The sequence below is a fragment of the Bacillus solitudinis genome, assembly GCF_002797395.1.
Classification (GTDB): domain Bacteria; phylum Bacillota; class Bacilli; order Bacillales; family Bacillaceae_D; genus Halalkalibacter_A; species Halalkalibacter_A solitudinis.
In genome coordinates this window covers 1,223,768-1,281,438 of record NZ_KZ454943.1, presented here as the reverse complement: position 1 = coordinate 1,281,438, position 57,671 = coordinate 1,223,768, and the positions used below count along the sequence as shown (strand labels likewise).

Here is a 57,671-nt window from a genome sequence, read left to right as displayed (position 1 = left end):
CAATCCAGTAAACTAGTGTTAAAATAAGTGTCATAAGTCCGATACCAACAATCCACCTTAATTTATGAAAGAGTTCGATGGTTTCAGAAGGGATGAAAAACAAGCGCTCAATCCCATGAATAATTAAATCTCCAAAGACAGGTAATAGAAGTGTCACTACAATGACAATTATCATCAGAAATGTCATCAGAATCGAAATGAGTCGCAGTTTCAAGAAATTTCTTGTTTCTTCAAAACCATAGGACCTGTTCACGGCGCGAATTAATGCATTTAACCCGTTAGACGCTGACCAGATGGTGGCTATGATACCAATTGATAAGAGACCACCTTGGGGTTCGCTTACAACATCAATAATTGTGGATGTAAATAAATCGGCTAGTTCTTCTGGTACATAATCTACGATAAAGGCATTCACTTGCTCAACGTCAAGTTGTAAATATGGTATTAATGCAACGATGAAAATCATCAGTGGAAAAATTGAAAGCATAAAGAAGTAAGCAAGAGTCGCAGCCCAGTCTGGAATAGGGTCAGTTTTTAGTTGATGTATGAATTGTGTCATAAATGGTTTCATCCAATCATCCTTTTCGAAAATGTATGTATAGTTTCATCTTTCCCCTTCTTTAATCATAATCAAACTCGTGTATAATATTTATGTGAAGAAGAAAGGAGTGATGTCAGTTGAGTTACAGAGCACAAGAACCAAAGTTTCTTTGGTTGATGATGGCAATTGTTGCACTAACATACGGTAACATCCTAGAATCAATTTATATGGTGGCATCTTACGTACTTGTTTTTATATGTGTTATTGCGATGATGGTTGTTTACCAATTGCATCTAGAAGAAGATACACTAACTTTTAAGATCTTGATTTTCGGGAAATGTTTACATAAGCGAATGGTAAAAGCGAGGGATATTGAGAAAATACATATTATTTCAATTGGCAAAAAAACAATGGCTCTAGTCCAAATGAAGCAAGGATTTCGCTTAAAACTCCATCGTTTCAAACCAGCTACATATTTGGAAGAAGTTCGACGGTTTGCTAATCGCTATTCTATCCACACTCAAATAACGGAAAGAGGAAAGAAAGAGTGAGAGGAACGATTATTCTTAGACATAACGACTCATTTTCGTTATACTTGAGGTTGATTAATTGCTAATGAAGGAGTGAATATGTATGCCAACAGTTGAAAGCTTTGAATTAGATCACACCATTGTCAAAGCCCCTTATGTTCGTCATTGTGGGAAGCATGTTGTCGGAACAGATGGAGAAGTAAATAAATTTGATATTCGTTTTTCGCAACCAAATAAACAAGCGATGAAGCCTGATGTGATTCATACAATGGAGCACTTATTAGCTCTAAATCTTCGTCGATTTGCGGAAAACTATGACCATTTTGACGTTATTGATTTATCACCAATGGGCTGTCAAACGGGATTTTACTTAATTATGAGTGGAAATCCTTCCGTTGATGAAATTATCGATGTGTTAGAAAAGACGATGAACTATTCAATCGAATTGACAGAAGTTCCTGCTGCGACTGAAAAACAATGTGGTCAGGCAAAGCTTCATGATTTAGATGGAACGAAACGTTTAATGAAATATTGGTTAGAACAGGATAAAGAGTTTTTAAAGCAAGTGTTTGCTTAATTTAAGATAATGAGAGGGGTGTCGCATAGGGTAAATCCTTGAGACACCCCTCTCTTTTATAAAAAGAAAAAACGTCATCACTATTTATATGAAAAAGACATTTCCGTCGAACGTGTAATATCGGCCTTTAAGACATCCCTCATTAAATGCAGGGCCTCTGCGTTTGTCTCAGGTGTATTCGATGCTATACAATCTTCAGGAACAAAAAGACTGTAATCACGCATATACGCATCATTCGCTGTAAACTGAACACACATATTACCTGCAACCCCAGTTAGAATTAGGTTAGAAACTTGGAGATGTTGCAGAAGTAAATCAAGAGGTGTGGCAAAGAAACCAGAGAATTTAGGTTTCAAAACAAAATAGTCATCGTCTGCGGGTTCAAGTAATTTTGCCAACGGCTTTCCACGGACGTCATTCTCTAAACAATAATCAACAATATGCCGGAAATTTGATTGCCACTTTCCGTAGTTGTCATTTACATAAATAATGGGAAGTCCTTTTTGTTTCGCGTGTTTTTTTAAGTTAGCAATCGCTTTTGCAGCAAGGTACGCATCATTGAATAAGAGAGTTCCATCTTCAAACTCTAAATCATTAATCATATCAATAATGAGTAACGCTGTTTTATGTCCTTTGCTTGGAATTTCCATCGTAATCCTCCTCTCTCCCTAGAGAAATTATTTCATAAAGGAGATTCGTTCACAAGTATGGATATGTTATGATAGACGAAATGAACTGAATACGTATTTTGCACAGGACAGGGAGGCACTAGGATGGAGAATAAAGCTGTAGAAATCTTACAAATTATTGAGGGAAATGGACGAACGAGTATCCAGACATTGGCCAAAATGGTTAACACTACAGAGGCGGAAGTAAAAGCAACTCTAACCAAGCTAGAGAAAGATAAAGTTATTTTGAGCTACTCAGCTGTCATTGACTGGAGCAAAATAAGCGAAGGGGAAAATGTAACAGCGGTCATTGATGTAAAAGTAACGCCGCAGCGTGGTGTTGGATTTGATGAAGTAGCAAAGAGAATTTATCGTTTTCCTGAGGTGAAGGCCCTCTACTTAATGTCAGGAGCTTATGATTTATCGGTTGTAATTGAAGGAAAGACGATGTCGGAAACCTCCCGATTTGTTTCTGAAAAACTTTCAACGATTGATTCAGTGATTTCAACGACGACTCATTTTCAATTGAAAAAGTATAAGCATGATGGCGTTGTGTTTGGAGAAGAAGGAGAAGAAGATAGAAGGATTGTGGTGACACCATGACGATACCATCAACGAAAAAAAGCTCAAGATTATCTTCGCGTGTTCAGGCGATTCAACCGTCGGGCATTCGTCGTTTTTTTGATTTAGCTTCCAAAATGGAAAATATTATCTCTCTAGGCGTAGGGGAGCCTGATTTCGTTACCCCATGGAATGTTCGAGAAGCGAGCATTTCATCAATGGAACGTGGATTTACCTCATATACCGCAAACGCAGGTTTACTGGAATTACGTGAAGCAATTGCAGGCTATATGGTCGACCGATTTTCTGTCACCTACGATCCTGAAACTGAAATTTTAGTGACGGTCGGTGCGAGTGAGGCTATTGATATTGGGATGCGAGCTATTTTGGATCCTGGGGACGAGGTCATTATCGTCGAACCGAGTTTTGTTTCGTATGCCCCTCTTGTCGAGTTAGCTGGCGGAGTTGCTGTTCCAGTGGGGACAGAAATAAGCGATAATTTTCAAGTCTCAGCAGCACAAATTGAAAAGGCGGTTACTTCTCGAACGAAAGCGATTATGCTATGTTTTCCTAATAATCCAACAGGTGCTACGATGGGGGAGAAGGAACTGAAAGAGATTGCTCTATTAGCTGAACGTCATGATTTGATTGTTTTCTCCGATGAGATTTATGCAGAGTTAACATATGATGAAGAGCATTTTTGCTTCAGTCGAATCGAGGGGATGAAGGAACGGACGGTTCTAATTTCCGGTTTCTCCAAATCGTTTGCAATGACTGGGTGGAGACTTGGTTTTGTAATGGCTCCTCCAGACTTATTAGCAGCTATGCTAAAAATCCATCAATATTCTCTTATGTGTGCGCCAACTATGGCTCAATTTGGAGCGCTTGAAGCATTAAGAAGTGGAATGGACGACCTTGAACGAATGAAGCAATCGTATAAGCAACGACGAAATTTCTTTGTGAAGTCGTTTGCGGAGATTGGCTTAACGTGTCACACGCCAGGAGGAGCTTTTTATGCCTTTCCTTCGATAAGAAGCACGGGATTATCCTCTGAGCAATTTGCGGAAAAGCTACTTATGGAAGAACGTGTAGCTGTCGTACCTGGTCATGTATTTGGTGAGGGCGGTGAAGGTCACATTCGCTGTTCGTATGCCACATCAATGGAGAACTTAGAGGAATCTGTTAAACGGATGAATCGGTTTTTAAAGAAATATAAGTGATAAGGGGGGGTGTGCTATAAGGTCGGTTTTGACCTTGTGGCACACCCCTTAAGCAATCAGTGGAGGCGTTGCTTTGAGCGAAGCGTAAGACGCTAGAGGGGGAAGAAATTTAGCGAGGTTATCTGGCCGATTCCAGTCGAGTGGCGAAAGAGGAAAAGAGGTTAGCCCCCCTATTAAAAGCAAGCTTTTCTTGGAATGACCATTTAATACGGGTGAGAGAGCAGGGAATTTGGGGATTAAGAAAAACTAAGGAATCGGCCGGAGCGCTTTTTTCATACACGGTAAGACGCTGGAGGGGGAAGAAATTTAGTGAGGTTATCTGGCCGATTCCAGTTTTTCTAAAAAAAATAGCAAGAGCTTAGCTCTTGCTGGATTAGGGGGGAATACGATTGTATCAACCATTATCCCCGGAATATTGTTGTTTATACACTCTTTTAAAAATAGATGATATTTGTTTTCTACCTCAAAAAAAGGTAAGATTTTCATACGAGTATAAATAAGAGGCTAGAATGAAAGAGTGAAGAAGGGTTGGTTATATATGGGGCTGTCTCAAATCAAACGTGAAAATCCACTTATTCATTGCATGACAAATGTTGTTGTAACTAATTTTACAGCGAACGGGTTGTTGGCGGTTGGTGCATCACCTGTGATGGCTTATGCGAAAGAAGAGGTCGTTGAAATGGTAAGTATGGCAGGTGCATTACTATTAAATATTGGCACTTTGTCTACCGAGCAAATTGACGCCATGATTCTTGCAGGACAAGCCGCAAACAAAGCGGGAGTACCTGTTGTACTAGACCCTGTAGGATCCGGTGCAACAACATTTCGAACGGAAATGAGCAAACGAATATTAAATGAGGTAGACGTGGCTGTTCTAAGAGGGAACGCTGGAGAAATCGCTTCTCTCGTTGGTCAGACGGTTCGAGTAAAAGGCGTAGATGGTGCGCTTGAAGGTGACATGGTTGCACTAGCGAGGCAGGCGTCCAATCAATTCCATTGCATTGCTGTTGTTACAGGAAAAGTCGATGTCATAACTGATGGCGAGCGTGCCCACACTATTTTCAATGGTCATCCTTGGCTAACGAAAATCGTTGGTACAGGATGCCTGTTAGGTGCTGTGGTGGCCACGTTCGTAGCAGTTCGTAGGAACGATATGCTAAATGCGGCTACAGATGCGGTTGCATTTTTTGGGATTGCTGGGGAACAAGCTTTTACTGAAACAAATGAACAGGGTCTAGGTTCATTTCAGCACTCCTTTTTAGATTATTTAGGAAGATTAACGGATGAAAACGTGAGAGAATTACGGAGAGACCAACGATAGAAAGAGGAATGACATGAGCACATTATTTAGTACTGAAAATTTACCTAGTTATTTAGTTGAAGCGTTACAAAAACAGCAGATTACCGATCCAACTGACATTCAAACAAAAATGATTCCAGAGGCACTGACGGGACAAGATATTATTGCTCGTTCGCAAACGGGTACAGGAAAGACACTTGCATTTTTGCTCCCTGCCTTAGCAAAAGTTGATGCGACAAATAAAGGCTTGCAAGCGATGATTCTTGCACCGACCCAGGAGCTTGCCATGCAAATTGTTGAAGTGGCCAAGAGATTAACGGAAGGTCAACCGATTGAAATTGGGTCGTTTATTGGTGGAGCTAATGTGAAAAGACAGTTAGAAAAGTTAAAGAAACAAAAGCCTCAAGTTGCAATTGGGACACCTGGAAGATTATTAGAGCTTATTGAATTGAAAAAGTTAAAAATTCATGAGGTTAGTGTAGTTGCCGTTGATGAAGCAGACCGAATGATGGGAGAGAGGCCATCATGGGAAGCCTTACAACAAATTGCGAAACGGATTGGAAGAAATAAGCAGTATTTATTTGTTTCCGCAACAATTCCGAAAAACTTCACTGAACAAGTGGCTGATTTCGCACCATTTGTTGTCCAATTGGAGGCGGAGGGCGGTCTTCTGCAAACAGAGCAGGTCGAACATCTTTATATCCGAGTTAGTGGAAGAGAGAGAATTGACACGGCAAGAAAATTAATTCATGCTGAACAAATTGAAAAAGGCATTTTATTTGTTAATCAACTCGAAAAACTTGCAGAAACCACAGAAAAGTTACAATATCGGGCGATTAAAGCGTTGTCGTTGTCATCTGATAGTTCAAAACATGAACGAGAGCATGCGCTACAACAGTTCCGAAAAGGAGATATTCATATTTTAGTGGCTACCGACGTAGCTGCAAGGGGTCTAGATATTGAGGATGTTACTCATATTATCCAACTAGATCCACCAGCAAGTCCTGATAGTTATTTACATCGCGCAGGTAGAACGGGGCGTATGGGCAAGCCAGGAACGATTGTAACGTTTATTGAGCCGAAAGATGAGTACAAACTGATTAAATATAAGCGAGATCTTGGAGTAAAGCTAGAGGAACGAATATTAACACATGGTCAACTTACAAAAAAAGAAGCTAGACAGTAAACATACCATCTTAACAGGAGAGCGATGACAACCTAGTCATCGTTTTTTTTTTATAAATATTAAATATTTTTGGGTCCTCCGAAAAAGTAATAGATACGCTTTTGGTTATCTGTGAGTGGATAGGATGAAGACTTAGAATAAAGAAGTTTTGAACCGCCAGTTTAAGGGGAATATTTTTTTATAAACTGTTTTTTGCGTATTGGCAAAACCTATGTTAATATTAAAAGGTTAAAAAAATGTTAGGAGATGTATGTAGAATGGCAAATTACGAAGTAGGAAGCATAGTAGAAGGAAAAGTAACAGGAATCAAGCCTTTTGGTGCATTTGTGGCGATTGACGACCAAAAACAAGGCTTAGTACACATTTCGGAGGTAGCTCACGGTTTCGTTAAGGACATTAATGATGTCCTTAAAGTAGGGGATGAAGTAAAAGTTAAAATTCAGTCTGTTGAAGAGGGATCTGGAAAAATCTCACTTTCAATCCGTGCGACTCAAGAAGCTCCAGAGCGTCCTGCACGTCCTAGCAAACCACGTAGCACAGGCGGTTACGGTGGCGGTGGCGGTGGAAACCGTAAGCCACAACAACAACAACAGCCACAACAAGGCTTTAACACGTTAGAAGATAAGCTTAAAGAATGGTTAAAGCAATCAAATGAAATTCAAGCTGATTTAAACAAACGTGCAAAGAAATAAAGAAGCGAAAGAGCACCCAACTGGGTGCTCTTTCCGTTTGAAACAAGAGATGTCTCTTGATAAATAATTATCGTTGTGTTTCTGGGACACGCTCTAGCTCTTCATCAGGTTTGAATAGAATTGAGATGCAGTATAAGCCTGCTAGACCAACAATGGCATAGATAAAACGAGAAAAGCCAGCTGCCTGACCACCAAAAATGGCTGCTACAAGATCAAAACGGAAAAAACCGATTAGACCCCAATTAATTGCACCGATAATGGCTAGAACAAGTGCCGTACGTTGAATACCACTCACACCTTTCACCTCCGTTATAAGGGATTTGCACAACCATCGATGTGAGGGTGTGCTTCTCTTATAGAATGAGACGGATACCCTTGAAATATACATGAATTACTATTTGGGCAATTTATACTATGCGAGGAATAGATTGGAAGGATTTTTACGATGCGATAGAGAATCAATATATTGTGGTTAAAATTCAATATTAGAGGAAGAGACTTTCTTTTTTTTTTTTTGAATTTGATCACGAAGTACGTCTCACATTATCTTCATTAATTTATAGGAAGAGGATTTTTAAGCTGTAAACATATGACACGTTATGAAGATTTTAAGGGAGAGCGTGGAAGATTTGTTTATTTTCTAAGTTTGTAAGCTTGATTCTTTTTCTTTCATACATTAATGTAAGTAAGTGAGAAAATATTTAAGGAGGATTAAGCATGACTAAACTACATTTTGATTACTCGAAAGCGTTATCCTTTTTCGGACAACATGAAATTGATTATTTACAAGGTGCAGTAACAGCGGCTCATGATGCTCTACATAATGGAACTGGGGCTGGAAGTGACTACTTAGGTTGGATTGATTTACCGAAAGCTTACGATAAGGAAGAATTTATTCGTATACAAGCTTCTGCAGAAAAAATTAAAAGTGATACTGATGTATTACTCGTTATTGGTATCGGTGGTTCTTATTTAGGAGCGCGTGCTGCTATTGAAGCGTTAAACCACTCTTTTTATAATGTTCTCACAAAGGAAGAAAGAAAAACCCCCCAAGTGTTTTTTGTCGGGAACAATATTAGCTCTACATATGTAAAAGATTTATTTACTATCCTTGAAGGAAAAGATGTATCAGTCAATGTTATTTCTAAATCTGGTACAACGACAGAGCCTGCGATTGCTTTCCGTATTTTCCGGGATTTCCTTGAAAAGAAATATGGAAAAGATGAAGCACGAAAGCGTATTTACGCTACAACTGACCGTGAAAAAGGTGCGTTGAAAACGGTTGCGGATGAAGAAGGGTATGAATCCTTTATTATCCCAGATGATGTTGGTGGACGTTTTTCTATATTAACAGCAGTAGGTCTTCTTCCGATTGCTGTAAGCGGTCTTGATATTGAAGCAATGATGAAGGGTGCAGCTGACGCAAGTGAAGCATTTAGCAATCCAAACCTTGCAGAGAATGAAGCGTATCAATATGCAGCTGTTCGCAATGCTCTTTATAAAAAAGGGAAAACGATTGAATTAATGGTTAATTATGAGCCTTCTCTACATTTCGTTTCGGAGTGGTGGAAGCAATTATTTGGAGAGAGTGAAGGAAAGGACCTAAAGGGACTTTTCCCGGCATCGGTTGATTTCTCAACAGACCTTCATTCTATGGGACAATATGTTCAAGAAGGACGTCGTGATTTGTTTGAAACAATTATTAATGTTGAGAACGTTCGTGAAGAAGTGATTATTGAAAAGGCAGAAAATGATTTGGACGGTCTTAATTATATAGCTGGTGAAACGATGGATTTCGTTAATAAAAAGGCGTTCCAAGGTACGATGCTTGCTCATACAGACGGGGATGTCCCAAATTTAATTGTGAATGTGCCTGAATTAAATGAGTACCACTTCGGTTATCTTGTTTATTTCTTTGAAAAAGCATGCGGTATCAGCGGTTATCTCCTTGGTGTTAATCCGTTTGACCAACCTGGTGTGGAAGCATATAAGAAGAATATGTTTGCTTTACTTGGTAAGCCTGGGTTTGAAGCTGAAAAAGCTGAACTTGAAAAACGATTATAGAAATTAATATAAGGCTTATTGATTAATTTTAGAAAACTCCCGTTCACTTTTAGAATGGGAGTTTTCTTTTCTACATAAAGAAACTTTGACTAGGCCACACTAAACCCAAGTACTTTAGAAAGGTGGATAAAGAATGCTTCCTTTAGATTCACAGGTGGTTGGTCAACAATTTAAATTACAAGCCGTAGAAGAAAAACTTAAGCCACTTGGCTATGCAATCGGTGGAAATTGGGATTATGACCATGGATACTTTGATTATAAAATTGATGAAAAAGATGGATATACATTTTTGCGCCTTCCCTTTCAAGCGGTAGATGGCGAACTCGATAAACGAGGGGTTATGGTTAAACTAGGTAAGCCGTTTTTACTTAATCACAAGTATCAAGATGATCTCGATGATAATCCTGATGTATTAAATGGATTAGTGAGTATGAGGTACAATAGCACCTTTAATCAATTTCAAGAGCCAATTGACAAAGATGCTAAAATCAATCCTAAATTTATGACAATCGCTAACAGTTTGGTTCAAGAGCTAGAATTAACCTTGCTTTATTGAGTTAGAAAAACAATGAGACGTTAACAAGAAAAAGGGGTTTTTATCAACATAAAAGATTAGGCTATTGAAGGAATTGCATTAGTAAGATAAGATAATATAGCGCTTACTTTGTTTGATAAATTAACTAAGTTTATAAAGGGGTCTCCTTATGTTTCGTTTATCATTGTTTTTCTTTCTTCTCTTTTCCTCCTTTGCTGTCATGGGCGTAATTATGCCCTTATATTTAAAAGGGAAAGGTCTCTCTACTGAGCAAATTGGATTGGTTATCGCGATGGGTTCTGTCATTGCTGTTATTGGCCAGCCATTATTCGGGTATGTTAGTGATAAAATTAAATCGACAAAAAAAGTCCTAATTGGTTTGTTAGCGATTTCTCTAGTAATAAGTGTTATTTATTATTCAGTGAATTCATTTTATATGTTGTTGACCTTTTTTATCATTCTCAACTTTTTTAAAAGCTCAACGGGGCCCCTTACTGAAAACATAACCATTGCCTATTCAAAAAAACATAATAAAAACTATGGCTTAATTCGGTTATGGGGCGATGTCGGTGTGGGGACCGCGTCAGTAATTATAGGTACGCTTATTGGCATTTTGGGAATTGAGAAACTCGGATTTATGTACGGGACGATTATTATTTGTGCATTGATCGTAGCGTTTTTCTTGAAGGATGACCGAACAAAAGGTACTGTACCTATTTCTCTTAAATCTATTAAACAACTTTTCTCAAATAAGGGTTATGTTTGGTTTTTATTTCTAGGGCTAATTGTTTTTATGGCACATCGCTTAAATGATAGTTTGTTTTCGATTTATTTATCAGATTTAGGAGCGACTGAATCACAAATTGGATTTTCGTGGATGATAGCGGCATTTGCCTCTTCTCCTGTATTTATTATTGTTGCATGGCTATTGAAAAAATATCGCGAGCTTACTCTAGTATGTATAGGTGCAGTATTATTTTCATTAAGATGGCTATTGTATGGTCTATTCCCAGATCCTTCGACACTCATTTACCTCCAAGCTTTAAATGGTGTTTTTCCTGTCTTTATTGTTCCTGCTTTATTTCTTGTGACGAAAATCGTCCCACCGGAGATTACAGCAACAGGTCAAACTTTCTTTATTGCAGTCATTGTTGGGTTAGGCGGAATGATTGGTAGTGCTGGTGGAGGCTGGTTTATGGGGAACTTTGGTGCACCCACGACCTATATCCTCTGTAGCATCATTACGTTTGTCGGTGCCATACTTTGCTTTTTAACTCTACTTAAACAAAGACATAGCATTAAATAGCTGCAATGAAGATACTTTATGCAAGAAAGTATGCTTGCCCGCAAGTATCTTACGAGGTATCTTAATGATAACGTTAACATTAAGGGGGAACCAATATGATAAATGAACAAAAAATCACCATTTTTCTTGCAGGTGATTCTACAGTTGCCAATTATGTTAAAGAGGCAGCGCCAATGGCCGGCTGGGGACAGTTTCTTGGAACCTATTTTTCTGAACAAGTTATCATCCGAAATAAGGCGATTAATGGCAGGAGCTCAAAAAGCTTTATTAAGGAAGGTGTACTTAATGAGATTGCTTCGGATATTAAGCAAGGAGATTATCTATTTATTCAATTTGGGCATAACGATGAGAAAACAGATGAAAGAGGAACCGAACCTTTCACAACCTATCAAGAATATTTAAAGATGTATATCGAAGTTGCACGAAATGCTGGAGCGACGCCTATCTTGTTTAGCTCGGTTGAACGTCGCAAGTTTCAAGAGGATGGCACGTTAGATGAAACACATGGTGATTATCCAAAGGCGATGCAAAAGCTCGCAGAAGAGCTTGAGGTGCCGTTTGTAGACTTGCGTATGAAGACTAGAAGGTTACTAGAATCGCTCGGTGCAGATCAGACGAAACCCCTATTTGTTTGGTTTCAACCAAATGAACACCCAAATTACCCTGATGGAATAGAGGATGATACACATTTTCATGAACGAGGTGCAAGAAAGGTAACTGAATTGGTCATTGAAGGACTAAAGGAAGTTGATTTACCGTTAACAACATACATTATAGGTAAGTGAAGGAAGGTATAGGATTAAGTTTATTTCTATTAGAGTTAAAGCTAGGCCACTGAAAAAGGTTGGTTTTCCCCTTTTGTCAGTGGCCTTTAGTTAAGGCGTCTAGCCATTAGTTGTTTATTTTTTTAATGACGATAAGCTCATCTTCTGTCTTAACGATTAAGGATCCTTCTGGATGAAGGAGAATATTTTCATCCCGCTTTAGTCCGATAAGTAGAAGTTGTTCATGATAAAGGTGAGACATGACGTCTGAGAAGGCCAAACCTACAAGTTCCGTCCTCACAGGGTAAAAAATTAGCTGATTAATTTTGTCGAATTTTAATAAATCATCTAAAACATCACTCAAATGATGGTATAACAAGCTATTGATTAAAACTGCCCCCGTTAAAGTTGTTGATGCAATGATTTCATCAGCACCAGCTCGTCGTGCATTTTCCATTTGTTCTTTTGTAAGAATTTCAACAATGATATAAGTATTAGGACTATGACTTCTCACAGCTAATGTTGTTAGAATCGAACGGGCATCGGTTGAAAATTCACTACCCTCGTGTCTAGCAGTAATTAACACACTAGAAGCAAAACCGATATTCGCTTGTTTTAGAACAGTATCTTCAGAACTATTGCCTTTGATAAAGTGAAGGTGCCTGTGAAAAATGCTTGTGGGAAGTTGCTCCAACGTTTCATCAATTAGAACGATAGACTGCATCGGTTTCTCTTTCTGTAAGTTTTGAATAGCATGATTGCTTCTTTCGTTCCAACCAATAATAATCACATGCTCTTTCCCCATGAAAGATAAGCCCCCTTCTCGAAGTAATTGCTGAGCAGATACTGCAGATGTAGCGAAAGAAGTGACAAGTAGTGTCATAAACCCAATTCCGATAAAAATTAATGCAATTGCAATCAAACGTGTAAATGTAGAAACAGGGACGAAATCTCCATAGCCTACCGTAGAGACCGTTACAATCGCCCACCAAATGCCATCAAATAAAGATGGAAATTGCTTCGGCTCAAGCAAATGAATGATTGATCCAATAACAGAAGCAATTCCGATAACAATGAGCAAAAGCCTGAGAATAAATGGAATCCGTTGGATGAGTGCTCTTATCACAAAAAAGTGTATCATCGTTTTCTCCCTTAGCTTTTTTATCAGTATGGACATTGTGTGGAAGTGTCAACCGTCCTTATGAGGGTCAAGGATAATGAGCAACCTCAAAAACAGTTGAGGAAATATTCTTCGGTTTCTATATAATTAAAAAAGGGAGCTATCCTCGATTGTTAGCAAGGTATTTCAGGATTTCTGGTAAGGAGAGCTCAAGAGATGAAAACAATGCGTGAGTCTTTCATGAAGTATTTTCTACTTCGGGATCAGTTTTTAATGACCAAGATGCTTGTTTTTTTCAGTGTCTTAGTTGTTATGCCAATTTTGCTCGTTAGTTATTTTTCCTATCACTATTCATCAAAGATGTTAGAAGAAGAAGCTAGACAGTATAGCTTTCAAATCATTGGGCAAGTACAAATCTATATTGAGGACTATTTAAGAGATTTAGAGGTTGATACATTAAAAATGATTAACCATCCAGATACGGTTGATTTCTTGAGAATGGGAATAAATCAAGAGGTCGAAGAAAGTGAAGTAAGAAGAAGAGTCCAAAATGTTTTAAAGAATGTGTCTTATTCGCGCAGTGACATCACAAATATCACGCTTATTCTCGATGACCTTCATATGATTAGCTCCAATGAACGTGACATTCATGAAGCCGTTTTAACTTTTCGAGAGGAGAACTGGTTTCAAACCATCCCTACGAATGGAAAGTCACAAATTATCAGTAGAGTCGTTGACACGAATGGGAAAAAAGATCCTTATCTGTTTATCGTAAAAAAACTAGTCAATCCACATTCCTTGGCTCCATATGGAATGCTTGTGATGGAAGTCAATTATCGAAGACTGCATGATGTGGCGGCTAAAAATAGAAGAGGTGCAGCGGGTTATCTAGTTATAGTAGATAATCAAGGAAGATATGTTTATCATCCAGATGTCGCTAACATCGGACAGGAGCCGACGAACCATGAAATAAAAGATTTAATCAATAGTGAAAGCGGTTCCTTTTTGACGACGGAACGAAAGAAACATTTTATTACCTATGCAAATAGTGATTTTTTAGATTGGCACTTTGCGAGAGTTGTTCCATATCAGGAATTGACAAGAGGCATGAATTATATCAAAAAGCTCACCCTCTTTGTCACCTTAACATCGATTATCTTTGGATTCATTATTGCAATCATCTTAGTTACTAGTGTTGTAAAACCAATTCAAAGCCTTAATAAGCTCATGAAGAAGGTTGAGATTGGTGATTTGTCCGTACGAGCGAAAATAACCTCAACAGATGATATAGGGAGATTAACGTTAGGATTCAACAAAATGGTAAGAAGATTAGCCATCTTAGTAAATGATATGTATATAGCTAAGTTAAAAGAAACACAAATGGATTTGCGCCAGAAAGAAACAGAATTAAAAATGCTACAGTCACAAATAAATCCGCACTTTCTCTATAATTCACTTGATACGATTCGAGGCATGGCGTTTTATGAAGAGAATGAAGATATCGCTAATATGTCAGGATCTCTTGCGAAGCTTCTACGCTATAACATAAAAGGTGATTTTAAGACGGTTCCATTCAAACATGAAATTGAAATCGTAGAGCTATACTTAAGCATTCAACGATATCGTTTCGATGAACGACTAATTTACACGAGCGATATACCTGAATGGGTAAAAGAACAACAAATTCCAAAGTTTTCGCTTCAACCATTAATAGAAAATGCTTTAGCATATGGCACCGAAATCAATACAGGAATTACTAGAGTTCAAATTGATGTCGAGCAGTTAAATGGAGGAAGCTTTGAAATCCTAATCAGAGATACAGGTCCAGGTATTGATGAAGAAAAACTTGTAAAGCTTAAGGCTTTGCTTGCTATAGATAATCAGGAACTGAACACTAATCATATTGGATTAATGAATGTTCATCGACGAATTCGCCAGCATTTTGGAGAACAATATGGCCTCAGACTCTCTAGCAAAATAGGTAAGGGGACAACCGTTAGTATCATACTCCCAATTACTCGAAATTAATAGAAAAGGTGCCCCACCGTTAAGACAGCGGTGGGGCTACCCTGCTTTTTTGGAGGGTTTAAAAACATGCCATTTAAATGGAGAGTCTATCAATTTATTTAACACCTAAAAAAAACACAAATTTTCCTAAAATCGATAGCGTTAATAAATTAAATGAAAACCCTTACAATGAAATTAGAAGAAAAGGAATAACCTTATTGGGGGGGATAATTTTGAAAACACTTAAAAAAATAGCGCTTACAATCGATTCTGTTTTTGAATGGATTTGTTTAATTGCATTAACATCCATGACGTTAATTGTAACGATGCAGGTTATTACGAGAAAACTATTTAGTTTCGTTTTCTTTTGGTCAGAGGAAGTCACTCTACTACTCATGGTTTGGTTCGCTTTCATGGGAATTGCCATTGGGTTTAGAGAAAAGTTTCATATTGCTATGGATGCATTAACTAATTTATTCGGAGAACGATTCAATAAAATATGGGATAAAGTGATTGCGATTTGTATTTTGGGTTTTGGTTTCTATTTAATTGTTAATGGTTGGCGATTCACTCTCGAGCAGTTAAACACAACGTTACCTGCCACAGGCTGGACGAATAGTCTTTACTACGTTGTTATGCCAATTACAGGAGTGATGATTTGTGTTTACAGCATACTAGAACTTTTAGGAATTGATACAAGACGCCATCAGAGCTTGGAGGAGGAAAAGTAAATGGCTATAACAACGATAGCGACAATTATATTAGCTGTAAGTTTTATTACGATGCTTTTACTTCGCTTTCCAATCGCGATAACGATTGCAGGGTCTGCGTTAATAACGATTATGTATTTAGATGTCCCTTGGATTGTGGTTGGACAACGAATGATTAATAGTTTGAATTCTTATACTCTTATGGCGATTCCGTTCTTCATTCTAGCAGGAGCGATTATGAGTGAAGGCGGTCTTGCTACACGACTAATTAATCTTGCCCAGCTTTGTGTCGGAGCAGTACGTGGTGGACTCGGTCTCGTAACTTGTGTCGCTTGTATGATGTTTGGAAATATATCTGGTTCCGCTGCTGCCGATGCATCCTCGGTAGGTTCGGTATTAATTCCAGCGATGAAAAAGCGAGGCTATAATCCTGAATTTACTGTAGGCTTAACAACTGCCGCTGCAATACAAGGTGTGGTGATGCCACCAAGTTATAATATGATTTTGTACGCAGTTGCAGCAGGTGGAGTTTCCGTTTCAGCCCTCTTTATGGCAGGTATTATTCCTTGTTTAATTTTATTATTTGCACTAATGACAACAACGTATCTTATTTCTAAAAAGCGTAATTATCCAAAAGGTGAACCGATTCCTCTAAAAGAGGTTCCACGAATCATTAAGGAAGGCTTACTTTCGATGATGATGGGTGTTATTATTTTAGGGGGGATTTTTAGCGGTTGGTTTACTGCCACAGAAGCAGGAGCGATTGCTTGTGTTTATGCCTATATCATTACATTCTTTGTGTATAAAGATATCCCATTGTCACATACGGTTATCATTTTAAAGAAAACATTTCGTACTGTCGCAATGGTCTTGTTTTTAATTGCTGCATCTGGGGCATTTGGTTGGGTGATTTCTTACTTACAAATTCCGGGTATGGTGACGAATTCATTTTTAGGATTTACGGACAATCCAATTTTAATTTTACTCATGCTTAATGTTCTTTTATTGATTCTTGGTGCACCAATGGATATGGCACCATTAATTTTAATCATGACCCCCATTTTGTTCCCTGTGGTGGTCGAGCTTGGTGTCGATCCCGTTCATTTTGGAATTATTATGATTTTGAATTTAGGTATTGGTCTACTGACACCACCAGTGGGAACCGTGTTATTTGTTGGTTGTGCGATAGGAAAAACCTCGGTTTGGAAGACGAGTAAAGCACTCTTCCCGTTTTATCTAGTTATGATTTGTGTATTACTACTTATCACGTATGTACCACAAGTTGTATTATTCCTACCAAACCTACTAGGTAATTAAAAATTAAAACAGCTAAAAAAAACACAAATTTATATAAAAATTACAATATTACAAATAAAAGCGCTTTCATTTATACTGATAACAGTTCCAATTTACTAAAAAGGGGAGATTAATTATGAATAAGTTTAAAAAGATCTTTGGTCTAGCAGTTACCGCATTACTTATGGCTATCTTAGTAGCCTGTGGAGGACAACAAAGCTCTAATGAGGCACCATCAGAAACTGAAGCAACCGAAGAGCCAGCGGAGCAAGCTGCAGAAGAAACGAAGCCGAGTTACACATTCCGTTTGGCAGAAACACATGCACCGGATTATCCAACAACATTAGGAGATATTCGTTTTGCGGAATTAGTTAATGAAAAGTCAGATGGACGTATTCAAATTGATATCTTTCCTTCCGCGCAATTAGGAGAAGAAAAGGCTGTTGTCGAGCAAGTACAATTAGGGGCCATTGAATTTACGCGTGTTAGCTCAGGAATTTTAGGGAGCTTTAATAAGGATTTTGGCGTTTTCAGTCTTCCATATATCTTTGATAGCCAAGAGCATATGTGGAACTACTTAAATGGTGAAAATGGTCAATCGCTATTAGGAAGCTTAGAAGATTCAAATATGAAAGGGTTAGCTTATTTTGACCCAGGTTCACGTAGTTTCTATACTAAGGATCCAGTAAGTGGTCTTGAAGATTTAAAAGGGAAGAAAATCCGAGTGATTCAAAATGAAGTAAATATTGAAATCATGTCTGCCTTAGGGATTAATGCAACACCAATGGTTTATGGCGAAGTGTATAGTGCACTACAAACAGGCGTTATTGATGGGGCTGAAAACAATTACCCAAGTTACTTTTCATCAAAGCACTACGAAGTGGCACCATATTATTTAGTCGATAGACACCAACGTGTTCCTGAGGTTCTTTTAGTAAGTACAGCGACATGGAATAAGTTAGATGCCGAAGACCAAGCCATCATTCAAGAAGCTGCCAAAGAGTCGATTGAATACCAAATCGAAGAGTGGAATCGTTACGAAAAAGAATCCGAAGAAGCTGTTCGAGAAGCTGGTTCTACAATTACAGAAGTGACAGACATTAAACCATGGCAAGATGCAGTTGTCCCAGTTATCGATAAGTACCGAGCTGAATATGGCGAAGTATTAGATGCCATTGAGGCAGCAAGAAATTAAGAAAATATGGGTGAGGGAGGGGCTCAAACGGAGTCTCTTCTTTTATCTTTTTTAGTGGGTGAAACTATGAAGTCATGGATTAAACGAGCACAGAAATGTTTTCATGTATTACTACTTCGAGATTACTCGTTAACAATAAAAATGCTTGTTTATTCTGGCCATCTTGTCATTATCCCAATGATTGCAGTCGGTTATTTCGCGTATGATCAGTCTACGAAAGTATTAGAAGAAGAAGCACAGCAATACAGTTGGCAAATAATTGAGCAAGTGGCAAAAAACATGGAATATTATTTTTTAGATTTTGATATTTCCCTGTTGCGTATTTTGAATCATCCTGATATGAATACATTTTTGGCGATGGAAGACCCAGAAGAAATTAAGCAAAGTGGGATTAGAAGGTCTGTACAGCAGGTTCTCTATCAAGCTGCTTACTCACGCCGAGATATTACAGGGATTACCGTTATTTTAGACGATCTCCAAGTGATTGATACGATGGGTATAAAAACATATACATCAGCGGAGAGTTTAACAAATGAATATTGGTATAAAGATGTTCCTCGTAACGGAGACTCGATGATGATTAGTCGATTTGTTCAGTATCAAGACAGAAAAGAACCAGTTATATCGATAGTTAAAAGATTACATAGTCCGAGAACACTGAAGCCTATTGGAATGATTATTACTGATGTTAACTTTAATCGGATTAGTGAAATAACAGCAATGGTCACAATGGGTGAAACGGGGTATATGAGCATATTAGATTCTCAAGGGCATTATGTGTATCATCCAGATGTTCGCGCTCTCGGAGTAAAAGCTGCCTTTGAACCATTAAAAACTATTTTAGAAACAGAAAATGGTTCTTTTGTGGTGGAGGGTGAACGAAGAAAACTTTTAACGTATCGGTATTCAGCTAGTTTGGGATGGACAATGCTCACTTTAGTGCCATACAATGAGCTTACACAAGGAAGTCATGTTATTCGTCGGACGATATTTATTGTGACGATAATAACTCTAGTGATTGCCTATATAATTGGCATTGGGTTCGCATCAAGTATTATTCGTCCGATTAAACGATTACAACGACATATGAAAAAGGTTGAATCAGGCGAGTTTAATGAGATGCTTGACGTTGAATCAAAGGACGAAATTGGTTCCTTATACTTAGGCTTTAATAGAATGGTATTTCGCTTGAAGCAACTGTTAGATGAAATTTATCATACAAAATTAAAAGAAACAGAAATGAATCTACGTCAAAAAGAAATCGAGCTACATGTTCTCCAAGCTCAAGTGAATCCGCATTTTTTATATAATTCTTTAGAAACAATTAGAGGGATGGCTCTTGAAAAAGACATGGATGACATCGCCTCAATGAGCTCAGCTTTATCAAGGCTATTACGATATAATCTGAAGAAATCGGCACAAATGATTCCAATTAAAGAAGAGTTTGAAGTGTGTAAGCTTTACCTTCAAATACAAAAATACCGATTTGAAGATCGTTTAGACTATGAAATCAATATTCCGGAATGGGCATTGGAGCAAAGAATACCGAAATTTTCTTTACAACCAATTATTGAAAATTGTGTTCATCATGGGGTCGATCCGAGTATTGAGACAACACTAATTCGGATAAGTATCTACATAGAAAGTGAAGGAGAAGATAATTTTATTATTGAGATTGAAGATAATGGGCCTGGAATACCTATTCAACGTCTTCAAGAGATTCGTTATAATTTGAAGTATAAAGATATTACACAAGGTGGATCACAAATCGGGGTGGTGAATGTACACCGGCGTATTGAACACTTGTGCGGGAGTGATTATGGGCTTACGATAAATAGCGAGAAATTAGAAGGAACTAGGGTAATGATTCTCCTTCCGCTTCAACAAGTAGTAATATAAAGGAGGCTTCTATGTATTCGGTAGTAATCGCAGATGATGAAAGATGGGTCAGGGCTTCACTTAAGAAAATTGTTGAGCGAACCGATTTACCATTTGAAGTCGTATTTGAAGCTTCTCATGGATTGGAAGCGTTAGACTATATAAAGGATCATCAAGTTGATCTTGTAATCACAGATATTCATATGCCAGTAATGGATGGTTTGCAGTTAGCGCGTTCACTTCATGAACACAAATACAAAATTGATATAATTATTGTTAGTGGACATGATGAATTTCAATATGCCCAACAGGCGGTAAAACTAGGGGTGAGAGACTATTTACTTAAACCCGTCATGGTTGAAGATATGCATGCTTGTTTAGAGAAAATGAAGGAGGTACTTCGTTTTAAGGAAGACCAAGTAAAACAGAAAATTCAGCTCGCTCCCAAAGTGGTGATTCCGATAGAAGAACGTTCTACAATTGAACATGTAATGGCGTATATCCATGAGAAAATGCCTAGAGAGGTGTCTCTTCAAGAGACTGCTTCGGCTGTCCATCTCAACCCCAGCTATTTAAGTCAATTGTTTAAAGAGCAAAAGAAAATGAAATTTGTAGACTATGTGATGCAACTTCGCATGGAGGAAGCCAAAAAGCTATTAAAGTCAACGTCCCTGAGAATTTCCGAAATTGCTGAGCGAATAGGCTATAACGATATCGCTTATTTTAGTAATACCTTTAAACGACTTTGTAACAAAACCCCTTCCGAATTTCGAAAAGAATCAAAGTAAAACGCAGACCATACAAAAGTGATAATATAACAGAAACTTCTGCGTTTAAATTCACTTGCAAGGAAGCTCCATAAAGTGATATAATTTCTATTGTCTGATGTATAAGTCGACACTAATTAGGGGCATTAGCTCAGCTGGGAGAGCGCTTCGCTGGCAGCGAAGAGGTCAGCGGTTCGATCCCGCTATGCTCCATAAAAAAACAATTTATTTCTGGCTTAACCAGAAATGAATTGTTTTTTTATGGTTAGGCAAATCAGCAAAAAGGATTCTGTTTCCGCTAAATGGAAAAAAAGCTTTCCAAAAAAGGCGAAAGGGATTCTGTTTCCGTTAAAAGTACAAAATCAATCGAATAAGAGGGTAAAAAAGACAAATAACGGAACGAGGAACCAAAACAAAGCTTCAAACGAGGGGTTTGTAGAGAATAGCGGAATGAAGAACCACCAGATCAACCAAACGGATTCTGGTTCCTCTATTTTATGATTAGCCGTAACTAAGTTTATACGTTCGTGCTCGTTCTTTGCCACTTGCAACAACAAGTATCTGTTGTTCTACTAGTCTATGTAAGATTTTGCGAGCGTGGCGGTCACTGATCCTAAGGTGTTTTGCAAGTTCAAGTGGAGTAATTGGTCGAAGCATTCGACGGCAAAAGCGTACAACCTCTGCTTCTAACCAAGATAAATGCGAAGGTGCTTTCGTTGAAATAAATTTGCCGATAAAAGAGAGGATGAGCTGTTGACATTGTTTGGGTTCGTCCTTTATGGATAAGTAAGCAATAGGTAAAAAGGTCCAACCGTCTAAAGCCAATAAGGAATGCCGCCAGCATAAGTCTTTAAATCTTTTGACATCTAGATCTCTGGCATGGGGTCCGTATCCTTGAATCTCTATTCCTCCTTTAGTACCTCCAGGCATATAGGCAAGATCGAGGTAACGGTATCCATTGTTGAAATCGCGCACTTCCCATTCTGGATATAGATGCTTAAAATTGCCTATTGTTGGATACCATATCAGACGAAGGAATTCAACGGTTCCATGTCCCAGTCCTTTCTTCAATATTTCTCGTCTTCTGTGATTTTTCTCTTCGGAAATATTCTTTTGAAGCCAGACGTTCAACGCTTGCTCAAATGGTTGCATGGCAAGCACATCCTTTCTATATATATTTAAATAATAAAAGTAATGGATTTATAACGTTTCTGAAGTGGAAAGTGAGGTCAATTACAACATGGTAGGAGAGAAGGGATAATCTATTAGTGCTATTAGGTATTTGTATAGTAACTTACGTATGGATAATTAGCAATAAAAATTTTAACGTGCAAACGGTTGTTTCTCCACTAATGCCTTTTTATTAAATCGGGTAGTGCAAGTAACCATCGCGGGAAAGGGCACTATGGCAGCGTAGAGGTCAGCAGTTTGATCCGTTATGCTCCATCATACATAATGTGTATAAATGAGGCGGTTTTTATGTGTTATTTAAAATCCTTAAGTATTGTGGTATTGCCTATGAAATCAACGGACGAATCCCATTTCTTCATATTTGTCAAAGAGTCGTTATTTTTAGAATTTGCTTAACTTGACTTGTTGTAATTTGGGCTTAGGAAATATTCCACCGTTTAAAAATCCCTTCTTGGGTAAAAAAACAGATGGGAAAACCTAAGACTTTCGATCTTTTACTCAATTACTTTTCATCGAATTTACAATTAAGCTATGTTTTCTATTAGTATTGATAATAACAGAGGGGATGTGTCATAAGGTTAAAGCCGCTTTTATGACACATCCCTTTGAAAATGGTTAATGGAGTTTTTAATTCATCCTTAATTAGTTATATTATTTGATAGATAATGTAATAATCAGTGACATATGGGTATTTACCAGAAAAGTTCGATAATACCTAAAATAGTGTTCTTAAGGATTTCTCGTTCAAAATGAAATTGCCCTGCACAATGAGGTTCAATTGATTGAACCTAGGTGTTTGATCTTAACATTTTTAAAGTTCGCTTTGCCACCCTCAGAGAAGAGGGTCATTCCTTTATCATCAGATTCCGGGAATATTAAACTTGAATAAGCGATCTTTCCATCATCCACAAAGACTTCAATACTTGTTTTATCAACGAGGATCTTCAAGTGAACATGTTGCTTACTAGCATCAAATGGTGCAATACTTTCAACAAATTGATTACTTTTGTCAGGGTGTTCTATAAAAGCTCGATTGACATAAGAGTATTGTTCTTCTGCAAAAATTCCTACGTCAACGTGGCGTGTTTGATCTGCTGATTCTCGAAGCCTTACGCCTACATTATTGAGCTCTGACCAAGAGATATCCATCTCTAATTGGTATACATCACCTGTTACATCAAGTGTTTCGGAACCGTTCACTTCGATGTGTTCATAAGAATCTGTTGAATTTGTCAATTCATTCAATGCTTCAATTGGTTGTGAGACTAAATGATACATATTGTCGCCTTCATGCTTTAGTTCAATTTGACGAACAATGGAATCCATCCCGTTAAAATCTTCTTGTAGTGTCGGGGTATTATGGACATAATCCCAATTATTCATCCAAGCGAGAGCATATCGTTTGTTGTATTTATCGCTGTCTGTTCCATCTTCAAACGTTACTCCGCCATACCAATCGAAGCCATGATCTAACCATTGCGGTTCATTGTGATCTGGGAAGAATTCCATTCCATCAAAGTTTCCAGTCCAATAGGCATAAGTGTTCGGTTTACCAATTGATTTCCCATTTGCGCTGACACCTAGTACCCATTTTAATGTCCCGTCATCTGCACGCATCAAATAAAGATCCGGGCACTCCACAAGCCCAATGTTTTCCGTAATGAAACTACTCGTATAATGCCAATCTTTCAAGTTGTGAGACTCATAAAAACCTATTTTCGTTCCTTCTGCCATGCCCATTACCCATTTATGATTATGGTCATCCCAGATGATTTTTGGATCTCTAAAATCATTTGTACCTGGATTTGGCATGATAGGATCGTCACTGTAAGAGGTGAACGTTTTTCCATTGTCAGTACTGTACCATAGAAATTGTTCCTGTTTGCCTTCATCCATAGAGGGTTGTGTCACAATAGCCACAAGAGCGTCTTTTCCAAAGCCAGCTGTATTTTCCTCGTCCACAACGACTGATCCCGACCATGGATCCCCATTTTCATTTGTATATTTCGGAATGGCTATCCCTTCATCATTCCAGTGCACCAAATCCTCTGATGTTGCCTGTCGCCATTCAGTTCCGTTTCCATTCGGGTAATCGGCATTATAGAGGTAAAAGTAATGATACTTTCCGTCAAGATAAATTGGTTTTTGGGGATCATTTTTCCATTTGTCAGGCGTCGTGAAATGGTAGTTAGCTCGATACGATGGCTCTTCATACTCCACTGTTGTTGATTCCTGAGACTTATTTATATGAGGAACCTCTGTTGGTTCCCTCGATTTAGAGACTAGAAGGACCAATAATCCGATAATAATAATTATAAATAATCCAAGTATTAATAAACCCAACACTTTATATCCTTTCTTATTAAAAACTATTTTGTCCAAGTAGACTCACCACACTTTTAATTTTTCCTATATTTGTTCAAAAATAAAGTACACTTCCTTTATTATAGAAAAAAGAAAATGCCAATTGAACTGACATTTTCTTCTTTTTATATTACTCGGTAAAATAGCGGATAAACATTAGATTATTTGTTATTCGTTATTTGACCTTGTTCAAGAATACCATCTTCTACCACGGATGTTTTTGGCCCTTTAATGTTAAGTAAAAAGCTTGGCGCAAAGGTAGATTTATGGTCTTCAAAATAACCTCTATTTGTCATGTAACTTGTTACAACTACATTATCACTTTCCGGTTGCGGGATAGCATAGTGAGCGTATGTCCAAGTAATATCATAAGGATCAAGATCTTGGTGTAAGACAATTCCAGTTTCATTTAAAGGTTTGTATGGTCCAGTTAAGGAATTTGCCACATAACCTAACATGTAAATATCTTCATCATCAATTCCATCAATGGTCATTTTTGATCCTCTTGCACTTGTGAATAAATACCATTTCCCATTCTTTTCAAATATGTTCGGACGTTCAATTTCATCCGTTACTGTATTCGATACAATCAACGGTTTCATTTCATTTTTCAATGTGTAGTCATCATTTATTTCAATGATACCTAGGGCACCGTTTGCTAAAGCAGCTAGATCCTTTTTAGGGCTTTGCAATAGTTTATTTTTTTCATCTTGGAAGAATTTATAGCTTTTGCCATAGTAAGCTCTATTATATAGCGATTCCTCTCCTTGATAACCATATTCGGTCCCAGTATTCGCCTCGAAAACAAGGTATTTACGACCATCTTCTTCAATGTAATGAGGATCTCTGAAGGTATGATTATCAGCGAAATTTCCCTCGCTAGAAAATTTATCAACTGTTTGATAGATCGTGCTGTCCCCACCTTCATAGATGGATTTGTAATCTTCTACGCCATCCACTTGTAGTGTATTAGCATCTGGCTCGGATAGATTGACTTGAGCTGTTGTTAAGGTTTGTTTGCCGTAATGCCCAGACTCTGCTATCCAAGGTTCGCGGTTTGTATAGAATAAGCGAACTTCGCCATCAGAAGTGAAAGTTGCAGAACCAGACCACTCTTCTGCTTGATGTTTTAAATAAGGATCATTTGGCACGTATTTATCACTATCATCAAATACTCTACCAGCATTTTTCCAAGCATTAATGGATGTTTCGCCTACTTTTTTGTAGAACAAGTAAATAAATGTGTCACTACCATTTTTAGGGTCACCAGCTAATCCAAAAACGATATGATAGCCATTATATTCTGCCACTGTTCCATCAGCGTTTTGTAATGGCCACGTATCCCACACGTCTATATCGATTAAGTTACCTGATTCATCATACTTTTTTGCTGAGGGAATATTTTTAATTGTTGATGCATCGAACTTCGGCACTGTAAATCTTGCATCGCCATGTTGATCAATCATTTTGTGCATGTCTGAACGAGTGATTTGTGAAACGCCATACGTTTCATTGTGATCCAATGTGTCCTTTTCTTTCGCAAACGTTTGTGATGCACTACCTCCTAATAAAATAGCTGCACTAAGCGTTACTACTGTTGCTTGTTTGACAAGCTTGTTAACGTTCATAATCTGCCTCCTATAATGTATTGTTGTAGATGAATAGACAAGCGTATTAGTACTGTTACTTTTGGGTATTTACTAGAAAACTAGTAACAGTTCCACCATGTTTCATCTACAAGTAAAATTATAGGTTAGTCTTGGTTCCATGGATATGGTATAGATTGATTGGAATTTAGTCTTACATTGATATTATGAGTTTTCGATAGGTCAAAAGGTGAAAAAATGCCCCCACAAGGAGACAAAAAGTATACATATTTATATAGGTAGTAAAAAACTGAAATAAGTCTAGTCCAGTTTTCTGGACTGATTCTCTCTTTCTATGAAATTATGAGTTGGCGAGGGGATGTTCGATGACTTAGAAGAGTTTTCAATGACAGAAGGGAGAACTTTAGGTGATAGAATTTACTTACTCGAAGCCTTCTCCCAAGACTTCTGAAACTCTTGTAGCAATTGATCGTGAGTAAGTTGTTTTCCCACATACAATTGCATGGCAAAACCGAATTCTTCTTGTACTCCTACGGGAAAATTAAACCAGTTAGTATTCAATGTTTTTCTCTCTTTATAGTACCTGATCGTTTCATCCGCGAGTGGTCCTAAACTATCAGCCTCGATGTTGTCAAACGCAGGAATAAATTTGAACTGTTTCGTTATAAATGCTTTGCCTTGTTCTGAGGAAACCATCCAGTTTAAAAATTTCTTCGCTTCTTTTTTCTTCTCTGGTGTGGTTTGTTTGTTTACAACCCAATAATTAGGGACGCTCACTACCAAGGCATTATTCATAGGTTCGTCATTAATGGGGATGGGTAGAAGACCAATGTTCATACTGGGTGATAATTGATCAATCATCGGCTGAATCCAATTACCCTGTTGAATCATCGCTGCATTTCCCGTGGCAAACAATTTCACTTCCGTATTGTAATCCGTTTTGAGTGGATTGTCGTTTCCATATTTTATTGTTACATCCAACACATTGATTATGTCTTTGAACTTTTGATTGCTGTCGATTTTTTCGGTGCCGTCATTTAGGCCTTTTATAAAAGCAGTGGGGTCTTCTTGTTGTGCAAAAGCGACGTTCAGTAGATGGTCACCCAATTTCCACTCTTCATAATATCCGATTGCGAAAGGAGTAATGTTTGCTTTTTGCAACTTTTCTGCCACTTCTATTAATTCAGTCAACGTTTTCGGTAACGTATCAATGCCCGCCTTATTAAATAAATCCTTATTATAGACGAATCCATAACCTTCCAGGTTAATAGGCATTCCATATATTTGTCCATCGAATTTCATTGGTAATAATGCATCTTCAAATGCGTGTTCAACCCATGGTTGGTCTGTTAAGACCTCCAAATATTCACGCCATAACTTGGCATTCTCATATCCACTGTTAGTGAAAATATCAGGTCCATTACCTGCAGCAATCTGGGCTTTCAGATCGGCAAGGTCATCAGTAGCTCCACCTACGGTATTAATCTGAATATCCACGGTTGGATTTTCCTTTTCATAAGCGATTACCATTTGTTCGAACTGCGTGGAAATTTCAATTTTCGGGTTACGTACGATCAACGTGATTTTTTGCTCTGCCTTTTCTGTATCTTCTGTCACCGTCTCGGTCTTTGTTTGACATGCTGAAAGAGACAGGCTTAGTGCTCCGATCAAAATTATATGTACTAGCTCTTTTTTCATCGCTTCACCTCGGTAACTTTGAATGATATAAATTAGGGCAGAAAAGCCTATCTATTATCTACTGCCGATTATTTGTGGCTTTTTCTCACAGTTTCTGTATTCAAAAGGGGTTAGCCCAACTACCTTTTTGAATAGCTTTGAGAAGTACTTTTCATCCTGATAGCCGAGCATTAAGGAGATAGAATAAATACATTCGTCAGTTTCAATTAACCGATGTTTTGCCTGGTCAATCCTTAGCTTCATGATATATTTCGAGAGGGTCATACCAGTTTCTTGTTTGAACTTTCTTGAGATATGTTCACGACTTAAGAAGAACCGGTTTGAGAGTTTTTCCAAACTCAATTCTTCCATGAAGTACATGTCTACATAGGAAACAATGTCCTGCATACGGCGTGCATCATCCAAATTATTCAAACGGTGGATGGCCCTAAAGTTTTGATCTACCGCTGCTTTTTGCAATGACTTAAACGATATTGGGAGATCTTCTAATGATTTCACAGGGTCCCCGTTAACAATCCGCACAGGGATATCAAATTGATGACTGATCCATTTCTCAACCGATAACCATTGATGTTGTATACAAATGACAAGACAAAGACTATGATCATTCTGAAGCGCAAATGCGTTTCCCCATTCCTGCTCAACTAGCTTATCAGCTAGTAACTGAATATAAGGATCAGAATGGTGCATGTGGTAAAAGGAAATGAGTGTAAGATCGTATGCAACCGTTTGGGGAAGACATGAAGCAATATCGTTCGTATCAAAGGGTTCTCCGATATACGCATTGGTCACTGCCTGGTTCATCTGTAGCCTTTTGACACCCTCGTAAGTGCCTGTCTCTTTGTAGTGACGATCCTCTTCTTCATTTGTCCAGGCTTTAACAGATTGCTCTAATGTTTTATTAAATGCATCCGCTTCAATCGGTTTCAATAAATAATCGAAGCTACCGCACTGAATGGCTTTACGCATATACGAATAGTCGTCAAACCCCGTGATTAAGATTACTTTGCCGGGATAAGAAATAGTATGTAACCACTCGATTATTTCAATACCGCTCATTCCAGGCATTTTTACGTCTGTAAAGATGATCTCTGGAGTGTCCCTTTCTATGATTCTTTTTGCCTCTTCTCCATTTTTTGCTTCTAAGATATCGGTAATACCGTATTTCTCCCACTGTCCCAAATGCCTTATGACATCACGTACATTCAATTCATCATCTACAATTAAAGTCTTCATCCAGTCTTCATTCTCCTTTTATGATATGAATAGAAGTTTTCATTTACACAAATGAACATAGGTAGTCTTTTAAATCAAACAAACTAATCATTAGCAACCTTTGAGTCTAAGGGAATAGAGATACGAACCAAAAAACCTTGTCCCTGATTCGTATTTAGTACTAAACCAGCACCACGTCCATAATTTAGAACTAACCGGTCATGAATATTTTTTAAACCGATATGATCGTGTGCATATGTTTCTTCATAAGAAGTCGAATAGATATTTTCTCTTAATGTATTTAGCTCTGAGGGGGTCATACTTGAACCATCATTTTCTACAACAAGCTGTAAAGACTCTCCTTGTATATTTCCATGAATTCGCAAATAGGCGTCATAGAAACCTTTTTCATAACAGTGATTAAAAAAGTTTTCAACGAGCGGCTGAAGAATCATACTTGGAATTGTCATATCGAGAATCGTCTCGTTTATTTTAATAGAATGATTTATATTGTTTCCAAAACGCTCCATTTGAAGGGATAAGTAGGTTTTTATATAATCCATTTCATCTCGAACCGAGACCCAATGATCTGCTCGAATGGAGTACCGCATCATTTTTGATAAGGACGTCACCAATTGGTAGATTTGTGGTGAATTAGATCGTAGGGCAACGGCACCTATGGATTGTAATGCATTAAACAAGAAGTGAGGATTAACCTGAGCTTTTAGCGCTCGGAATTGATTTTCCTTATTTTCTATTTCCAGTTTATATTCACGTTCAATGTGATGGTTGATTCGGTTCATCATTTCCTTCATATGTTTTTCCAGATGACCAATTTCGTCTTCTCTGTCGTCAACAAAGGGGACATGCTTAAGACCACCTTCAATTGTACGTACTTTCTTGCTAAGCAGTTTAATTGGTCGAGTAATTCTGTATGAAATAATACCAATCATGACTAATCCTAGAGAACCGACTCCTATCCCAACAAATATGTTTGTATAAGCGGTATGCCTGACATCATTAAATAAAACTTGGCTAGGGGTGATCTTAACTAATTTCCATCGATTTAGTGGTCCTGATAACGTTTTGGATACAATAATATCTTCAGCTGTATTAACACCTGCCCCGTTAATCGTCCTGCGTAAGTCACGAGTCATGCGCTTACCAACAAGGGCTGGATCTCTTGCATACATGATACGATTATTTGAATCAATTAGTAAGACGGATTCTTCATCGTTCTGAAGAAGACTGTTACATATACGAGCATAGGCATCCAAATCGATATCGATGGAAATGATTCCAAGGAATTTATTTGAAGGCACCTCCATTATTTTATGGTGAATAGTCAGTACGACTGTGTTGTCAGACTGGGGTACAATTGCAGCATTATTATAATTCTCAAGCTGATGGGGCGGCTCAATTATATACGTTAAGTTGGAACTATAAAGTTTCTTAATCAAATCCTGCTTCATGAAGTCTGGTTGGGGTTTCCGAGCACTGATCATCGCATTATAAACAGTAAACGACTCTTTATCCTTATCGAGGTAAAAGCGAACCTGGCGAATTTCGTTTCGCATCAGATAAAAGGTTTCTATGCTTTTTTCCATTGCAATTGGGTTGAAATAAATCGAATTTTCAAATCCATCAGTAAAAATTTGGAATAAATCAGGGTTCTGATATAAAATATACGGAAGATTGATCATATCATCAAAGTATTGCTCAAGTTCTTCCGACAATTGTTCCATTTGATCGTGACTGATTTCGAGCTCGTGCTGTTCTGCATTATTCTTCGTATAGTTATAAATAAATAAAACAGATAAAAAATACGGTAAGATGATAAAGATAAGAAGCATAACAAATAAGCGACTTTGAATGCTTTTCATGTAAAGATGCTCCTCTCGTTCATGGGGTCCAAATGAACATGCTTTTTTTATGAAAGAGAAATAGAATTATGGATGACTATAATGAACCACCATTAAAGGGAAGGAGTTCTAACCCTATCATTCTTCTATTTAAATCTAATTCTTTTCGAATAAGTAAGTCAACATCGACCGGATTGCTCAAATAAAGGGATAGGACTGTCTGAGTTTTCTATTATAGTGCGGTTTGGTTACGCTTACTGTAGTGAATATAGCGACTAAAATGAATGGGTAAAATGAGTCTTAGGAACTAGCAAATAATCGATTAGATTGATTTATTTCCCTTAAGGTCATTTAAGAAGTCGCAAAATCGATCACTAATTTTTATATGAAAGTATCTAGAAATAACTATTACTTTTTTTGGGAGTAGTTTGATATACTTGTTGTAAGCGCTTACTCAGATTTGGTAGTTTTACTACAAAATGGGGAATTATATGAGGATACTTGTAAAAAAACTAAATGACGTAAAAATTAGAAATAAATTAATCATTTCCTTTATTATTGTTGTCATTGTTCCTGTTCTAATCGTCGGTGTCTTCTTAACGAATCAATTACGTGAAATGGCATTAAACAATGCACATGAGCAGATTACGATTGACATGGATAGAATTAAAAAGCGAACAGCAGAAGTGTTAATCCCACCTATTTATGTATCAAATCATGCTCTCGTGGATCAACGCTTGAAAGAGTTAGTTACCGCGCATTATCAGTCGACGTACGAAGTGGTCGATGCTTATACTCATTATTCAGACTTCAGAAATCATATCCGCTTTTATCCGGAAATTACAAATATCCGTTTTTATTACAACAATTCAACGATGTTAAACAATTGGACGTTTATTCCAAACTCAGTGCAAGTTGAACGTTCCCCGTGGTATAAAGGAGCAACTGAAGGGAAAGGATTAATCGGATGGTACTATATTGAAGATGAAACGACAAAGCTTAAAAACTTGAGCTTGGTTCGTGCAATAAATTATGTTAGCTACAAGTCGACAGGAATGCTTGTCATTGATGTTAATACGGAACAGTTAAATCGGATTCTATCACAAGAAATGACGCCAACGATGATAGTAGATGCACAGAATCATATTGTTGCTGCCAAAAATAGAGACCATATTGGGTTAACGTTAACAGAAGTCGAGTTTCCTGAAAATGTAATTAATGGTGAAGTGGGCATATTTGAAGCACCGATTTTTAATGAACCGTCTCAAATAATGGTTGATAAACTAATTGTTGAAAATAGTATGAATGAGCTTAGGATTATTTCAGTTATTTCCAATACATCGATTAATAAAGATGCAAATCATATTAGTCTGCTTGGCATGGTCATCGTTTCTCTAGGGTTAATCGTGGCACTTTTACTTATCTATGGGTTCTCTCACCTACTTTCAAAAAGGCTTTCCACTTTACGAACTCAAATGGATGTTGTGGCGCAAGGGAATTTGCAGCCGAATCAAGTCATTGGAGGAAATGATGAAATTGGTCAGCTATCTAGGAAATTTCATGATATGACCGTAAGTATTAAAAATCTTTTACAAGAGGTTGAAGATAAAAATAACGAAAAGAGAAAGCTTGAAAAACGCCAAAGTGAGATTAAATTAAAAATGCTGGCGAGTCAAATTAATCCCCATTTCTTGTTTAATACGTTAGAAACGATTCGAATGAAGGCTCATATGAGGGGGGAAGCGGATATTTCTCATATCGTGAAACTACTTGGCAAACTGTTAAGAAGAAGTTTAGAGGTAGGCGGTGAGATGATCACGCTAAAAAAAGAAATAGAGATGGCCAGGTCCTATTTAGAGATACAAAATTTCCGCTTTGAGCATCGTTTACTTTATGAGATACAACTAGACCCAGTGGTTGAAGATGTCCAGATTCCGCCTCTCGTCATTCAACCATTAGTTGAAAATGCGGTTATTCACGGATTAGGAAGAGAATCAAAGGGAGGAAAAGTAACGATCCAAACCTCAATAGATGGAAATCGTTTACTTGTAATAGTAAGTGATAATGGTATTGGCATGACTGAGGAAAAGAGAGTAACGGTTTTAGAGGCATTGAATACTAAAAATGAGGTAGGAGAACTTCGAATTGGCATTCGTAATGTCCACCAACGTTTGATTATGATTTTTGGTCTCGAAAGTGGTTTACACATTCAAAGTGAATACGGAAAGGGAACATTAGTATCTTTTTATCTACCATTACCAAGCGAGGAGGAATTTGATGTATAAGGTGCTCATTGTTGATGATGAACGAATTGTACGTGAAGGCTTGAGGACGTTAATCCCTTGGGAACAATACGGCTATGAAGTGATAGGTGTAGCCAACGATGGAAATCATGCATTTGAGCAGTATCATCAGTTATACCCGGACCTTATTATTTCTGATATTCAAATGACAGAAATGGATGGTCTTGACTTTATTAAAAAGCTTAGAGATAAGAAGGAAAATGTGCAATGTCTTATTCTTAGTGGTTATGCAGATTTTGAGTACGCAAAAAAAGCAATGAACAGCCAAGTTGCTGGATATATGCTTAAACCAGTTGATGAAGATGAACTCATTCAACATCTCAAAACGATTAAAGAAAGACTAGATAAAGAAGAGGAACGGAAGCAGTTAGAAATGAAGGATGGAAAACGACAAAGAGAACAGTTTCTATTGTCTCTGTTGCTACAACAAAAGTTTGACAATTTAGATAGAAAAGCATCAAACTATCAGTTAAATTGGAATCAATACCAAGTGATGTGTGTTCAATTAAAAAAAGACATGAACACTCATTGCATTACAACAGTTATGAATGAAATCAAAGCTGCCACACGAAATCAGCAAGGGCTCGTAATAAATCACGATGGTCTACTTATTGTTATCGATCGACGTGCGGTTCCTTTCAAGGATTTGGAACAAGTTATGCAAGCCTATCAAATTGAATTTACAGCATCACTCGGAAGTATGGTGTATCATCTTGCCGAGATTGCCAACTCCTATCAGGAAGCCTTGATCCTAATTGAACGCAAATTCTTTTTTAAAGTAGGGAACTATCTACGAAATGGGACTGAACTCATTCAACAAAGTGAAGAGAATTTTCCTGCTAATATTTCGCTCATCGATAAATTATTTTTTGCTGTAGATACGGGCCGAAAAGAACAACTTTACACATATGTTGATTTTCTTTTACAGAGTAGAGACGAACACTTTTATTCAGAAAATGAAGTAAAAAGGCAGTTTGGTCATGTCGTAACGTGTGTGCTTACAAAGTTAATAAACTCCTATTCTGATAGGCAAGGTTACTTTTTAAAGAAATCGGAGCAAGTTCTAGATTTATATAACCAGCCAACCGTTACCGACCTTCTTTCGTTTGTGAAGAGATTACTAGTGGAAATTATTGATGAAATTGCGGATGACCATTCCGAGAATCAGTTAAGGAAGTTGAAAGAATTTATTGATACTAGGTATGCCGAGAATTTAAAGCTTGAAACGTTAGCCGAATTGTTTAACTATAATCGTGCCTATTTAGGAAAATTATTTAAAAGTTATACTGGAGAAAGCTTTAATACGTATCTGGATAAAATTAGGATAGAACAAGCAAAAAAACTGCTATTAACAGGGTTAAAAGTTTACAAGATAGCAGAGGAGGTTGGCTACAATAATGTGGACTACTTTCACAGCAAATTTAAAAAATATGTTGGATGTTCACCATCGAACTATAAACGGGAACAACTGAAAAAAACTAGTTAGGTCATGTTAATTCACTAACTTTGGGTGCTTAAGAGGTAAACTTACCTTTTAAGCACCTTTTTTATATAAAACCTTTTACTATCAGTGGTGTGAACGGTTACATAGTTAAAAAAGTATATGATTTTCGTTGAAATCTTTCAGGTATTTAACGTGGCTAGGATTAGATAAGATAGAAGTGTAAAGAGGAGGGATTTAAATGGAATTGACGCCAAAGAAAGCGCATTCAGAGATTGTCGGTAGAAAAAAAAGAAGCTTTTGGCAAACTGCCAAAAATCAAAAGTGGCTCTACCTAATGTCCGTTCCTTTTGTTATTTGGGTTCTCATCTTTAACTATCTCCCGTTGTGGGGATGGACAATGGCCTTTCAAGACTTTCGCCCAGGAAGAGCATTTTCTGAACAAGAGTGGGTAGGGTTCAAGCATTTTGTTAATTTGTTTCGGGATGACCATTTTTATTTAGTATTACGAAATACGATTGTGATGAGTGTCATGCTACTCGTAGTAGGATTTACGGTACCAATCTTTTTTGCCGTATTGTTAAACGAAATCAAAGATTCGCTTTTTAAGCGTTCAGTTCAGACGATTTCTTATTTGCCTCATTTTGTCTCATGGGTTGTTGTAGCAGGGATCGTAGTCAAAATGCTATCTACTGATGGTGGCGTTGTTAATGATGTGTTAGTTGGTTTGAATATTATTGACTCCCCAGTTCAGTTTATGGCCAAAGAAAAACTATTTTGGTGGATAGTCACTTTTGCTGACGTTTGGAAGGAAATGGGTTGGAACTCAATAATCTTTTTAGCGGCAATGGCAGGAATTGACCCCCAGCTCTATGAAGCAGCGAGGGTCGATGGGGCAGGAAGGTGGCGAAGAATTTGGCATATTACGTTACCTGGAATTCGCCCAACGATTATGGTTATTTTGATTTTATCGATTGGCAACATGATTAGTATCGGCTTTGAGAGACAACTTCTATTAGGAAATTCGATGGTCCGCGAATATTCAGAAGTATTAGAGCTATATGCCCTTAACTATGGAATTGGCTTAGCTAGGTATTCCTATGGGACAGCGATTGGGATATTTAATTCGGTTGTTAGTATAATCCTACTTTTATTAGCAAATGGGATATTTAAACGCTTAACGAAAACAAGTGTAATGTGATGGGAGGGGAATCATATGGCGAAGAGAGCTAGTTTAGCAAATAAAAGTTTATCAGAAAAATTATTTGAAATGGCAAACTTCTCATTTATGGTTATCGTTGTAATTATTACCTTATATCCGTTTTTAAATGTACTAGCTATTTCGTTAAATGAATCGACGGATACGGTTCGTGGTGGAATCTATGTATGGCCACGCGAATGGACATTAGCGAATTATGAGGTCATTCTTAAATACGAAAACCTTCTTACAGGGTTTGTGAACTCCGTGTTAAGAACCATCATCGGTACCGTACTAGGTGTTTTTGTATGTTCGATGGTCGCGTATACGTTAAGCAGACAGGATTTTCAGGCAAAGAAATTTGTGTCAACGGTCATTGTTCTAACAATGTTTTTCTCAGGAGGGTTAATCCCAACGTATATGTTGATGCGTGATTTACAGCTAATTAATACTTTTGCAATTTACATTTTACCGTTACTCGTTAGTGCATGGAATATCATTATCATTCGTTCGTTTATGGATGGACTACCTTTTGCTTTACAAGAATCAGCTAAAATGGATGGTGCGAATGACTTTATCATCTACTGGAAAATCATCATGCCAATTTGTCAACCAGTGCTAGCGACGATTGCCCTATTTGTTGCTGTTATGCAATGGAATATGTGGTTTGATACGTATATTTATAATAGTGGGAACCCGGCATTAACGACTTTACAATATGAGTTAATGAAAATATTACAAAGTACATCTACTAGCACAGGAGCTGAAGCGGTTCGTGGACAAGGAGCAGACTTAATAAATCGCGTATCTCCTGAATCGGTAAGAATGGCGATAACGATTGTTACGGTCGTTCCAATTCTAATTGTTTACCCATTTTTACAAAAGTATTTTGTAAAAGGAATGACATTAGGAGCAGTAAAATAACCAAATATTCACAGTCCTGTTGCTATAACAAAGAATATTACAAATTAAAAGGGGGATATAAATGATGAAAAAGCCTATTAAAAAAATGTTCAGATTTTTATTACTTATTAATTTACTTTATGTACTTGCAGCATGTACTGGTTCGAATGAAGATGTTGTGGTAGAAGAAGATTCTAATGATGCAAACGAGGAAGCATCAATGGAACCAATAACATTCTCTTTGTTTGCTGCTGATAATAACCCAAGCTGGGATGGAATGAATAGTCCGGTTGGTCAAAAAATTCTAGAAGAAACAGGTGTGACGATAGAGGCTGACTTTGCTATCGGTGACCCAAAGGAAAGAATTGCGTTATTTGCAGCAAGTGGGAGTTACCCTGATTTGATTCTCCCAAAAGGAGATGGCGATTTATTAGTCGATGCAGGAGCGATGCTTGATTTAACAGATTTAATTGAAGAACATGGGCCAAATATAAAAAAGGTATATGGTGATTATTTAAAACGAATGAGATGGAGCGAGAATGATGAGTCGATTTACTTTTTAGGAACAGCACCAGTCGATGATGAGTATTGGGATGCTGGTAACGGCTTTTGGTTACAGCATGCTGTAGTAGAGGAACTTGGATACCCTGAAATTAGAACAGTAACAGACTTCGAAAATGCTATCAGAGAATATTATGAAAAACATCCAGAAATAGATGGACAGCCGACAATTCCATTATCTTTACTTGCAGATGATTGGAGAATGCTAATCTCTGTTACAAATCCAGCGGTTTTTTCAACAGGAGGATCGGATGATGGTGAATGGTTCATTGACTCTGAAACCGAAGAGGCCGTATTTCATTATAGACGTCCAGAAGAACGGGAGTATTTTAAATGGTTAAATCATATGAATGCTGAAGGGCTTCTTGACCCAGAAAGCTTTGTTCAGCAGTATGATCAATACATTTCAAAAATTTCGTCTGGACGTGTATTAGGATTGATTGATGCTGAGTGGCAAATTAGCGATGGGCAAAGAGCACTTCGTGAAGATGGAAAACACGAAAGAATGCATGGAACGTATCCTGTTACGTTATCAGAGGAATTTAAACACGCCAACTTCCAAGATGCAGGCTATCTTGCTGGATGGGGAATTGGGATTAGCGTAGACAATCCAGATCCTGTTCGGGCGATTAAGTTCCTAGACTGGATGGCATCAGAGGAAGCACAAATTTTAAACAATTGGGGAATAGAAGGCGAACATTACACAATTGATGAAGACGGGAATCGTTTCATTTCTCCTGAAGAGCGTGAGGCACGTTTAAGTGATAACGAATTTAATCGTCGCACGGGAATCGATGTTTTCACAGCCTTTGGGCCACATTTTGGAAATGGTGTATTAGATTCGACGGGACAGCCATTTACAGTGAACACACCAGAGCAATTAATCGAAAATTATACGGCAAAGGAAAAAGAAGTACTCGAAAACTACGGGGTTGAAAGATGGGGTGAACTGTATCCTCAAGCAGATGAATTTCCAGTTAAGCCATGGGGTGCAGGCTGGCAAATTAACTGGGACTCTGGTTCAGATATTGCGTTAACCTTCCAACGTGGCCAGGATATCATGTTCCAACGAGTGCCAGAAGCCATTTTAGCAGATCCCGAAGAGTTTGATAATGTTTGGGATAAATTTATGGAAGACTTAGATAAAATCGGTGTAGAAGAGATGGAGAATGAATATAACGAACTTCTTCAGCAAAAGATTCGACTTTGGAATGATTAAGTAGATAGATAAATAGTCATTGTCCCAAGGAGTATATGAAATCTTTGGGGCAATGACCAAGCTAAAAGTATAGGAGTTGATTTCGTGTCAAATACAACCAAGTTCCCATTTCTAGAGGTCGAACTCTCATTAAAAGAACGCGTACAAGATCTTGTTTCAAGATTTACACTAGAAGAAAAAGTTCAATTGATGATGCAGTATCAACCTGAAGTGGATAGATTAGGGGTTGCCCCTTATAAGCACGGGACAGAAGCAGCTCATGGGATTGCTTGGCTAGGAGAAGCAACGGTCTTTCCACAAAATATCGGTTTATCGAATACGTGGAATCCCAAATTAATGAAGGAAATTGGCGATGTCATTGGTGATGAAGCGCGCGTGTATTACCAAAAGGCTCCAGCTGTAAATGGTTTAACCCTATGGGCTCCAACTGTAGATATGGAAAGGGACCCGAGATGGGGGAGAACTGAGGAGTCATACGGCGAAGATCCGCATCTAACAGGAGAACTGACAAAAGCATTTGTGCAAGGAATGCAAGGAGAGGATCCTTTTTATTTAAAAACAGTCGCAACGTTAAAGCATTTTCTAGGAAATAACAATGAAGTTAATCGTGGTGAGTGCTCTGCAAGTATCGACCCAAGGAACATGTTTGAATACTATTTAAAAGCATTTGAGCCAGCATTTGTTGAGGGAAAAGCAAAATCGATGATGACAGCCTATAACTCTATTAACGGAACACCGGCACTTTTACATCCTTATGTTAATGAAATCGTGAAAGAGAAATGGAAAATGGATGGATTTATAGTTAGTGACGCTGGCGATGTGTTAGGAATTGTTAACGATCATAAGTATGTCGATACACATGTAGAGGCATTAGCTGAATCGATTAAATGTGGAATTGATAGTATTACCGATGACGCAGAGGTGAGCTGTCAAGCCATTCATGCTGCATTGGATCAAGGGATTTTAAAAGAAGAAGATTTAGACAAAGCACTTCAACGCACATTTGGTGTTCGCTTTCGTCTTGGAGAATTTGACCCAGATGATCGAAATCCATACGCAAATGTACCCGAGTCAAAACTATGTGCTAAGGAACATGCTAAGCTTTCTTATCGTGCGGCACTGGAACAGGTTGTGTTATTAAAAAATGATGGGCTTCTTCCATTGAAAAAAGAGAAACTCAATAACGTTGCCGTGTTAGGACCACTAGCAAATGATGTTCATGTTGATTGGTATAGTGGGACCCCACCTTACAAAATAAACCCGTTTGAAGCCATAAAAGAAACACTGGAGAAGAATAAAGCATGTTTAAATAGAGGAAATGATTTTATAAAACTCCGTGATGTTGTAAGTGGTCTTTATGTTGAAATTGATGCCGATACCCAGCAGCTTATCTTAACTGAAGATGGAGAAAAGGCAGAATCGTTTGAGCGAACTGATTGGGGTTGGGAACAACATACGTTAAAATCCGTTACTACTGGAAAGTTTGTAACGGAAGACCAGTACTTAGTTGCAACGGCCGAAGAAGCGCGTGGATGGTTTGTAAAAGAAGCCTTTTCATTTGTGAAACAAGAAAATGGCACGGCAAAATTGAGAACCTGGGACAATCAATTCGTAAGCATCTCTGAAAATGGAGTATTAACGGTGACAGAACAGACGAGTCAAACGTTTGAAGTGATTGTAACCGAGGACGGACTGACAGAAGCGGTAAAGGCTGCAGAAGAGGCTGATGTCGCATTCGTTTTCGTTGGCAATAGCCCTTTTATTAATGGAAAAGAATGTATAGATCGTGAGGATATAACATTACCTCCACAACAGGAACTATTAATTAGAGAAGTGTATAAAGCAAATCCAAAAACCGTTGTCGTGGTTGTTGGTAGTTATCCGTTTGCAATTAATTGGGCCGACAACCATGTACCCGCAATTGTTTACTCCTCCCATGCTGGACAAGAGCTTGGACATGCAGTCGCTAATGTACTCTTCGGTGAGTATAATCCAGCTGGTCGTCTAAGTATGACGTGGTATCGCTCTTCCGCATCTCTTCCTAATCTGATGGATTACGACATTATTAAAGGAAAACGAACGTATCAATATTTTGATGGGAAGGTACTTTATCCATTTGGTCATGGGTTAAGTTATACGACGTTTACGTATAGTGACTTAAAATTAAATCAAGAACCAGTTGAATCCGCGATTGATGTTACGATAACAATTGAAAATAGTGGGGACTATACAGGTGACGAAGTGGTTCAACTGTATGTTCGAAAAATGAAATCTCGTATTAAGCGTCCATTAAAGACACTAAGAGGGTTTAAACGTATTTCTCTGAAGCCTTATGAGCGGAAACAAGTTACCTTGCGTGTCTCTGTAATGGATCTAGCTATTTGGGATGTAACACAAGACCAGTATTGTATAGAATCCGGCAGTTACAATTTTATGATTGGTCGGTCTTCAGATGATATTGTAGCAAGCCAAGAGGTTCAAATTGAGGGGGAGGTTATTCCACCTCGAAAGCTAGATGAATTTGTTCCGGCCATAAATTATGACGAGTATGAAAATGTCTTCATAGAGGAATGGAGCGAGGGTGGTTATTGTGTTCGTACAAAACCAACAGGTGGATCAATTTCCTTCCATAACGTTGACTTTAAACGCAAGAAAACGAAGCATCAATTGGTGATTACAGTGTTTTCTCACACAAATTCAAAAATAGACGTTCGAATCAATGGGTCTGCGGGCAAGCTTCTCGGTTCTGCAGGTGTTAATAAAAGTGAAGAAAGTAAAATGTTGTTTGTTGATATCGGTGAACTTTCGGGTGAGCAAAATATTTTGATTAGCATCGATGGAGAGGTGAGTGTCCACTCGCTTAAGGTACAAAAAACCTGAGATGTCTAAACGTTTCTTTAATTTTGTTTTTGCCAAAACTGAAACTGAAGGTGAAGTGGGAGCATGTTACACAGGTAGAATCAAGTAAAAATCATATACGGGAGTGATTCTTTGATTTGATGTTTACTCGTAGACAATAGATAAAACAAAAACAATTTCTGAGGATCTGCGAATTCCTGCTTCTTTAAACGGGACGGAATTAGCAACAGTTAAGGCTATCGTTGATTCCTCTGGTACACCAGTACTTGAAGAGCAATGGAACTGGACATTGTATACAAACTACCGAGATGATTTTTACTCAAGTAACGGCTAATTTTATTTGACGAGTGAGTTTTTAGAATATGTAGAAGAGGATTCGACAGTAACGTTTGAATTTTTTCCACTTGGAGTCGAAGTTGAGGTCAGATTAAAAGTTGTAGAATAAAAGGAGGAGGGTGTCTCGAAGTTCAATGAGACACCCTATTTCATTTGGAAAAGTCTTGTATCGGTCCTGCTAGTATATTAGAGGTATGCTTTATTAATCTTCAAAAGCCATAATTCGCTTCACTCCCTTCCTAAACCATAATCGTCCCACCATCAATCCGTTTAAAACCGCGAACCTTTGATAGCTCTTCCACAAGCTTTAATGCAGCTTTATCTTTTGATTTGGCCTCGATCATAATATCTGCAGATTGTCCAAAAGATTTGAGAGTATTAATGAAGGGGAGAGCAAAATCCAAATCAACGTATTCCGCATGGGCTCTAAAAACAGTTGCTGATCGCGGGGAGGAAAGGTGGAACTTGGGCGTCTTATTTGTTTCCTGCCACGTTGCATACAGTCTAGGTAGTAAGTCTGCGAATTCTTCGTTACCAGGGTTTGCCAAGTGATGATGATAATCAAATACGAATGGTAATGAATGTTGCTCACAAACCTGTAGTGTTTCCTCTGCCGTATAGGTTTTATCGTCGTTCTCAAGTGTCGTTTGTTTCCTGATGCTAGGATTAAGTTTGTTGAAGTTATGGTCGAATCTAGAGATAGCAGCTTCTTTATCTCCGTATGCCCCACCGATGTGAATATTTATTGTAGCATCCCCGTGCACTTCCATCGCTCTAAGCATATTGTAATGATAGATCATGTCGGTGATAGAGTTTTCTGTCACGGGCTCTTTTGGACTAGTAAATAACGTGAATTGACTAGGGTGGAAGCTAACACGCATGGCGGAATTTTTAATTAAATCGCCGATTTCTTTAAAAAGGTGCCCAAATGGAGTTAAATAATCCCATCTTACCTCTGGATGTGTAGCAAGCGGGACGAGAGACGATGACATTCGGTAAAGGTGGAAGCCATGGGCGATATTGTAATGAAGGGCGCGAATCGTATTTCTTAAATTTTGCTCTGTGGCAGCATATAGCTTTTCGTTACAAGTATTTTCGTCAAGTTTTTTCCAATTGGTAAATGTTAAGGTTCGTGAAGGGGAGGCTTCCCACAGCGAAAGCGCTGTTGAGACGTAACCGAATCTGAGGATCATTGTTTCATTCCACCTTGTAAGTTGTGATAGATATTATTTAGTGTGGACGAACTATAGAACTTCATACGACCCAAAAGGCAATCCGAAAGCTATATGTGTTAGTGGATTTACATAAGTAATTCTGTTACAAAACTAGGAATGCCATATTTGCAAGGGTCCACTCCCACTAGAAAGTTATTATTTATAGAGTTAATAACGACAACATTTCAGCAGGATGATATAGCTTTGTTGCTATACGGAAGCAGAACTTTGTGTCACCTTTTTCTTGGCAGCGACGTTACATAAACAAAGAAATAGAAAGGAGATTACATCATGAACCAGCGAATCATGTGGCTTACAGGGAGAGGAATTCTTGTTCTAATACTAGTCGTAATTGGCCTTTTTCGATTTACTCCTGCCATTAACGTTGAAGGAGGAGAAGTGCTAGCTGGTCATTCCTTTCCAGTACAGTTCTCCGCAGCGCTAAACCCTGACACGGTTACCTCGGAAACAGTCTATGTCACGGATAGCAAGGGGGAACGCGTTCTAGCAGGAGTGGAACTATCTTCTAACGGCAAAACGCTTAGAGTGACAGTCGAAAAAGGGGAATGGCAAGCTGACGAAAAAAAATACACGCTTCATCTTGCTAATGACGTTCGTTCGGCTTATGGCCTTCCTCTTCGTGGCGAGCAGCGCTTTTCTTTTTCAGTGCAGGAGGAATTGCCTCGTTTTACTACTGATGAAGAGCTTCGTACTTATATAGAAAAAGTGGCCTCATCTAATAATAAGGGTAGCAGAGAGATGAGCGCCACTGAGGAGGCAGCGGACTTTTCAACAGCGAGTGGTATGGCGAACGGACATTCTCAGACGAACAATCAGGTTTCAGGCGTCTTTGAGTCAGATATTGTACAAACCGACGGTGAATTTATCTACCAAGCGACTGAGGAAGGGATCAAGATTAGCAATATTAAAAATCCATCAAAGATAATCGTTGAATCAACCATTGCGTTTGAAAAGAATTTTTATGCCTCCGATCTTTTTTTAGCTGGTGATATGATTGTTGTAATTGGGAACGAGTGGCAAGATCCAGGGCATATCAGAACTAATGAGATAAGTATGATGCCAACGATGGGCACCATGACGATTGCCCGTGTTTATGACGTAACCGATCGCAAGAATCCGAAACTCTTTGGAGAAACAGGTATGGAAGGAAACCTTGTCAGTTCCCGTATGGTAGACGGGCATCTTTATTATATCACCACCTACAATCCGATGATTCGACCGATGACGAAAGAGGAAGTAAGCGTACGACCACTGGCGTATGATGGTGCCAATTACAAACAGGTGTCACTTGATGATATTGCCCGTATACCAAACAGTAATGATAGCTCCTATACGGTCATTACAGCAGTGGACGTGAATCAGGCAACGGTGGCTGCGAGTGTAGAAGCATATGTTGGAGCTGGAGGGCAGATGTATATGTCAAAAAATCATCTGTATCTCGCAGCTAACGTCTATAAAGGATCAAGTGAAGAGACAAGTACTGACATCTACAAGTTTGCTTTAAATGGCATGGAAGTTCCGTTTGTCGCCTCGGCCAGCGTAACTGGAACGGTGTTGAATCAATTTTCCATGGATGAGCACGAAGAGAATTTTCGCATAGCTACGACGGAGGGGCAGGCATGGGGTGATCTCCGCAATTCGAAAAACCATGTGTTTATTTTAGATGGCCAATTAAACGAAATTGGTCACATTGGAGATTTGGCACCGGAAGAACGTATTTATTCGGCACGTTTTATGGACAACATGATTTATATGGTGACATTTCGGGAAATGGATCCGTTGTTTGTTATAGATGCAACAGACCCAACGAATCCTGAAGTGCTCGGCGAATTGAAGATTCCAGGAGTAAGCACATACCTACACCCGATAGATGAGAATCATCTCATCGGATTCGGTATGGAAACAAAGCTCGTTAAGCCGGAGAAACAGGGAACTGAACCGATCGTACGGCAGGCGGGGATGAAGATTTCGGTTTTTGATGTAACAGATTTCCATAATCCGAAAGAGAAATTTGTAGAAGTAATCGGGGGCGAAGGGACTTATTCGGAGTTGATGCACAACCATAAGGCTTTGACGGTTCACCCAGAAAATCCGGTGTATGCGTTTCCGATTCACTTGTATAATACAAAAGCCTCGTCTCGAGGAGAGGATTGGACATTTGATGGGCAGGGGGCAATGGTGTATAAGATTACTCCTGAAGGCATTGAACAACTTGCGCGTCTCGTTAATGAAAGTGAAGGACAGTTGTATGAAAGCTACGAGCAGACCGTACAGCGAAGCGTATATGCAAACGGCTTTCTGTTTACGCTTTTGCCGGGCGGCGTAAGAGCATATGATGAAGAGACGTACAAAATAGTTGGGGAGGTTACCTACTGAGTAAAGAACTTAGCTCAAAGTTAGAAGTAATATCGCACTTTAGAAGAAACACGATTTGATTATTATAGCCAAGAGGACCCTCGGTCCTCTTGGCTATTTCACTTCATAAGAAGTCTTTTCCTGCACTTTGCCATCCTTCGTATGGACAACCAAATGCGTTTCTTTGTTTTTCGCGATGGTTCGTGCTCGGGCAATCGCGTCTTCTTTTTTTTCAAACACGTGAGATGGCTGTTTTGAATCTTCGGCTTGCACGGCCCAGCCGTCCTTATGTGCGAGAACATGCTCGCCTTTGTCCATCAGCTCTGGCCGGTTGCTACTATCTTTGTTATGCGATTTCAATTCTTTATTGCTCTTTTGCACAATCTGATTAATTTCTTTTTCATCCGCATTTTTATACCATTCCTTTGCCTGCTTTGTTGCAATTGGAATCGCACGGCTATCATCGTACCCTTCCTCGACCATCGCATTGGCAATATCAATGGCTTTTTTTCGAACAGCGGTATCCAAATTTTTTAAGGAACTTGGATAATCGTTTGTGTCCCACGGCACGGGCGCCACCTCCAACGTTATGATGATTCTTGTTTTCCCCGTATCAAAAAAAATAAACATGCTAAGATAGAATGACTAGTTGCTGTTAGTCAGACATATGAAAAACTTTGGTGCACAATCGGTGTAAAGGATTAGTGGCTTGTTATCTCTCTTTTTAGCTGTGTTTTTTGGTTTTTAATCTGATTACTATGCTTTAATAAGACCACGCCTATACAAATACACCCAATGGCTACTAGCAATCCATGGGCTACTCGAAGAGATTGCTCACCGAAGAATTGCGGGGCATATAACGTCATCCCGAAAGCGAAAGGAATGCCAATCCATTTCGGGTATTTACCCGACCGCCAGATTGCAATAGCCACTAGAATCGAGGCAATGGCTAATAGAAGCAGGCCAAAAAGGAACATAACAAGACCTGGACCAGAACGAACGATCTCTGCAAGTTAACTAGTGTAGCCGCCTGTTGCTTTACCGCCTCTTGCCCTATGGCATGTAGACCATAAGTCTCCCCACCGTAAAATGGTAATGTTAAACCTGTTCCTATCAAACACAAGATGACCGCCCAATATGTTAATGAATTGACGTGTGTTTCTTCCATGGAATGATGAAGCCCTCGTAAACCAAGCTGTAATAACGTGAAGGATACCATGGCTAGCATATGTGCGCCTTGCCATTCAGTGGAGGCAAAAGCTATTGCCCATTGCAAGGATGTTTCATCGGAAAAGGGACGAATAGCTGGATAAAGTAAAAATAGGATTCCAGAAACCACAAGTAGTACAGCATTAAAACGGATACGAATTGGATTGGTGAGTTTTGGCATTAGTTTTTCCTCCTTGGTTTGAAGATTTATAGGGTTTTTAGTAGACTTTCTGTTCATGCACTATATTCAACCTGGAAATTCATACTACTTCTAAATTATTCAAATTAAGTTAATAAGAGGTTTGTTAACAAAATTACAAGTTAGTGGTTATTAATCATGACTGAGCCACTATCGTTAAAGAGTAACTTACTAATAAAAACTCCTAAAAGCATTAAAACTATAGGTAGTCTGTGAGTTTTCGAACATGTTCGTAGTTGATGTGCATGCTATGTTACAATGAATCTACTGAATATAGCCTACAGTATTCACAAAAAAGGATGATGTTCATGACAAGAAAATTACAGGTCCCGACCATAGATATCGACGAAGCACTTAAAGGGAATATCCTATTTATAGATGTACGATCCCCTAAAGAATTTGAGGAATTTCATATTCCATCATCCATTAATATCCCTTTGTTTAATAATGAAGAACGTGTGGATATAGGCACCACTTATCATCAAATGGGGCCAGAAGAAGCTAAAGATCGTGGGGTTAAAATACTATCAGAGAAGCTTCCAGAGTTGCATGCAGCCTTTAAAGAACTACATCAAAATAATGAAAATACGGAGCTGATTATTTATTGCTGGCGAGGTGGGATGAGAAGTTATAGTGTGGCCTCCGTTATGGCAATGCTAGGCTTACCCGTGGTCCAATTAAATGGTGGAATTCGCTCATTTAGACAAGTAATTACTAGCTCCTTCAAAGCAGGTACACACGATGAAAAAGACTTTATCGTCCTAGAAGGTCTAACTGGTACAAGAAAAACAGATATTTTATTAGAACTGCAAAAAGAAGGCTACCCGGTAATCGATATTGAAGGCTTAGCCAACCATCGTGGCTCTGTGTTTGGCGGAATTGGACTAGTTCCAATTAGCCAAAAAGAATTTGAATCCCGTTTGTGGTCAAGACTTGAACAGTTAAAAGATTCATCATACGTTATTATTGAAGCTGAAAGTAAGCGTATAGGAAATTTGATATTGCCTGATTTTATGTTAAAAGGAAAAGAACGTGCTTACAGTATTTTTCTAGAAGCTCCCATTGATTTTCGTGTTAAAACAATTTGCGATACTTACTCGTTCGAAGCATTCCATGATGAGTTTCGTGAAGCCTTATTTATAATTAAAAAACGTTTGTCATCAGAGATGTTCTCAAACATTCTTACTTCTTTTGAGAAAAAAGATTATCCGGGTTTTGTATCATACTTACTTACGGAATACTACGATCCCAGATATAAACATGCCTTCAAAGAAACTAAAAATAATGCAATTCTCTATATAACCACTTTACCCCAAGGGTATGATGCTGTAAAACAAAGCATATCCAAAATCCTAGAAAAGAATACCGCAACTCATTTGTATGTTTAGGCCCTTGGACTAATACTGATAAAATTTTAGAATAATATATGGCAAAAGGTAAAAGTAATAGAAATTTACAAAAAGCAGGGTACTCTTGAATATAAAAAATGCATTTTATCTAAAATAATAGGCACCTTATTACATAAGGTGGTTATTTACATGGATAGAGGAAAAGAGTATTCCTTTTTGTATAGTAGTACCATAATCGCGTTATTTCTTTTACCTTTTGCTATTGTGAAACGTGATTTAAAAGACTGGGTCATCATTTACCTGTAGTCCCTGATGTTAAGTTAGACTCACATGGCGGGACACAAGGGATTGCTCAAGATATCGCGAAAGATGCACTAGATGCCTATTTTGACATGAAAACAATTCGAAATGGTCCAAAAAAAGTAGAAGAAAAAGATTCTTAAAATAGTAAGGAATGATGAAAATAAAACCAGTAAGATACGATTGTTGTGTCTTACTGGTTTTTTTATCAGGGAGTAGAACCATTGTGGTAACGTGTTCGCGCGGGAAGTATTGGGGCATAGTGGGAACGTGAAAATTACTGGAAAAGGGTGTGTGAATATGAAAATTCATGCAGGAGGAAAGTTAGAAATAAACGGAGTTATTCGTGGCGGAGAAAGTATATGGAAGGTGGGGAGCGGAGATCAATGAGGCGGGTGCTGATATCGGAACACCTACTGTTCTCTCGGTGAAATAATGTGGATTTATCCATTCCTTAAACAAATAACCTTTAATTTGTTTTTATATGTGTGGCCTCTTCTACTTTGGTGTTCATTATCCAGAAAATAGTGCATTAAGTTAAGCGCTTACAAAATTACTATAGAAATGAGTTAGAAATAATGTAAGATAAAATAACTGATCGACAATGGAGAAAATGAAAGGGGGCTATAAACTTAGTTTAGAAATGTTTCTTTGGATTCAATCCACATTGCACAATTACTAAATAACACCCAAAAAAATTTTGAAATGAAAAGAAAACGTTTACATTATTGACGTAAAGTGTGTAACTTGAGGGAAATTTATAATAACAAAGGAAAGCGTCCAAAATGCACTAAAAAAACGACAACAAATTGAAATTCGACAGAAAAGAAAACTAATCACTAAAAATGGAGGTTTTGTAGAGTGAAGAGTTTTAAAAGCCTGGTAGCAATGATACTCACAGGAACAATGCTTTTAACTAGCGCATCGTTTTTACCGAATACTTCAATTGCAACAAGTAAAGGGGAGATGATACAAAGAGTAACAACTGATAAAGCTATGTATGACCCAGGAGACACTATTGAGATTCGTATTAACCTAAAAAATACAACGGGAAGTGACTTTACTGGGACTGTTGAGATTAACGCCAAACACATTGAAAGTCAGATTGGTTCAACGATTGAAAAGTCATTTGCTTTAACAAATAATGAAGATGACAGAATTGTAGCAAACTGGGAAGCTCCTTCAACAGATTTTAAAGGGTATTTAATTGAAGTAGATATCAGAGATTCATCTAATAATCTTATAGATTCTAACACAGTAGGTGTTGATGTTTCGTCATCATGGACAAAGTTCCCCCGTTATGGTTATGTATGGGATTTTACAGAGGATGTTGATGCTGCCAAAAGAATTGAAAAACTAAAGGATTACCATATCAACGCCCTGCAATATTATGATTGGAAATATCGTCATCATAAGCCAGTAGCTGATAACTTGGAAGTTTGGGACGACTGGTCGGGTAGAAAGATTTATGGGGATTCAGTTACCAGTTATATTTCTGAAGCTCACGACGTAAACATGGTCAACATGGCTTATAATATGGCGTATGCTGCAGTCTCAGGATACGAAGAGGATGGTGTTAAGCAAGACTGGGCTTTATATTATTCTGAAAACAACGATAACGGAGAAGGTCATTTTCAATTTAAAATGTCAGATTCAACTCCAACAGGGATTACCCATTTATACTTCTTCGATATGAGCAACAAGGAGTGGCAAGATTATATCTTTGCTGAGTCAAATAAAGTGTTTGATGCTTTTGAATTTGATGGTTGGCACTCTGATACGGTTGGTGAATGGGGCGAGATGCAAACGGCTGATGGGAAAACGCTCTATGTGAAAGACACATACACTGAATTCCTGAACGCAGCTAAGGAAGCAATAGGAGATAAATACCTGGTTTTTAATCCAGTTGGAGCACAAGGGATTGAAAAGGTTAATATAAGTGATGTAGACGTGTTGTACTCAGAAATCTGGCCATGGGATAGAGACATTGATGGAGAACTATATGAATCTTACTACTCTTTAAAGAAAGAAATTGAGAGATCAAGAGAGGAAAGCGGTGGAAAATCATTAGTCATCCCTGCTTATATGAGTTATGATTACGGCGAGAAAAACCCGGGTAGTCCTTTTAATACAGCATCTGTTCTTTTAACGGGTGCATCTGTATATGCAGCAGGTGGATCTCGTATGGAGCTTGGCGATAATGGGAATATGTTAAGCAACGAATATTTCCCAGCTCAACACTTATATATGGATGAAGAATTAAAACAACGTATAGCTAAACAATATGACTTTATTGTTGCGTACCAAAACTTACTTCGAGATGGGCAAATAGAAACACAGAACCGCATTGAAGTACTAGACTTTGAAAATACCCCTTATGGCGATCCAAATACAATCTGGACATATGGTAAAAAAGATAGTGAGTATGAGACCATCCAGATGATCAACTTATTGGGAGTAAGTCAAAATGACTGGAGAGCAAACGATGGTCAAAAGGAAACCCCAGACAAAATATCTAACTTTGAAGTGAAATATTATCATTCAGATGAAGTGAACTCTGTATGGATGGCTTCACCAGATGAACATGATGGACGTTCCAAAGAACTAGCTTTCACAAAGGGCCGTGATGATTACGGTAATTATGTGAAAATTACCGTTCCGTCTTTAGAATACTGGAACATGATTTATATGAGCGGGGACAAATCTGATCAAGGAAAAGATCCGAGGGTTGAATTAACACAATTGATGGATACTTATATCAAAAATGGTGATTTGAAAGGTCCTTTGGTTAAGCAACTTACCAATAAACTTAAACAATCAGATCAAAATTTAGAGAAAGGTTCAAATGATCAAGCTATTAAATTCTTAGAAGGTTATTTATCTCATTTAACTCATAAATCAAATGATCGAAACGTCAAGCCTGAGGCAAGGGATAGCCTAAATGAGATCGTTGAAAGGCTTATCAACTATATGAGCAATGATGAATCTAATGAGGAAGAAGAATTTACTTTGCCAGCTGAAATCATAAACGGTGGTTTTGAAAGAGGAGACCTAAGAGGTTGGAATATATCAGGTGCAAATGTTGGCGTCGACGGTAGCGATGTCTATAGCGGTGAATATAAGGCTTACTTTTGGGGTGATAATTCCTATGAACAAAAAATAGAGCAAGACCTTACACGTATAGAAAACGGCACTTACACTGTCACTGCTATGGTGAAGCAAAATACGGGTACTCCTACGGTAAGCAGAATGGAGCTATCAGGTTTCGGTGGTGACACGCTTTATAGTGACATTCTACATGGTAATGAGTACGTAAAGATCAGCGGAACTGTTGAGGTTGCAAATGGAGAGCTGAATATCGCGTTCTATCAAGCTACTGATGATTTTGCTAACTTACAAATTGACGATGTTGAAATAGTTAAAAATAAAACATTTTCAATTAATTAAATATAAGAAAAGTCATGATCCGATAGAGGGTTATGACTTTTCTTATATTTAGGAGCATGTAAATATTTTTAAAAGGTGTCTTATTCTACTGTTTTATAATGATATGAAACACCATTGGATAAATATGGTAAAACAAGATTAATTAATCGGAATATAAGACACCATATTCATAATGTGAGCGGTTTCATGTAGATAGTTTCCGGTAGATAATAAACATGTACTTAAATACAAGGGGGATGAAAAAATGAAAAAAGTAAAAGTATCTTTATTCATATCAATGTTGGTCTTACTTGTTGTTGTAAGCGCTGCATGTTCATCGAATGATGATGCATCAAGTAATGGTGATGGATCAAAAGTAGTAATAGACTACTGGCACACATATGGAGAGCAAGAAGAAAAAATATTAGTAGAACAAATTAAACCAGCATTTGAAGAGGAATATCCGGAAATGGAACTTAAGCTTACTAGGCAACCAGTAGAGGGGTTAAAGCAACAGATTGTTGCTGGAGTAGCTGGGAATGCTTCTCCTGATTTAATGAGGATGGACCTTGCGTGGGTGCCTGAATTTGCCGAACTTAATGCATTAGCAAATGTTAGTGAGCTTGATGGTTTTACTGAAGTAAAAGAACAATTATTTGAAGTACCGATGGCTACAAATTTTTACAACGATGGTTATTATGGATTACCAATTAACACCAATACAAAAATAGCTATTTATAATAAAGCATTGTTGGAGAAAGCTGGTTATAGTGAGGCTCCTGCAACAATGGAAGAACTCGAAGATGCTGCTCGGAAGGCTGTTGAAGCAGGAGCAAAGGGTGGAATTTCAATTGGTGCCATTGATGGTACTTGGCCTTTTCTACCATACTTTGGGAGTTTAGGTGGAACGTTAACCAACGCGGATTATTCTCAATTTGAAGGGTATTTGAACAGCGATGAAAGTGTAAAAGCCTTAGAAACAATCGTTCGTTGGCAAGAAGAAGGTTTAGTTAGCCCAACTCTTACGGGTGGAGAACCTGGAACGTGGGAGGGGCTTGAACGTGACGAATATTTAATGATCGATGATGGACCTTGGTTTTTCAGTATTTTAATGAATGAAAAAGGAAAACCTAATCCATTAGATTATGCGGTCTGGGCCAATATCCCAGAAGGGGATGGTGGAAGCCGTTCCGTGATAGGTGGAGAGAACCTTGTAATTTTTGAGAACGCAAAAAATAAAGAAGCAGCTTGGACGTTTGCAAAATGGATGACGAGTGAAGAGCCACAAGCAATTATGGCCAGAGAAACAGGACTTATTCCATCCAATATGGCAGCTGCAGAAGATCCAGAATTTTTAGAGTTACCATTTGTTCAGCAGTATGTTGAGCAACTAAATACAGCTATACCGCGTACACCATTAGCAGAATGGGCCGAGGTTGAGGCCGTTATCACTTTAAATGTTGAAAAAGTAATCCGTGGAGAAATGGAACCTAAAGAGGCATTGGATGATGCGGCAAGAAAAGCCGATGTGATAATCGATAATTAAAATTTTAAAGAGTGACTTATAAAGGGTCATACCCCGGCTGATTACGCAAAGGATTATGGCGAGGGGACATTTGTCCCCCCTTTCCTACTAAAATTTTAGTAAAAGAGGTGAAGAATATTGAGTTATTCAACTGCTCGAAATGCTCGAAATACACGTTTTCTCCAAATGAAACAAAAAGGGCCGAAGAAAATAAAAGAACGAACGAGCATCAAAAAAGGGCTAAAACAGTGGAGAGAAGTTTTTCCGTTTTTGATTTTAGGGTTAATTGGTACAGGAGTCTTCGTGATTTACCCGTTATTTAAAGGGGTCGTGATGAGCCTTCAAGATTATAGTATTATGCCAGGTGCCGATAGCCCATGGGTTGGATTTGAAAATTACTTGAAGGCATTTCAAGACGAAAAATTTGGTTATGCGGTTAGAAATACGTTCTTAAATACTGTGGTAACCGTTCCTATCAATTGGTTTTTAGGAATATTTTTCGCAGTACTCATTAATTTACAGTTTATTAAATATAAAATTACGTTTAGGACGTTATATTATTTACCGATTATTACTTCTTGGATCGTGGTGGCTTTTTTATTCCGCTATTTATTTGCAGATGGTGAGAGTGGGTTAATTAACTATGTGCTATATACACAATTAGGAATTATTAATCAACCAATCGGATGGTTACAAAATCAATGGTCCGCAATGTTTGTCATATGGGCATTCCACATTTGGAAAACGGTAGGCTGGACAGTAGTGATTTACTTGGCAGCACTACAAAATATTCCGAAATCATTATATGAAGCTGCGACAATAGATGGAGCAAATGGTATAAAATTATTTCGATATATTACGATCCCGATGCTTGCTCCTATAACCATTTTCATTATGATTCAATTAGTCATGGGCGCATTTAATATCTTTCCGCAAGTATACTTTATTACTGGCGGTGGACCGATGAATCAAACAGAAGTTTTACAAAGTATGATTTATACGGAAGCTTTTGAAAATCTTAACTTTGGTTATTCATCCGCACTAGGGGTCATGATGGGTATCACTATCTTCATATTAACGTGGAGTCAGCAGAAGAAGATTGGAAAACAGAAGTTTTATTAAAAGATTGGTGAGGAGGGATAACATTGAATAAGAAAAAAAATTTATTTTGGAAAATTGTTGTTTATACGATATTAATTCTCGGGGTCATTGCGTTTGTGTTCCCATTTATTTATATGATATTAACGACTTTTTTAAAGGGTGCTTATTCACTGCCGCGGCCAAATGAAGTATTCGCCGCACGTCCGAATTTTGACAATTATGTTGAAGTGTGGACCGGCTATCAGTTTTATCGTTACTTTTTAAACAGTTTACTCATAGCAGGTGTCGCGATGGCAGTAGGTCTTTTTTTAGGAGCTTTGACTGCGTATGCATTTGTGCGCTTTGAATTTCCTTTCAAAGAGTTCCTGTTTAGAACCTTTTTATTTACGATGATGATCCCACTTGTCTTAGCCATAGTTCCCCAATTTACGGTAATTAATAGTCTCGGATTGGTCAACACGTATCTAGGATTATGGTTGATTTATATCGGTGGAGGTATTGTTGGTTCAACCTTCTTCCTGCGCGGATTCTTCGAGACAATCCCAAAAGATTTAGAAGAATCAATCCTTATCGATGGGGGAGGTAATTGGCGTATTTTTCGGCATATTTACTTACCACTCTCCAAGCCGGCTCTAGGTACGATGGCAATTTTCTCATTCTCAGGGACATGGGATGAATATTTCGTGGCTTTAACGATTATTAAGGATGAAGCTATGCGAACATTACCAATCGCCTTAATGATGTTCCAAGGACAACATGCAAGTAACTGGTCGTTAGTGTTTGCAGCGTCAATTATTGCAATTCTTCCGGTTATTGTAATTTATATTATCTTCCAAAAGAAATTTGTTCAACCTGGTGGAAGTGAGGGAGCTGTTAAAGGTTAATAGAAAGCTATATTTGTAACCTTTAGACAGATGCACGCTTCAATGTGATGACGGATCGTTGCAGAGCAGCATCCTGATCCTGATTAAAGTACTATACGCATACTTCTTTGGTTCAACAGTTGAGTTAAAGTATAGAACTATGGCTATGATTGCGTACAAGTAGTAACTTGCTAGAACATAATGAGAAAGTTATGATGATACCAAGAAGTCGTGTGAATAAAGAGGATTAAATGATGACCAATAAAAACTTGATTAAAAATCGATTCGCTACAAAAGTTGTCTTTGTGATTCTAATTGTGAGTTTGATCCCTACTCTATTTAATAATGTTTTCTTTTATGTATCCTCATCAAACATTATAAAAGAAAATGTAAGAGAAACTTCATTGCAAATTGCCCGACAAGCAGCTGATTCTCTGTCTTATGTTTTGACAACAGGTAGTGATGTGTCAGATTTCATCTATAGCAACGAGAGGCTCCAGACAATTGTTAAACAGGATCTAGATGCAGAACTTCCGGTTAATGAGCGCCAGAAAAATAATGAAGCTATGGGTTCATTATTAAACGAAAGTATATATTCAAGCTCTATAGTAGGCATGATTTATGTTCTAAAGGAAGAAGGAACAAGTTGGGGGAGTGGTAATTTTTCATCGTTTAAATACTCTCAATATAATTTGCAGGAACTAGATTGGTTAAATGAAACAATTGAACTAGATGGTGATTTATTTTGGCAGGGACTTCAATATGATCAGTTTAGTGGTGCAGGTGACCATACCGAATTGGTTTTACCGATTAGTCGGGTATTGAAGGACTTTAATAATTTAGAGAATATAGCTTACATTCAAGTTTTTCTTGATGGGAATGCAGTACTTGAAAAAATTAATCAGATTACTTTAGGAAAAACAGGACGTTTTTTTGTTGTTGACCAACAAGGAAAAATCATGATTGATACAGATTTCGAGAAGGTCAACCAATTAATTTCAAATCAAGAGTTGTATCATCACACTATAAATAGAAATGAAATAGAGTTTGAGTTTGAAAAAGATGGACTTAAATATTATGGAGTAAAACAACCTATTTCAAACGGATGGACAATAGTAGGAATCGTCCCAATTCAAGAAATTACCGGACAATTACTAACGATTCAAACCATTGTAATCCTATCATCTATCGGTTTTGGCATCTTAGCAATTATGATTGGTATCTTTTTCGCTAACCATGTGACTAATCCAATCAAAGTGCTTACAAGACAGATGAAACTTGTAGGAGAAGGGAACTTCAATGTTAGAACTAGTGTACAGGCATCCGATGAAGTTGGAGTAATGAGCAGGGAGTTTAATCGGATGCTTGAAAAGGTTGAGTTTTTAATTGACCAAGTGAAAATAGAACAAGTTCAAAAAAAAGAAGCAGAATTACGTGCGGTAAAACACCGGATAAATCCACACTTTTTATTTAATACACTAAGTACAATTCGTTGGTTAGTTAAATTCAAACAGGTTGACCGGGCAAATACAGCTTTGTCTGCACTAACTAGGTTACTTGAAGCGAATATGGGCAAAAAAGGAACGTTTGTTACACTACAAGAAGAATTAAACATTATAGAAAAGTTTATTGAGATCATGCAAATTCGTTATGAACAAACCTTTCATTTGCAATTAGATATTGACCTTGAAGTGAATGACTTTCAAATTCCTCAAATGCTTCTTCAGCCTATTGTTGAAAACGCTATTTTTCATGGAATTGTACCAACTGATAGAGAAGGTATAATTAAAATATCTGGACGGAAGATGGACGATGGAGTAGAAATAGTTATTCATGATAATGGTAGAGGAATGGAAAAGGAAAGATTAAGCCAGGTTCAACAAGCGGCATTCACACCTAATACGTCTGTTGGAATAGGTTTGCTTCATGTATTTGAGTCAGTCAACCTTTATTTTGAAAGTGATTCTACTGTAAAAGTCGAAAGTAGCACTAGTGGAACAATCGTTGAGCTTATCGTGAAACCGAAAAAACTGAGGTGAGGATCATGTATAACATCATAATCGTTGATGATGAGCCAGTCATCCGTTCTGGTTTAAAGGCTTCTGTAGAATGGGATAAAGAGGGATTATCTCTTCTAGGGGATTTTTCTAATGGGGAAGAGGCCTTTAGTATAATGAAGGAAAATCATGTGGACATTTTAATTACCGATATTAAAATGCCGATAATGGATGGCCTGACTCTCATGAAAAAAGCATTGAATCTCTACCCGAAATTAATAGTCATCTTAATTAGTAGTTATAATGAGTTTGCATATGTCAAAGAGGGTATAAAATACGGAGCAATTGATTACGTTTTAAAGCCTACATTAGAACAAGAAGAATTTTTACAATTAATTCAAAAATGCGTAAAAAGATTAGATGAAGAACAAAGTATTA

The 57,671-nt window shown here is 37.9% G+C and carries 44 protein-coding genes and 1 tRNA gene (1 of these 45 cut by a window edge); 32 read left to right on the top strand and 13 right to left on the bottom strand.

The window, feature by feature from the left end:
- Window positions 1–571 carry the 5' portion of a YihY/virulence factor BrkB family protein gene (locus CEF19_RS06235; RefSeq protein WP_100405286.1) on the bottom strand. It extends 260 nt beyond the left edge of the window, so only the first 571 of its 831 coding nucleotides appear in the window; it begins with the start codon at window positions 569–571; the stop codon falls past the left edge of the window.
- A 107-nt stretch (window positions 572–678) separates the two neighbouring features.
- Here CEF19_RS06235 and CEF19_RS06230 point away from each other — a divergent pair, with 107 nt between their 5' ends.
- Both CEF19_RS06230 and CEF19_RS06225 read left to right on the top strand, forming a co-directional pair.
- Entirely contained in the window at window positions 679–1,092 is a 414-nt protein-coding gene (locus CEF19_RS06230) for a hypothetical protein (RefSeq protein WP_100405285.1), read from the top strand.
- A gap of 82 nt (window positions 1,093–1,174) precedes the next feature.
- Window positions 1,175–1,648 carry an S-ribosylhomocysteine lyase gene (locus CEF19_RS06225; protein ID WP_100405284.1) on the top strand — a complete coding sequence of 158 codons (474 nt, stop codon included), beginning with the start codon at window positions 1,175–1,177 and terminating at the stop codon, window positions 1,646–1,648.
- An 80-nt stretch (window positions 1,649–1,728) separates the two neighbouring features.
- Here CEF19_RS06225 and CEF19_RS06220 read toward each other — a convergent pair whose 3' ends face one another.
- The gene (locus CEF19_RS06220) at window positions 1,729–2,298 is read right to left on the bottom strand and encodes a cysteine hydrolase family protein (protein WP_100405283.1); all 570 of its coding nucleotides are present in this window, start codon (window positions 2,296–2,298) and stop codon (window positions 1,729–1,731) included.
- 123 nt (window positions 2,299–2,421) lie between these two features.
- On the opposite strand from CEF19_RS06220, the gene CEF19_RS06215 reads away from it, so the two are divergent.
- From CEF19_RS06215 to yugI, 5 genes are all read left to right on the top strand, one after another.
- Window positions 2,422–2,919, top strand: a complete 498-nt coding sequence (locus CEF19_RS06215; RefSeq protein ID WP_100405282.1) for an Lrp/AsnC family transcriptional regulator — start codon at window positions 2,422–2,424, stop codon at window positions 2,917–2,919.
- Window positions 2,916–4,097 carry an aminotransferase gene (locus CEF19_RS06210; RefSeq protein ID WP_198510252.1) on the top strand — a complete coding sequence of 394 codons (1,182 nt, stop codon included), beginning with the start codon at window positions 2,916–2,918 and terminating at the stop codon, window positions 4,095–4,097. The genes CEF19_RS06215 and CEF19_RS06210 overlap by 4 nt, the downstream gene beginning before the upstream one ends.
- 538 nt (window positions 4,098–4,635) lie before the next feature.
- Window positions 4,636–5,418 (top strand): hydroxyethylthiazole kinase, encoded by a 783-nt coding sequence (gene thiM / locus CEF19_RS06200; protein ID WP_100405280.1) that lies wholly within the window; start codon window positions 4,636–4,638, stop codon window positions 5,416–5,418.
- 13 nt (window positions 5,419–5,431) lie between these two features.
- Entirely contained in the window at window positions 5,432–6,583 is a 1,152-nt protein-coding gene (locus CEF19_RS06195; protein ID WP_100405279.1) for a DEAD/DEAH box helicase, read from the top strand.
- A 257-nt stretch (window positions 6,584–6,840) separates the two neighbouring features.
- A complete protein-coding gene (yugI, locus tag CEF19_RS06190; protein ID WP_100405278.1) occupies window positions 6,841–7,275 on the top strand; it encodes a S1 domain-containing post-transcriptional regulator GSP13 in 435 nt (144 codons plus the stop codon).
- Between the two features lie 67 nt (window positions 7,276–7,342).
- On the opposite strand, the gene CEF19_RS06185 is transcribed toward yugI, so the two are convergent.
- A complete protein-coding gene (locus CEF19_RS06185) occupies window positions 7,343–7,570 on the bottom strand; it encodes a DUF378 domain-containing protein (RefSeq protein WP_088103944.1) in 228 nt (75 codons plus the stop codon).
- 422 nt (window positions 7,571–7,992) lie between these two features.
- Here CEF19_RS06185 and CEF19_RS06180 point away from each other — a divergent pair, with 422 nt between their 5' ends.
- The 4 genes from CEF19_RS06180 (at window position 7,993) to CEF19_RS06165 (ending at window position 11,965) form a co-directional block, all read left to right on the top strand.
- On the top strand, window positions 7,993–9,339 hold the full coding sequence (locus tag CEF19_RS06180; protein WP_100405277.1) for a glucose-6-phosphate isomerase: 1,347 nt from the start codon (window positions 7,993–7,995) through the stop codon (window positions 9,337–9,339).
- Between the two features lie 133 nt (window positions 9,340–9,472).
- Window positions 9,473–9,895: a YugN-like family protein gene (locus CEF19_RS06175; RefSeq protein ID WP_100405276.1), complete on the top strand. Its 423-nt coding sequence runs from the start codon at window positions 9,473–9,475 to the stop codon at window positions 9,893–9,895.
- Between the two features lie 148 nt (window positions 9,896–10,043).
- On the top strand, window positions 10,044–11,180 hold the full coding sequence (locus CEF19_RS06170; RefSeq protein WP_100405275.1) for an MFS transporter: 1,137 nt from the start codon (window positions 10,044–10,046) through the stop codon (window positions 11,178–11,180).
- Between the two features lie 95 nt (window positions 11,181–11,275).
- Window positions 11,276–11,965 (top strand): rhamnogalacturonan acetylesterase, encoded by a 690-nt coding sequence (locus CEF19_RS06165; protein WP_100405274.1) that lies wholly within the window; start codon window positions 11,276–11,278, stop codon window positions 11,963–11,965.
- 106 nt (window positions 11,966–12,071) lie between these two features.
- Here CEF19_RS06165 and CEF19_RS06160 read toward each other — a convergent pair whose 3' ends face one another.
- Window positions 12,072–13,085, bottom strand: coding sequence for a potassium channel family protein (locus CEF19_RS06160; protein ID WP_100405273.1), 1,014 nt, complete (start codon window positions 13,083–13,085; stop codon window positions 12,072–12,074).
- 195 nt (window positions 13,086–13,280) lie between these two features.
- On the opposite strand from CEF19_RS06160, the gene CEF19_RS06155 reads away from it, so the two are divergent.
- The 7 genes from CEF19_RS06155 (at window position 13,281) to CEF19_RS06125 (ending at window position 21,130) form a co-directional block, all read left to right on the top strand.
- The gene (locus CEF19_RS06155) at window positions 13,281–15,092 is read left to right on the top strand and encodes a sensor histidine kinase (protein ID WP_100405272.1); all 1,812 of its coding nucleotides are present in this window, start codon (window positions 13,281–13,283) and stop codon (window positions 15,090–15,092) included.
- Window positions 15,093–15,304: 212 nt separating this feature from the next.
- On the top strand, window positions 15,305–15,802 hold the full coding sequence (locus CEF19_RS06150; protein ID WP_100408228.1) for a TRAP transporter small permease: 498 nt from the start codon (window positions 15,305–15,307) through the stop codon (window positions 15,800–15,802).
- Window positions 15,803–17,098 carry a TRAP transporter large permease gene (locus CEF19_RS06145; RefSeq protein WP_100405271.1) on the top strand — a complete coding sequence of 432 codons (1,296 nt, stop codon included), beginning with the start codon at window positions 15,803–15,805 and terminating at the stop codon, window positions 17,096–17,098.
- Window positions 17,099–17,213: 115 nt separating this feature from the next.
- Window positions 17,214–18,272, top strand: coding sequence for a TRAP transporter substrate-binding protein (locus CEF19_RS06140; protein WP_100405270.1), 1,059 nt, complete (start codon window positions 17,214–17,216; stop codon window positions 18,270–18,272).
- Between the two features lie 66 nt (window positions 18,273–18,338).
- Window positions 18,339–20,171, top strand: coding sequence for a cache domain-containing sensor histidine kinase (locus CEF19_RS06135; RefSeq protein ID WP_198510251.1), 1,833 nt, complete (start codon window positions 18,339–18,341; stop codon window positions 20,169–20,171).
- An 11-nt stretch (window positions 20,172–20,182) separates the two neighbouring features.
- Window positions 20,183–20,938 carry a response regulator transcription factor gene (locus CEF19_RS06130; protein ID WP_100405268.1) on the top strand — a complete coding sequence of 252 codons (756 nt, stop codon included), beginning with the start codon at window positions 20,183–20,185 and terminating at the stop codon, window positions 20,936–20,938.
- A 119-nt stretch (window positions 20,939–21,057) separates the two neighbouring features.
- Window positions 21,058–21,130, top strand: a tRNA-Ala gene (locus CEF19_RS06125).
- A 288-nt stretch (window positions 21,131–21,418) separates the two neighbouring features.
- Here CEF19_RS06125 and CEF19_RS06115 read toward each other — a convergent pair.
- The 6 genes from CEF19_RS06115 to CEF19_RS06090 form a co-directional block, all read right to left on the bottom strand.
- On the bottom strand, window positions 21,419–22,069 hold the full coding sequence (locus tag CEF19_RS06115) for a transcriptional regulator (RefSeq protein WP_100405266.1): 651 nt from the start codon (window positions 22,067–22,069) through the stop codon (window positions 21,419–21,421).
- 813 nt (window positions 22,070–22,882) lie between these two features.
- The gene (locus CEF19_RS06110; RefSeq protein ID WP_100405265.1) at window positions 22,883–24,490 is read right to left on the bottom strand and encodes a glycoside hydrolase family 32 protein; all 1,608 of its coding nucleotides are present in this window, start codon (window positions 24,488–24,490) and stop codon (window positions 22,883–22,885) included.
- A gap of 143 nt (window positions 24,491–24,633) precedes the next feature.
- Entirely contained in the window at window positions 24,634–26,100 is a 1,467-nt protein-coding gene (locus CEF19_RS06105; RefSeq protein ID WP_100405264.1) for a glycoside hydrolase family 68 protein, read from the bottom strand.
- Between the two features lie 396 nt (window positions 26,101–26,496).
- Window positions 26,497–27,777: an ABC transporter substrate-binding protein gene (locus CEF19_RS06100; protein ID WP_100405263.1), complete on the bottom strand. Its 1,281-nt coding sequence runs from the start codon at window positions 27,775–27,777 to the stop codon at window positions 26,497–26,499.
- Window positions 27,778–27,831: 54 nt separating this feature from the next.
- A complete protein-coding gene (locus tag CEF19_RS06095; protein WP_100405262.1) occupies window positions 27,832–29,013 on the bottom strand; it encodes a response regulator transcription factor in 1,182 nt (393 codons plus the stop codon).
- Window positions 29,014–29,096: 83 nt separating this feature from the next.
- A complete protein-coding gene (locus CEF19_RS06090) occupies window positions 29,097–30,875 on the bottom strand; it encodes a cache domain-containing sensor histidine kinase (protein ID WP_100405261.1) in 1,779 nt (592 codons plus the stop codon).
- Between the two features lie 470 nt (window positions 30,876–31,345).
- Between CEF19_RS06090 and CEF19_RS06085 the strand changes: the two genes are divergently transcribed.
- The 6 genes from CEF19_RS06085 to CEF19_RS06060 all read left to right on the top strand — a co-directional run bounded on the left by CEF19_RS06085 (window position 31,346) and on the right by CEF19_RS06060 (window position 41,359).
- Window positions 31,346–33,139 (top strand): cache domain-containing sensor histidine kinase, encoded by a 1,794-nt coding sequence (locus CEF19_RS06085; protein WP_100405260.1) that lies wholly within the window; start codon window positions 31,346–31,348, stop codon window positions 33,137–33,139.
- Window positions 33,132–34,643: a response regulator gene (locus tag CEF19_RS06080; protein ID WP_100405259.1), complete on the top strand. Its 1,512-nt coding sequence runs from the start codon at window positions 33,132–33,134 to the stop codon at window positions 34,641–34,643. Before CEF19_RS06085 ends, CEF19_RS06080 begins: the two co-directional genes overlap by 8 nt.
- A gap of 196 nt (window positions 34,644–34,839) precedes the next feature.
- The gene (locus CEF19_RS06075; protein WP_100405258.1) at window positions 34,840–35,799 is read left to right on the top strand and encodes an ABC transporter permease; all 960 of its coding nucleotides are present in this window, start codon (window positions 34,840–34,842) and stop codon (window positions 35,797–35,799) included.
- A 15-nt stretch (window positions 35,800–35,814) separates the two neighbouring features.
- Window positions 35,815–36,720 carry a carbohydrate ABC transporter permease gene (locus CEF19_RS06070; RefSeq protein WP_100405257.1) on the top strand — a complete coding sequence of 302 codons (906 nt, stop codon included), beginning with the start codon at window positions 35,815–35,817 and terminating at the stop codon, window positions 36,718–36,720.
- A 64-nt stretch (window positions 36,721–36,784) separates the two neighbouring features.
- Entirely contained in the window at window positions 36,785–38,479 is a 1,695-nt protein-coding gene (locus CEF19_RS06065; RefSeq protein WP_100408227.1) for an ABC transporter substrate-binding protein, read from the top strand.
- A gap of 84 nt (window positions 38,480–38,563) precedes the next feature.
- Window positions 38,564–41,359, top strand: coding sequence for a glycoside hydrolase family 3 protein (locus CEF19_RS06060; RefSeq protein WP_100405256.1), 2,796 nt, complete (start codon window positions 38,564–38,566; stop codon window positions 41,357–41,359).
- A 554-nt stretch (window positions 41,360–41,913) separates the two neighbouring features.
- Here CEF19_RS06060 and uvsE read toward each other — a convergent pair.
- Window positions 41,914–42,867 (bottom strand): UV DNA damage repair endonuclease UvsE, encoded by a 954-nt coding sequence (gene uvsE, locus CEF19_RS06055; RefSeq protein WP_100405255.1) that lies wholly within the window; start codon window positions 42,865–42,867, stop codon window positions 41,914–41,916.
- 312 nt (window positions 42,868–43,179) lie between these two features.
- Here uvsE and CEF19_RS06050 point away from each other — a divergent pair, with 312 nt between their 5' ends.
- The gene (locus tag CEF19_RS06050) at window positions 43,180–45,285 is read left to right on the top strand and encodes a beta-propeller domain-containing protein (protein WP_100405254.1); all 2,106 of its coding nucleotides are present in this window, start codon (window positions 43,180–43,182) and stop codon (window positions 45,283–45,285) included.
- Between the two features lie 93 nt (window positions 45,286–45,378).
- Here the strand turns inward: CEF19_RS06050 and CEF19_RS06045 are convergent, their stop codons facing one another.
- Entirely contained in the window at window positions 45,379–45,834 is a 456-nt protein-coding gene (locus tag CEF19_RS06045; protein WP_100405253.1) for a DUF2188 domain-containing protein, read from the bottom strand.
- A 379-nt stretch (window positions 45,835–46,213) separates the two neighbouring features.
- Window positions 46,214–46,654, bottom strand: a complete 441-nt coding sequence (locus CEF19_RS06040; RefSeq protein ID WP_100405252.1) for a hypothetical protein — start codon at window positions 46,652–46,654, stop codon at window positions 46,214–46,216.
- 326 nt (window positions 46,655–46,980) lie between these two features.
- Here CEF19_RS06040 and mnmH point away from each other — a divergent pair, with 326 nt between their 5' ends.
- From mnmH to CEF19_RS23455, 7 genes are all read left to right on the top strand, one after another.
- Window positions 46,981–48,060 carry a tRNA 2-selenouridine(34) synthase MnmH gene (mnmH, locus tag CEF19_RS06035; RefSeq protein WP_157800891.1) on the top strand — a complete coding sequence of 360 codons (1,080 nt, stop codon included), beginning with the start codon at window positions 46,981–46,983 and terminating at the stop codon, window positions 48,058–48,060.
- A 1,122-nt stretch (window positions 48,061–49,182) separates the two neighbouring features.
- On the top strand, window positions 49,183–51,768 hold the full coding sequence (locus CEF19_RS06030; RefSeq protein WP_227521928.1) for a glycoside hydrolase family 66 protein: 2,586 nt from the start codon (window positions 49,183–49,185) through the stop codon (window positions 51,766–51,768).
- 244 nt (window positions 51,769–52,012) lie between these two features.
- Complete coding sequence (locus CEF19_RS06025; RefSeq protein WP_100405250.1) at window positions 52,013–53,293, top strand: extracellular solute-binding protein; 1,281 nt, start codon at window positions 52,013–52,015, stop codon at window positions 53,291–53,293.
- A 117-nt stretch (window positions 53,294–53,410) separates the two neighbouring features.
- Complete coding sequence (locus tag CEF19_RS06020; protein ID WP_198510250.1) at window positions 53,411–54,394, top strand: carbohydrate ABC transporter permease; 984 nt, start codon at window positions 53,411–53,413, stop codon at window positions 54,392–54,394.
- Between the two features lie 23 nt (window positions 54,395–54,417).
- On the top strand, window positions 54,418–55,257 hold the full coding sequence (locus CEF19_RS06015) for a carbohydrate ABC transporter permease (protein ID WP_227521927.1): 840 nt from the start codon (window positions 54,418–54,420) through the stop codon (window positions 55,255–55,257).
- Window positions 55,258–55,487: 230 nt separating this feature from the next.
- Window positions 55,488–57,275, top strand: a complete 1,788-nt coding sequence (locus CEF19_RS06010) for a sensor histidine kinase (RefSeq protein WP_100405249.1) — start codon at window positions 55,488–55,490, stop codon at window positions 57,273–57,275.
- A 5-nt stretch (window positions 57,276–57,280) separates the two neighbouring features.
- A partial coding sequence (locus CEF19_RS23455; protein WP_198510249.1) for a response regulator occupies window positions 57,281–57,671 on the top strand: 391 nt, incomplete at its 3' end.

What these genes read in the sequence shown, in the direction of transcription:
- CEF19_RS06170 (WP_100405275.1), top strand. Translation starts at nt 10,044, where the DNA reads ATGTTTCGTTTATCATTGTTTTTCTTTCTTCTCTTTTCCTCCTTTGCT.
- CEF19_RS06210 (WP_198510252.1), top strand. Translation starts at nt 2,916, where the DNA reads ATGACGATACCATCAACGAAAAAAAGCTCAAGATTATCTTCGCGTGTT.
- CEF19_RS06040 (WP_100405252.1), bottom strand. Translation starts at nt 46,654, where the DNA reads ATGCCAAAACTCACCAATCCAATTCGTATCCGTTTTAATGCTGTACTA.
- CEF19_RS06225 (WP_100405284.1), top strand. Translation starts at nt 1,175, where the DNA reads ATGCCAACAGTTGAAAGCTTTGAATTAGATCACACCATTGTCAAAGCC.
- CEF19_RS06090 (WP_100405261.1), bottom strand. Translation starts at nt 30,875, where the DNA reads ATGAAAAGCATTCAAAGTCGCTTATTTGTTATGCTTCTTATCTTTATC.
- CEF19_RS06080 (WP_100405259.1), top strand. Translation starts at nt 33,132, where the DNA reads ATGTATAAGGTGCTCATTGTTGATGATGAACGAATTGTACGTGAAGGC.
- CEF19_RS06105 (WP_100405264.1), bottom strand. Translation starts at nt 26,100, where the DNA reads ATGAACGTTAACAAGCTTGTCAAACAAGCAACAGTAGTAACGCTTAGT.
- CEF19_RS06155 (WP_100405272.1), top strand. Translation starts at nt 13,281, where the DNA reads ATGAAAACAATGCGTGAGTCTTTCATGAAGTATTTTCTACTTCGGGAT.
- uvsE (WP_100405255.1), bottom strand. Translation starts at nt 42,867, where the DNA reads ATGATCCTCAGATTCGGTTACGTCTCAACAGCGCTTTCGCTGTGGGAA.
- CEF19_RS06075 (WP_100405258.1), top strand. Translation starts at nt 34,840, where the DNA reads ATGGAATTGACGCCAAAGAAAGCGCATTCAGAGATTGTCGGTAGAAAA.
- mnmH (WP_157800891.1), top strand. Translation starts at nt 46,981, where the DNA reads ATGACAAGAAAATTACAGGTCCCGACCATAGATATCGACGAAGCACTT.
- CEF19_RS06115 (WP_100405266.1), bottom strand. Translation starts at nt 22,069, where the DNA reads ATGCAACCATTTGAGCAAGCGTTGAACGTCTGGCTTCAAAAGAATATT.
- CEF19_RS06180 (WP_100405277.1), top strand. Translation starts at nt 7,993, where the DNA reads ATGACTAAACTACATTTTGATTACTCGAAAGCGTTATCCTTTTTCGGA.
- CEF19_RS06085 (WP_100405260.1), top strand. Translation starts at nt 31,346, where the DNA reads ATGAGGATACTTGTAAAAAAACTAAATGACGTAAAAATTAGAAATAAA.
- CEF19_RS06215 (WP_100405282.1), top strand. Translation starts at nt 2,422, where the DNA reads ATGGAGAATAAAGCTGTAGAAATCTTACAAATTATTGAGGGAAATGGA.
- CEF19_RS06050 (WP_100405254.1), top strand. Translation starts at nt 43,180, where the DNA reads ATGAACCAGCGAATCATGTGGCTTACAGGGAGAGGAATTCTTGTTCTA.
- CEF19_RS06070 (WP_100405257.1), top strand. Translation starts at nt 35,815, where the DNA reads ATGGCGAAGAGAGCTAGTTTAGCAAATAAAAGTTTATCAGAAAAATTA.
- yugI (WP_100405278.1), top strand. Translation starts at nt 6,841, where the DNA reads ATGGCAAATTACGAAGTAGGAAGCATAGTAGAAGGAAAAGTAACAGGA.
- CEF19_RS06010 (WP_100405249.1), top strand. Translation starts at nt 55,488, where the DNA reads ATGATGACCAATAAAAACTTGATTAAAAATCGATTCGCTACAAAAGTT.
- CEF19_RS06140 (WP_100405270.1), top strand. Translation starts at nt 17,214, where the DNA reads ATGAATAAGTTTAAAAAGATCTTTGGTCTAGCAGTTACCGCATTACTT.
- CEF19_RS06165 (WP_100405274.1), top strand. Translation starts at nt 11,276, where the DNA reads ATGATAAATGAACAAAAAATCACCATTTTTCTTGCAGGTGATTCTACA.
- CEF19_RS06175 (WP_100405276.1), top strand. Translation starts at nt 9,473, where the DNA reads ATGCTTCCTTTAGATTCACAGGTGGTTGGTCAACAATTTAAATTACAA.
- thiM (WP_100405280.1), top strand. Translation starts at nt 4,636, where the DNA reads ATGGGGCTGTCTCAAATCAAACGTGAAAATCCACTTATTCATTGCATG.
- CEF19_RS06100 (WP_100405263.1), bottom strand. Translation starts at nt 27,777, where the DNA reads ATGAAAAAAGAGCTAGTACATATAATTTTGATCGGAGCACTAAGCCTG.
- CEF19_RS06145 (WP_100405271.1), top strand. Translation starts at nt 15,803, where the DNA reads ATGGCTATAACAACGATAGCGACAATTATATTAGCTGTAAGTTTTATT.
- CEF19_RS06025 (WP_100405250.1), top strand. Translation starts at nt 52,013, where the DNA reads ATGAAAAAAGTAAAAGTATCTTTATTCATATCAATGTTGGTCTTACTT.
- CEF19_RS06130 (WP_100405268.1), top strand. Translation starts at nt 20,183, where the DNA reads ATGTATTCGGTAGTAATCGCAGATGATGAAAGATGGGTCAGGGCTTCA.
- CEF19_RS06065 (WP_100408227.1), top strand. Translation starts at nt 36,785, where the DNA reads ATGAAAAAGCCTATTAAAAAAATGTTCAGATTTTTATTACTTATTAAT.
- CEF19_RS06160 (WP_100405273.1), bottom strand. Translation starts at nt 13,085, where the DNA reads ATGATACACTTTTTTGTGATAAGAGCACTCATCCAACGGATTCCATTT.
- CEF19_RS06220 (WP_100405283.1), bottom strand. Translation starts at nt 2,298, where the DNA reads ATGGAAATTCCAAGCAAAGGACATAAAACAGCGTTACTCATTATTGAT.
- CEF19_RS06135 (WP_198510251.1), top strand. Translation starts at nt 18,339, where the DNA reads ATGAAGTCATGGATTAAACGAGCACAGAAATGTTTTCATGTATTACTA.
- CEF19_RS06195 (WP_100405279.1), top strand. Translation starts at nt 5,432, where the DNA reads ATGAGCACATTATTTAGTACTGAAAATTTACCTAGTTATTTAGTTGAA.
- CEF19_RS06095 (WP_100405262.1), bottom strand. Translation starts at nt 29,013, where the DNA reads ATGAAGACTTTAATTGTAGATGATGAATTGAATGTACGTGATGTCATA.